This window comes from Dactylosporangium sp. CA-152071, assembly GCF_050936335.1.
GTDB classification, from domain to species: domain Bacteria; phylum Actinomycetota; class Actinomycetes; order Mycobacteriales; family Micromonosporaceae; genus Dactylosporangium; species Dactylosporangium maewongense.
This window is the reverse complement of sequence record NZ_JBNJMZ010000002.1, coordinates 560,235-616,057: the sequence shown is the minus strand read 5'-3', so window position 1 is coordinate 616,057 and position 55,823 is coordinate 560,235. Positions and strand designations below refer to the sequence as shown.

Annotated in this window: 54 protein-coding genes (2 of these 54 cut by a window edge); 36 read left to right on the top strand and 18 right to left on the bottom strand. The window is 72.7% G+C overall.

Going from position 1 to position 55,823, the window contains the following annotated elements; genetic code table 11:
• Positions 1-700: the 3' portion of an acyl-ACP desaturase gene (locus ACQEVZ_RS42985; protein WP_433378596.1), read on the top strand. 245 nt of this gene lie to the left of the window's left edge; 700 of the gene's 945 nt are visible here — the last part of the coding sequence; its start codon lies beyond the left edge, outside the window; its stop codon occupies positions 698-700.
• Between the two features lie 132 nt (positions 701-832).
• A complete protein-coding gene (locus tag ACQEVZ_RS42980; RefSeq protein WP_344505033.1) occupies positions 833-1,198 on the top strand; it encodes a histone-like nucleoid-structuring protein Lsr2 in 366 nt (121 codons plus the stop codon).
• A gap of 62 nt (positions 1,199-1,260) precedes the next feature.
• Here ACQEVZ_RS42980 and ACQEVZ_RS42975 read toward each other — a convergent pair whose 3' ends face one another.
• The 3 genes from ACQEVZ_RS42975 to ACQEVZ_RS42965 form a co-directional block, all read right to left on the bottom strand.
• On the bottom strand, positions 1,261-3,507 hold the full coding sequence (locus tag ACQEVZ_RS42975) for a fibronectin type III domain-containing protein (RefSeq protein WP_433378592.1): 2,247 nt from the start codon (positions 3,505-3,507) through the stop codon (positions 1,261-1,263).
• Between the two features lie 151 nt (positions 3,508-3,658).
• On the bottom strand, positions 3,659-3,961 hold the full coding sequence (locus ACQEVZ_RS42970; RefSeq protein WP_433378589.1) for a hypothetical protein: 303 nt from the start codon (positions 3,959-3,961) through the stop codon (positions 3,659-3,661).
• Between the two features lie 7 nt (positions 3,962-3,968).
• Positions 3,969-4,559 (bottom strand): helix-turn-helix domain-containing protein, encoded by a 591-nt coding sequence (locus ACQEVZ_RS42965; RefSeq protein ID WP_433378586.1) that lies wholly within the window; start codon positions 4,557-4,559, stop codon positions 3,969-3,971.
• A gap of 66 nt (positions 4,560-4,625) precedes the next feature.
• Between ACQEVZ_RS42965 and ACQEVZ_RS42960 the strand changes: the two genes are divergently transcribed.
• Positions 4,626-5,231 (top strand): class I SAM-dependent methyltransferase, encoded by a 606-nt coding sequence (locus ACQEVZ_RS42960; RefSeq protein ID WP_433378582.1) that lies wholly within the window; start codon positions 4,626-4,628, stop codon positions 5,229-5,231.
• Positions 5,232-5,272: 41 nt separating this feature from the next.
• On the opposite strand, the gene ACQEVZ_RS42955 is transcribed toward ACQEVZ_RS42960, so the two are convergent.
• The gene (locus ACQEVZ_RS42955) at positions 5,273-5,854 is read right to left on the bottom strand and encodes a DUF1349 domain-containing protein (protein ID WP_433378579.1); all 582 of its coding nucleotides are present in this window, start codon (positions 5,852-5,854) and stop codon (positions 5,273-5,275) included.
• 110 nt (positions 5,855-5,964) lie between these two features.
• Between ACQEVZ_RS42955 and ACQEVZ_RS42950 the strand changes: the two genes are divergently transcribed.
• Entirely contained in the window at positions 5,965-6,657 is a 693-nt protein-coding gene (locus ACQEVZ_RS42950) for a type 1 glutamine amidotransferase domain-containing protein (RefSeq protein ID WP_344505016.1), read from the top strand.
• A gap of 34 nt (positions 6,658-6,691) precedes the next feature.
• On the opposite strand, the gene ACQEVZ_RS42945 is transcribed toward ACQEVZ_RS42950, so the two are convergent.
• From ACQEVZ_RS42945 to ACQEVZ_RS42915, 7 genes are all read right to left on the bottom strand, one after another.
• The gene (locus ACQEVZ_RS42945) at positions 6,692-7,930 is read right to left on the bottom strand and encodes an MFS transporter (protein WP_433378576.1); all 1,239 of its coding nucleotides are present in this window, start codon (positions 7,928-7,930) and stop codon (positions 6,692-6,694) included.
• The gene (locus ACQEVZ_RS42940; RefSeq protein ID WP_433378573.1) at positions 7,930-9,168 is read right to left on the bottom strand and encodes a type III PLP-dependent enzyme; all 1,239 of its coding nucleotides are present in this window, start codon (positions 9,166-9,168) and stop codon (positions 7,930-7,932) included. The genes ACQEVZ_RS42945 and ACQEVZ_RS42940 overlap by 1 nt, the downstream gene beginning before the upstream one ends.
• 176 nt (positions 9,169-9,344) lie before the next feature.
• Positions 9,345-12,158 carry a putative bifunctional diguanylate cyclase/phosphodiesterase gene (locus tag ACQEVZ_RS42935; protein ID WP_433378570.1) on the bottom strand — a complete coding sequence of 938 codons (2,814 nt, stop codon included), beginning with the start codon at positions 12,156-12,158 and terminating at the stop codon, positions 9,345-9,347.
• Positions 12,159-12,274: 116 nt separating this feature from the next.
• Complete coding sequence (locus ACQEVZ_RS42930) at positions 12,275-13,681, bottom strand: ROK family protein (RefSeq protein ID WP_433378567.1); 1,407 nt, start codon at positions 13,679-13,681, stop codon at positions 12,275-12,277.
• 100 nt (positions 13,682-13,781) lie between these two features.
• Positions 13,782-15,041, bottom strand: a complete 1,260-nt coding sequence (locus tag ACQEVZ_RS42925) for a sugar ABC transporter permease (protein ID WP_433378564.1) — start codon at positions 15,039-15,041, stop codon at positions 13,782-13,784.
• Positions 15,038-15,811, bottom strand: coding sequence for an ATP-binding cassette domain-containing protein (locus ACQEVZ_RS42920; RefSeq protein ID WP_344505009.1), 774 nt, complete (start codon positions 15,809-15,811; stop codon positions 15,038-15,040). The genes ACQEVZ_RS42925 and ACQEVZ_RS42920 overlap by 4 nt, the downstream gene beginning before the upstream one ends.
• A 99-nt stretch (positions 15,812-15,910) precedes the next feature.
• Positions 15,911-17,008, bottom strand: coding sequence for a sugar ABC transporter substrate-binding protein (locus tag ACQEVZ_RS42915; protein ID WP_433378560.1), 1,098 nt, complete (start codon positions 17,006-17,008; stop codon positions 15,911-15,913).
• A gap of 303 nt (positions 17,009-17,311) precedes the next feature.
• Here ACQEVZ_RS42915 and ACQEVZ_RS42910 point away from each other — a divergent pair, with 303 nt between their 5' ends.
• Positions 17,312-18,280, top strand: a complete 969-nt coding sequence (locus ACQEVZ_RS42910) for a hypothetical protein (protein ID WP_433378557.1) — start codon at positions 17,312-17,314, stop codon at positions 18,278-18,280.
• Between the two features lie 5 nt (positions 18,281-18,285).
• Here the strand turns inward: ACQEVZ_RS42910 and ACQEVZ_RS42905 are convergent, their stop codons facing one another.
• The gene (locus tag ACQEVZ_RS42905) at positions 18,286-19,158 is read right to left on the bottom strand and encodes a L,D-transpeptidase family protein (protein ID WP_433378554.1); all 873 of its coding nucleotides are present in this window, start codon (positions 19,156-19,158) and stop codon (positions 18,286-18,288) included.
• 19 nt (positions 19,159-19,177) lie between these two features.
• On the opposite strand from ACQEVZ_RS42905, the gene ACQEVZ_RS42900 reads away from it, so the two are divergent.
• The 12 genes from ACQEVZ_RS42900 (at position 19,178) to ACQEVZ_RS42845 (ending at position 28,893) form a co-directional block, all read left to right on the top strand.
• Entirely contained in the window at positions 19,178-19,948 is a 771-nt protein-coding gene (locus tag ACQEVZ_RS42900; protein ID WP_433378552.1) for a M15 family metallopeptidase, read from the top strand.
• Positions 19,949-20,039: 91 nt separating this feature from the next.
• Entirely contained in the window at positions 20,040-21,557 is a 1,518-nt protein-coding gene (locus ACQEVZ_RS42895) for a PQQ-binding-like beta-propeller repeat protein (RefSeq protein WP_344505004.1), read from the top strand.
• 14 nt (positions 21,558-21,571) lie between these two features.
• Positions 21,572-21,886, top strand: coding sequence for a hypothetical protein (locus ACQEVZ_RS42890; RefSeq protein ID WP_433378548.1), 315 nt, complete (start codon positions 21,572-21,574; stop codon positions 21,884-21,886).
• Positions 21,883-22,227, top strand: coding sequence for a hypothetical protein (locus tag ACQEVZ_RS42885; protein ID WP_433378545.1), 345 nt, complete (start codon positions 21,883-21,885; stop codon positions 22,225-22,227). Before ACQEVZ_RS42890 ends, ACQEVZ_RS42885 begins: the two co-directional genes overlap by 4 nt.
• Before the next feature lie 159 nt (positions 22,228-22,386).
• A complete protein-coding gene (locus ACQEVZ_RS42880; protein WP_344505000.1) occupies positions 22,387-23,025 on the top strand; it encodes a TetR/AcrR family transcriptional regulator in 639 nt (212 codons plus the stop codon).
• Between the two features lie 74 nt (positions 23,026-23,099).
• A complete protein-coding gene (locus tag ACQEVZ_RS42875; protein ID WP_433378542.1) occupies positions 23,100-24,077 on the top strand; it encodes a hypothetical protein in 978 nt (325 codons plus the stop codon).
• On the top strand, positions 24,074-24,826 hold the full coding sequence (locus tag ACQEVZ_RS42870) for a nitroreductase family protein (protein ID WP_433378539.1): 753 nt from the start codon (positions 24,074-24,076) through the stop codon (positions 24,824-24,826). The genes ACQEVZ_RS42875 and ACQEVZ_RS42870 overlap by 4 nt, the downstream gene beginning before the upstream one ends.
• The gene (locus ACQEVZ_RS42865) at positions 24,823-25,530 is read left to right on the top strand and encodes a nitroreductase family protein (protein WP_433378536.1); all 708 of its coding nucleotides are present in this window, start codon (positions 24,823-24,825) and stop codon (positions 25,528-25,530) included. The genes ACQEVZ_RS42870 and ACQEVZ_RS42865 overlap by 4 nt, the downstream gene beginning before the upstream one ends.
• Positions 25,527-26,489 carry a zinc-binding dehydrogenase gene (locus ACQEVZ_RS42860; protein WP_433378533.1) on the top strand — a complete coding sequence of 321 codons (963 nt, stop codon included), beginning with the start codon at positions 25,527-25,529 and terminating at the stop codon, positions 26,487-26,489. The genes ACQEVZ_RS42865 and ACQEVZ_RS42860 overlap by 4 nt, the downstream gene beginning before the upstream one ends.
• 20 nt (positions 26,490-26,509) lie before the next feature.
• The gene (locus ACQEVZ_RS42855; protein ID WP_433378530.1) at positions 26,510-27,223 is read left to right on the top strand and encodes an enoyl-CoA hydratase/isomerase family protein; all 714 of its coding nucleotides are present in this window, start codon (positions 26,510-26,512) and stop codon (positions 27,221-27,223) included.
• A gap of 2 nt (positions 27,224-27,225) precedes the next feature.
• Positions 27,226-27,711, top strand: a complete 486-nt coding sequence (locus ACQEVZ_RS42850; RefSeq protein ID WP_433378527.1) for a MaoC family dehydratase — start codon at positions 27,226-27,228, stop codon at positions 27,709-27,711.
• 150 nt (positions 27,712-27,861) lie between these two features.
• Entirely contained in the window at positions 27,862-28,893 is a 1,032-nt protein-coding gene (locus tag ACQEVZ_RS42845; RefSeq protein ID WP_433378524.1) for an extracellular catalytic domain type 2 short-chain-length polyhydroxyalkanoate depolymerase, read from the top strand.
• Positions 28,894-28,979: 86 nt separating this feature from the next.
• Here the strand turns inward: ACQEVZ_RS42845 and ACQEVZ_RS42840 are convergent, their stop codons facing one another.
• The 4 genes from ACQEVZ_RS42840 to ACQEVZ_RS42825 all read right to left on the bottom strand — a co-directional run bounded on the left by ACQEVZ_RS42840 (position 28,980) and on the right by ACQEVZ_RS42825 (position 31,374).
• Complete coding sequence (locus ACQEVZ_RS42840; RefSeq protein WP_354890768.1) at positions 28,980-29,189, bottom strand: DUF6289 family protein; 210 nt, start codon at positions 29,187-29,189, stop codon at positions 28,980-28,982.
• A gap of 135 nt (positions 29,190-29,324) precedes the next feature.
• Positions 29,325-29,837, bottom strand: a complete 513-nt coding sequence (locus tag ACQEVZ_RS42835) for a flavin reductase family protein (protein ID WP_344504988.1) — start codon at positions 29,835-29,837, stop codon at positions 29,325-29,327.
• Positions 29,834-30,655 (bottom strand): VOC family protein, encoded by an 822-nt coding sequence (locus tag ACQEVZ_RS42830; protein ID WP_433378519.1) that lies wholly within the window; start codon positions 30,653-30,655, stop codon positions 29,834-29,836. Before ACQEVZ_RS42830 ends, ACQEVZ_RS42835 begins: the two co-directional genes overlap by 4 nt.
• The gene (locus tag ACQEVZ_RS42825; protein WP_433378516.1) at positions 30,652-31,374 is read right to left on the bottom strand and encodes an enoyl-CoA hydratase/isomerase family protein; all 723 of its coding nucleotides are present in this window, start codon (positions 31,372-31,374) and stop codon (positions 30,652-30,654) included. The genes ACQEVZ_RS42830 and ACQEVZ_RS42825 overlap by 4 nt, the downstream gene beginning before the upstream one ends.
• Positions 31,375-31,572: 198 nt before the next feature.
• On the opposite strand from ACQEVZ_RS42825, the gene ACQEVZ_RS42820 reads away from it, so the two are divergent.
• From ACQEVZ_RS42820 to ACQEVZ_RS42765, 12 genes are all read left to right on the top strand, one after another.
• The gene (locus ACQEVZ_RS42820) at positions 31,573-33,093 is read left to right on the top strand and encodes an ABC transporter substrate-binding protein (RefSeq protein WP_344504984.1); all 1,521 of its coding nucleotides are present in this window, start codon (positions 31,573-31,575) and stop codon (positions 33,091-33,093) included.
• Between the two features lie 2 nt (positions 33,094-33,095).
• Positions 33,096-33,965, top strand: coding sequence for an ABC transporter ATP-binding protein (locus tag ACQEVZ_RS42815; protein WP_344504983.1), 870 nt, complete (start codon positions 33,096-33,098; stop codon positions 33,963-33,965).
• Positions 33,947-34,999: an ABC transporter permease gene (locus ACQEVZ_RS42810; RefSeq protein WP_354890764.1), complete on the top strand. Its 1,053-nt coding sequence runs from the start codon at positions 33,947-33,949 to the stop codon at positions 34,997-34,999. The genes ACQEVZ_RS42815 and ACQEVZ_RS42810 overlap by 19 nt, the downstream gene beginning before the upstream one ends.
• A 93-nt stretch (positions 35,000-35,092) precedes the next feature.
• Entirely contained in the window at positions 35,093-35,968 is an 876-nt protein-coding gene (locus ACQEVZ_RS42805; RefSeq protein WP_344504981.1) for an ABC transporter permease, read from the top strand.
• The gene (locus ACQEVZ_RS42800; RefSeq protein ID WP_433378509.1) at positions 35,965-36,756 is read left to right on the top strand and encodes an ABC transporter ATP-binding protein; all 792 of its coding nucleotides are present in this window, start codon (positions 35,965-35,967) and stop codon (positions 36,754-36,756) included. Before ACQEVZ_RS42805 ends, ACQEVZ_RS42800 begins: the two co-directional genes overlap by 4 nt.
• Positions 36,757-36,788: 32 nt before the next feature.
• Positions 36,789-38,270, top strand: a complete 1,482-nt coding sequence (locus tag ACQEVZ_RS42795; RefSeq protein ID WP_433378506.1) for a zinc ribbon domain-containing protein — start codon at positions 36,789-36,791, stop codon at positions 38,268-38,270.
• A complete protein-coding gene (locus tag ACQEVZ_RS42790; RefSeq protein WP_354890761.1) occupies positions 38,270-39,454 on the top strand; it encodes an acetyl-CoA acetyltransferase in 1,185 nt (394 codons plus the stop codon). The genes ACQEVZ_RS42795 and ACQEVZ_RS42790 overlap by 1 nt, the downstream gene beginning before the upstream one ends.
• Complete coding sequence (locus tag ACQEVZ_RS42785) at positions 39,451-40,353, top strand: SDR family NAD(P)-dependent oxidoreductase (protein ID WP_433378498.1); 903 nt, start codon at positions 39,451-39,453, stop codon at positions 40,351-40,353. The genes ACQEVZ_RS42790 and ACQEVZ_RS42785 overlap by 4 nt, the downstream gene beginning before the upstream one ends.
• A 7-nt stretch (positions 40,354-40,360) precedes the next feature.
• Positions 40,361-40,855, top strand: coding sequence for a VOC family protein (locus ACQEVZ_RS42780; RefSeq protein WP_344504976.1), 495 nt, complete (start codon positions 40,361-40,363; stop codon positions 40,853-40,855).
• Entirely contained in the window at positions 40,855-42,366 is a 1,512-nt protein-coding gene (locus tag ACQEVZ_RS42775; RefSeq protein ID WP_433378494.1) for a class I adenylate-forming enzyme family protein, read from the top strand. Before ACQEVZ_RS42780 ends, ACQEVZ_RS42775 begins: the two co-directional genes overlap by 1 nt.
• 168 nt (positions 42,367-42,534) lie before the next feature.
• Positions 42,535-44,079: a class I adenylate-forming enzyme family protein gene (locus tag ACQEVZ_RS42770; RefSeq protein ID WP_433378491.1), complete on the top strand. Its 1,545-nt coding sequence runs from the start codon at positions 42,535-42,537 to the stop codon at positions 44,077-44,079.
• Between the two features lie 402 nt (positions 44,080-44,481).
• The gene (locus ACQEVZ_RS42765) at positions 44,482-47,133 is read left to right on the top strand and encodes a discoidin domain-containing protein (protein WP_433378488.1); all 2,652 of its coding nucleotides are present in this window, start codon (positions 44,482-44,484) and stop codon (positions 47,131-47,133) included.
• A gap of 304 nt (positions 47,134-47,437) precedes the next feature.
• On the opposite strand, the gene ACQEVZ_RS42760 is transcribed toward ACQEVZ_RS42765, so the two are convergent.
• Positions 47,438-48,775 carry a tetratricopeptide repeat protein gene (locus tag ACQEVZ_RS42760; protein ID WP_433378485.1) on the bottom strand — a complete coding sequence of 446 codons (1,338 nt, stop codon included), beginning with the start codon at positions 48,773-48,775 and terminating at the stop codon, positions 47,438-47,440.
• A 216-nt stretch (positions 48,776-48,991) separates the two neighbouring features.
• Here ACQEVZ_RS42760 and ACQEVZ_RS42755 point away from each other — a divergent pair, with 216 nt between their 5' ends.
• From ACQEVZ_RS42755 to ACQEVZ_RS42730, 6 genes are all read left to right on the top strand, one after another.
• Complete coding sequence (locus ACQEVZ_RS42755; RefSeq protein ID WP_433378482.1) at positions 48,992-50,194, top strand: FAD-dependent monooxygenase; 1,203 nt, start codon at positions 48,992-48,994, stop codon at positions 50,192-50,194.
• 117 nt (positions 50,195-50,311) lie between these two features.
• Positions 50,312-52,966 carry a hypothetical protein gene (locus tag ACQEVZ_RS42750; protein ID WP_433378479.1) on the top strand — a complete coding sequence of 885 codons (2,655 nt, stop codon included), beginning with the start codon at positions 50,312-50,314 and terminating at the stop codon, positions 52,964-52,966.
• A complete protein-coding gene (locus tag ACQEVZ_RS42745) occupies positions 52,953-53,636 on the top strand; it encodes an ABC transporter ATP-binding protein (RefSeq protein ID WP_433378476.1) in 684 nt (227 codons plus the stop codon). Before ACQEVZ_RS42750 ends, ACQEVZ_RS42745 begins: the two co-directional genes overlap by 14 nt.
• 11 nt (positions 53,637-53,647) lie before the next feature.
• Entirely contained in the window at positions 53,648-54,295 is a 648-nt protein-coding gene (locus tag ACQEVZ_RS42740; protein ID WP_433378473.1) for an ABC transporter ATP-binding protein, read from the top strand.
• 77 nt (positions 54,296-54,372) lie between these two features.
• Entirely contained in the window at positions 54,373-54,603 is a 231-nt protein-coding gene (locus ACQEVZ_RS42735) for a hypothetical protein (protein WP_433378470.1), read from the top strand.
• Positions 54,525-54,731, top strand: coding sequence for a putative Ig domain-containing protein (locus ACQEVZ_RS42730; protein ID WP_433386058.1), 207 nt, complete (start codon positions 54,525-54,527; stop codon positions 54,729-54,731). The genes ACQEVZ_RS42735 and ACQEVZ_RS42730 overlap by 79 nt, the downstream gene beginning before the upstream one ends.
• A 40-nt stretch (positions 54,732-54,771) precedes the next feature.
• On the opposite strand, the gene ACQEVZ_RS42725 is transcribed toward ACQEVZ_RS42730, so the two are convergent.
• Positions 54,772-55,743, bottom strand: a complete 972-nt coding sequence (locus ACQEVZ_RS42725; RefSeq protein ID WP_433378467.1) for an MBL fold metallo-hydrolase — start codon at positions 55,741-55,743, stop codon at positions 54,772-54,774.
• Between the two features lie 67 nt (positions 55,744-55,810).
• Here ACQEVZ_RS42725 and ACQEVZ_RS42720 point away from each other — a divergent pair, with 67 nt between their 5' ends.
• Positions 55,811-55,823: the 5' portion of an AMP-binding protein gene (locus ACQEVZ_RS42720; protein ID WP_433378464.1), read on the top strand. It continues 1,520 nt past the right edge of the window; 13 of the gene's 1,533 nt are visible here — the first part of the coding sequence; it begins with the start codon at positions 55,811-55,813; its stop codon lies off the right edge, out of view.

Sequence of the window (55,823 nt, the reverse complement as noted above, 5' to 3'; positions counted from 1 at the left end):
CAGCTACCACCACGAGATCGCCCTGGTCTTCGGCCGTGACGGCGCGTGGGGCACGTGGGTGCACCGGTGGACGGCGGAGGAGGGCCGGCACGGGATCGCGATCCGCGACTACCTGCTGGCGACGCGCGCCGTCGACCCGGTCGCCCTGGAGCGGGCCCGGATGACGCACATGGCGGGTGGGTTCAGCAACGCGTACGAGGGGCTCATCGAGTCGGTGGCGTACGTGTCGTTCCAGGAACTGGCGACCCGCGTGTCGCACCGCAACACCGGCACCGCCAGCGGCGACCCGATCTGTGAGCAGCTTCTGGCGAAGGTCGCCAACGACGAGAACCTCCACATGATCTTCTACCGCAACCTGCTCAACGCCGCGTTCGACGTCGCGCCCAACGCGGCGATGCGGGCAGTGACGAAGGTCGCGAAGTCGTTCCAGATGCCGGGCCACACCATCGAGAACTTCGGCCGCAAGTCGGTCCAGATCGCCATGGCCGGCATCTACGACCTGCGCCTGCACCACGACGACGTCCTCGCCCCGGTGCTGCGGCAGGTCAAGGCGTTCGAGCGGACCGGGCTGACCGGCGACGGCGAGGCCGCGCGCGAGGAACTGTCGGCGTACCTGGCCGACCTCGACACGCAGGCGAGCCGCTTCGTGGAGCGGCGGGAGGCCACTCGGGCGCGGCAGACCGCCCGGGCCGCCGTCTGAACGCGGTTACTCTTCGGGTACGCTCCAGCGACCGTTCCGTGCCCGTCACTGCCCGTCTGACCGTTTTTTACGCGGAATTCGGGTTGTTGACGGGTGCGGAAGTAACTCCCCGTACCGGAAGGCAGCATCGTCATGGCCAGACGCGTGATCCATGAGCTGATCGACGACCTCGACGGCGAGCTCGCCGACGAGAGTGTCAGCTTCGGCCTCGACGGCGTGCAGTACACGATCGACCTTTCCGCGAAGCACGCCGCTGAGCTGCGCGAGGCCCTCGCGTCGTTCATCGGCGCCGCGACCAAGGTCGGCCGTCTCACCCCGGCTCCCACCGTCCCGGCTCGTCCGGGCGGCCGGGTCCGGCCGGTCCTGTCCGCCCGCGCCGAGCGGGAGCAGAACCGGGCCATCCGCGAATGGGCCCTGTCCAAGGGCATCGAGGTGTCCGACCGCGGCCGGATCCGTTCGGATCTCGTCGAGCGGTTCCACGCCGAGGCAGGACATTGAAGGTTCGTGTCACCACGCACTGAGGGCATCCGCGGCACCGCGGGTGCCCTCAGTGTTCGACTCTAGTGTTTGAACCTCCGTGACGCGCCCACCAGCAGCATGCCGGCGATGACGAGGGCCGCGCCCGCGCCGGCGGTCCGCCCGACCGGGTCGCCCGTGACGGCCAGGACGCTGCCGCCGGCGTCGCCGAACGCGGTCGCCTCGTACTCCACGGCGACGGTCACCGCCATCGTCAGGAACCGCGGCTCCCCGCCCGTGTCGACGCCGGCCGCCACGAGCGTGTGCGGCCCGCCCTTGACGGCCTCCGGCACCGACACCTCGGCGCTGAACGTCCCGGCGCCGTCGGTCATCGTCGTGGCGAGCACGATCGGCGTCGAGTAGACCGCCACCTTCACCGTCGAGTGCGGCGCGAAGCCCGACCCGGTCACCGTGAACAGCTCACCCGGCGCGACCTCGTCGCCGCTGGAGCCGCCGAAGTGCCCGATCCCGGCCGGCAGGTCCGCCGGCACCGTCACCTCGTGCGGCACCGCGACCTTCGCCGGCTCGCTCCACGCCGAGTTGCGTCCGTGCCGGCCGATCGCCATCACCGTCACCGAGTAGGTGTCGCCCCACTTGAGCCCGCTGATCGTGCACGAGTCGCCGGTCACGGTCTCGCACACGCCGTGGTCGCCGCCGGGCGCGGTCGCCAGGGCCTGGAACCGCGCCACCCCCGTCCCGGGCGCGCCGGCGATCCACGACACGGTGATCGCCTCGATCTTCGCCTCCGCGGTCACCGCCGTCGGCTCGCCGGGCGCGACGCTGGGCGTGCCGGTCGCGGTCACCCACCCCGACTCGCCCGAGACCGCGCCGTCGCTGCGGACGCTCACGGTGTACGAGGTGCCGTTCGCCAGCCCCTCGATGGTGCAGGTCGGGTGGGTGGTCACGCAGTCGCGGCCGGGCTCCTCCTCGACGTGCACGGTGTACCCGCCGACGGCGTGGTCCGGGTCCCACGGCGCCCGCCACTCGACGAGCAGCTTCTGGTCGCCGGGGGTGACGACGAGGTTGACCGGCTCGGGGATGTCCGTGGACTGCGCGGCCGGGCCGCCGGCGACGACCGGTGCCGACGCCGCGCTCGGTGCCGAGTCGCCGCCGGCGCCCTGCGCCACGACCCGGAACGTGTACGCGGTCCCCGGCTCCAGCCCGGTCACCGGGCACCAGGTGGTGGCGCCGTCCCCGGTCGCGCAGGTCTTCGACGCGTCCTGCACGGCGGTCACGACGTACCGGTCGACGCCCGCGGCCGGGGTCGCCGGCCTGGTCCACCCGACGCGCACCGACGTCGCCGACGTGACGGTGGCGTGCACGCCGGTCGGTGCCGTGGGCGGCCCGGCGACGACGACGCCCGACGTGGCGGGGGCGGAGGGATCGGACGCGCCGGCGCCGCCGTATGCGACGACCTTCACGGTGTACGACCCGCCGGCCGCGACCCCGACGCGGATCTCGCAGGTGCCGGTGCCGGCGGTGGCGCCGAGGCAGCTGCCGGCGACGGACCCCTGCTGGTCGTACGCGGTCGCGACGTAGTGGTCGACGCCGGTCCCGCCGTGGGTCCACGCCACCCTGAGCCCGCCCGGCACCGGCACCACGACGACGCCGGCGGGCGCCTGGATCGCGGCCATCACCCCGGCGGTGTTCACGTCCACGCCGGCGTCGCCGGCCGGCTCGGCGTCCGCCGGTTCCGTGCCGGTGGCGTCGCCGTCGGAGGGGCGGCCGCTCGCCGGGTTGGTCGCGGCGGGGCCGGTACCGGTGGGCTCATCGGCCGACGGGGCAGCGGAGCCTCCGGCGCTCGCGTCGCCTGCGGGGACACCGGGCGTGGGGCCGGGCTCGGCGGCCGGTCCGGCGGCGGTCGCGTCGTCGACGACGGCGTCGGCCGGGTTGCCGTCGGCGTCCAGCGGCACGTGCCCCGAAGTCGCTCCGCCCGCGGGACTCTTGCTGTTGCCCGGGCTCTTGCTACCGGCTGGGCTCTTGTTCCCCGCTGGGCTCTTGCTGCTGGCGGGGTCGGCGCCGCTCGGCGGCGCGGTCGACGGCCGGGTGCGTTGCTGCGCCGCCGGCGCCTTGCTGGAGGCGGCCGGCGCGGGCGCCGGCACGGTCACCGCCGCACCCGACGGCCCGGGGGAGGCGGTGCCGCCGCCCATCAGCCCGGCGAACGCGGGCCCTCCCGTGACCACCAGCCCGACGAGCCCGGCGGTCACCAGCGCGAGGCCGGTGCGCGCCCGGCGGCGGCCCGGTCCGCGGCGACCCGCGGCACTCGACGTCAACCCGGACTGCGCACGCATCCCCGTCCCCCGTCACGACGACCGTCACGCCCCTCAAGACGCGAACACGTTTCGCAATCTAACGACTACGCTTCGTGTACATCGTGAAAACCGGAGATCCGGGTCAGCTGACGGTGCAGGTGAGGCCGCACCGCGTCGCGATGCACCCCGACTACTTCACGCCTGCCCCCGCGGCACTGTCCGGCCCGGGTCCGGTCCTGCCCACCTGACCACCCGACACGGCCCGCGCCAGCCGCCCGCGCAGCCCGTCGCGCACCCCCGGCCAGTCATCGTCGACGATCGAGTACACGACCGTGTCCCGCCACGACCCGTCCGCCCGCCGCCGGTGCTTGCGCAGCACCCCTTCCCGCGCCGCCCGGAGGTACCCCTCCGCGTGCTCGACCCGCAACGGCTCGAGCCGCACCCGGCTCCCCACGAGCTCCGGCATCGCGTACCACAGACCCTGATCAATCACGCCCGCATCATGGCACCGGCCGGCGCGAGCGGGGAGTGAGGTGGGCGCGTTCACCGTGGGGGCCGAACATCGTGAGCAGCTCCGCGGGGTGGGGGCCGGCGCTGCCGATCCAGTGCGGGGTGCGGGTGTCGAACTCGGCGGCCTCGCCGGGGCCGAGCCGCAGGTCCTGCGTGCCGAGCACGAGCCGGACGTGGCCGTTGAGGACGTAGAACCACTCGTGCCCGTCGTGGGTCTGGAGCTTCACGGTGCGGGAGCGGCTCGCCGGTGGATAGATCACCTTGTACGTCTGGACGCCACCGGGACGGTTGGTCAGGGGGATCACCGTCATGCCCGAGCGGCGGACGGGGCGCAGGTGGATGCGGGGGTCACCGGTGGGCGGCGCGGCGACCAGGTCGTCGAGCGGGACACCGTGGGCGCGGGCGAGGGGCAGCAGTTGCTCGAGGGTGGGGCGGAGCTTGCCGGTCTCCAGCCGGGACAGGGTGCTCGCGGTCAGGCCGGTCTCGGCGGCCAGGCCGGCGAGGGTGGCGTTGCGGGAGCGGCGCAGCGCGCGCAGGCGCGGCCCGACCCCGGCGAGCACGTCGTCCTCGGCACCACCCATGCCACCAGCATGCGGATCCGCAACAAGACTTGCAACCAGGCAACGGGCGCCGCGACGCTGGACGGCATGAGCGAGGCCGAACACTTCTGGGACGAGCACTACCGCACGCACAGCGCGCCCGGGCAGCGGGCCAACCCGCTGCTCGTCGAGACCGCCGGGGAGCGCACCCCCGGCACCGCGCTGGACCTCGGCTGCGGGGCCGGCGGTGACACGTTCTGGCTCGCGCGGCACGGCTGGCGGGTCACCGCCGTCGACGTCTCCGGCACCGCCGTCGAGCGGATCCGGGCCCGCGCCGGCGACCTCGACGTGACCGCCGAGCGGCACGACCTGGCGACCAGCTTCCCGGGCGGGACGTTCGACCTGATCTCCGCGCAGTACCTGCAGACCCCGCTCCCGCTGGACCGCGCCCGGGTGCTGAGGACCGCGGCGGCGGCGCTGCGCCCCGGCGGGCTGCTGCTGGTCGTCGACCACGGGTCGATCGCGCCCTGGTCGTGGAACCAGGACCCGGCCACGCGGTTCCCCACACCGGACGAGGTCGCCGCCGACCTGGCGCTCGACCCGGCACGATGGGTCAAGCGCCGGGCCGACATGCCGCAGCGCGTGGCGACCGGCCCCGGCGGGCAGACCGCCACCATCACCGACAACGTCCTGCTGATCGAACGGACCGGGTAGCTACAAGACGCGCCGGTACATCGCGAAGTCGCCTTCGGGCGTCACTCGAGGTTGTCCCGCGACATCGGCGGGCCGATCCGCAGGTCGCGGAACGTCGCCTCGAGGCCGGCGCCCTCCGGCGAGCAGCACATGACGCCGACGTCCACCGTCTCGGGCAGGTCGAGGTGGCCGAGGCGCAGCAGCTGCCACGGCCCGTCGCCGGCGCGGCAGTGGACGGTCAGCGCGCTGCCGAAGCGGCTCACCCGCACGGCGGTCTCGGCGGCGGTCTCGGCGGCGGTGCCGGCGACCGGCGCCATCGACACGTCGGAGCACCCGCGGGTGAACACGGTGCCGACGTGCAGGGCGCCCGACGTGAGCTCCACGCCGGTCTTCAACCAGGTGCGCTCGTCGGCGCGGACCATCATGCCGGCCTGGTCGAAGCGGGTCGTGTGCCGCGCGGACACCCGCACCTCGGCGGTGAAGTCGCCGGACACCGGCCGGTGGAAGAAGTGCCCGTTGTCGGTGGTCCAGCCGTAGAACGTCTCCCGCCAGAAGTCGGTGCGCGGGCCGGTGACGGCGCGCAGGACACCGTCCTCGACCGACCAGCTCGGCGGCTCGTGCAGCCAGGTCATGGTGTCCAGCACAGTGACGATCTTAACCGTCCTCCTGCCGCGGGCGGGGCCCGTGAGCCGACGGCGAGGAGTCATCCCTTGAGGTGGTCGCCGGGGCGCCGGGAACGGGGACGATTCAGGGCATGGGGAAGATCCTGTTCGTGATGACCGGGGCGAGCTACTGGACGCTCAGGGACGGCACCAGGCACCCGACCGGCTACTGGGCCGAGGAGTTCACGGCGCCGTACGCCGCGCTCACCGGCGCCGGGCACGAGATCGTCGTGGCGACGCCCGGCGGGGTCGTGCCGCACGTGGACGTGATGAGCCTGCGGCCGGCGATGGCCGGCGGCGAGCAGGTCGCCCTGGAGCAGGAGGGCGTGATCCGCGGCGCAGGGGAGCTGCGGCGGCCGGTCGCGCTCGCCACCGCCCGCCTCGAGGACTACGACGCGGTGTACTACCCCGGCGGGCACGGGCCGATGGAGGACCTGTGGCAGGACGCCGACTCGGGACGGCTGCTGACCGCCGCCCTCGCCGCCGGCATGCCCCTCGCCGTGGTCTGCCACGCGCCGGTCGCCCTGCTCGCCACCCGGCGCGACGGGGTGTCGCCGTTCGCCGGGTACCGCGTCACGGCGTACACCAACGACGAGGAGGAAGCCGTCGGGCTGGCGAGCCGGGCGAGGTGGCTGGCCGAGGACGAGCTCGTCGCCATGGGCGTCGAGTTCAGCCGGGGCGAGGTCTGGAAGCCGTACACGGTCGTCGACCGCAACCTGTACACCGGCCAGAACCCCGCCTCGGCGGGGCCGCTCGCGCGACAGCTGCTCAGCGGCCTTTCCTGAGCGGGACGGACGCCGGCGGCGCCGTGGCGGTCGCTCAGCGGGCCGTCCTGAACCGGACGAACGCCGACAGCGCCGCCGCCGCGAGGGTCGCCGCCGCCACGCCGCTGGTGAGGCCGATCGCCGGGGCGGCGACCAGCGCCGGCAGCAGCCGCACCGCGACCGCCCCGCCGAGTGCCCGGGTCGAGGCGCTCCACGCGAGGACCGTCGTCACCGTGCCCGGGGCGGCGTCGCGGGCGATGCGGGCGTCCATGCCACCCTCGAACGCCGTCATCGACAGCCCCGACAGGAACTGCGCGAAGAACAGCCCGAGCAGGTGCGCCGGGGCGAGCAGCCAGCCGGCGAGCATGCCGACGCCCCACAGCGGCCAGGTGACCTGGATCGGCAGCCGGAGCCGGTCGACGAGCGAGACCGCCGACGACGACAGCAGGCAGCCGGCGCTGAACGCGATCGCCGCGCCCGCCACCGCCGTGTGACCGTGCAGCTCGCTGGCGAGGGCCACGGACAGCAGGGCGGGCCCGGCCGCGAGGAGCGTGACGAACCCGCCACCGGTGAGGACCGGCCACGGCAGCCGGGGGCGGCGCCGTCGGACCCGGGTCCTGGCCGGGCCAGGTCCGGCGTCGGTGCCGGCGTCGACGCCCGCCGAGTCGCGGACGCGCGCTCTGCGTGCGGTGAGGATCGTGGGGACGAGGCTCAGCCCGTACACGAGAAACACCGCCAGCTGGAAATGCCCCCGCAGCGGCAGCAGCGCCGCGACGCCGGCCCCCGCGGCCTCGACGGCGGCGATCGACAGCGCGTAGCGGGTCATCGCCTGCGGCCGGGCGTCGACGGCGGCGACCTCGGCCCGCATCGCGGCGAACCCGGCGTAGGCGGCGATGTGCATGACGACGATGCCCGCCGCGACGAGCTTGCCGTCCCAGCCGGCGAGCAGCGCGGCGAGCGTCGCCACCCGCAGCACGCCCTCGGTCCCGCCGGCGAGCAGCAGCAGCGTGCGCCCGTGCAGGTGCTGGGCGAGCCGGCCGGTGACGGGCGCGGACAGCACGACGCCGATGAGCATGGCGGCGTTGAACAGCCCGGCGAGGGCGAGCCCGCCGCGGTCCACGGCGACGAGGTTGAAGACGGTCCAGCCCAGCGACAGGCCGAACGAGTCGACGAGCCCGGACACCATCAGCTCGCGCAGCCGCCCGGCGCGCCGGCGCCCGCCGGGGGTCCCACTGCGATGGCGGGACGGGCGCGTGGGCCGGTGCGTCCGCGGGGGCGCAACGGCCGTGGCCATCAGCTGCCGCCCACCCGGGCACCGGGCAGGTGCACCGGCACCCGGGACGGGGCGACGCCGCCGACGAAGACGGGCTCCGGCGGCGGGAAGCCGTTGAAGTTGGAGGCGTAGCTCAGCGTGTACGCCCCGGCGGAGCCGATGTAGAGCTGGTCGCCGACGTCGATCGTGGACGGCAGGTTGACGCCGTAGAACATCGTGTCGGAGCTGTCGCAGGACGGGCCGGTGACGGTGAACGGCAGGTGCGGCACGAGCGCGTGGTCGGTGCGCGACGTCCACAGCGGGAACCGCCACTGCTGCACCGTCTGCTGCGTCTCCATCATGCCGTGGTAGGCGCCGATGTCGAGGTACAGCCAGTTCTCCCCGGCCCGGACCTCGCGGCCCAGCACCGAGGACACCATGACGGAGCTCTCCGCGACCAGGTGCCGGCCGGGCTCCGCGGCGAGGACCGGCGGCCGGTACGGCAGCAGCTCGTCGAGGGCCGGCACGATCGCGTCGGCGATCTGGGTCAGCGACGGCACCCGCTCGACGTAGCGGGCCGGGAAGCCGCCGCCGAGGTCGAGCATCTCCAGGTGGACGCCGTCGGTGGCGAGGGCCGCCATCAGCCGGCCGGCGGCCGCGATCGCCTGCCGCCACGCGCTGGTGGTCGCGCACTGCGAGCCGACGTGGAACGTGACGCCGTACGGCCGCAGGCCCAGCTCCCGCGCGAGCAGCAGGAGCGCCCGGGCCTCGTGCGCCTCCGCGCCGAACTTCCGCGACAGCGGGAAGCTGCTGGTGGAGTCGTCGACGCGCAGCCGGATGTAGACGGCGGCGCCGGGCGCGAGCTGGGCGAGCTTGTGCAGCTCACCCTCGGAGTCGAAGCTGAAGCGCCACAGGCCGGCCTTGCGGGCCTCGACGATCGCGGCGGGCGGCTTGATCGGGTTGCTGTACAGGACCTCGGCGGGGTCGACGCCGATCTCCTGCAGCATCCGCAGCTCACCGATGGAGGCGACCTCGAAGCCGGCGCCCAGCGCGGCGAGCGTGCCGAGGATGTCGGTGCTGGGGTTGCACTTCATCGCGTAGAACGTGGACACGCCCGGGATCGCGGCGGCGAACGCGGTGTACCGGTCCGCGACGGTGTCCAGGTCGACTGCCAGGAACGGCGTGGGCACGTCGAGACCCGCCAGGGCCCGCGGCCCGAGGGCGGCCGGCCAGTGGCCGGGCAGGTCCAGACGCGCCTGGTCGGTGATGGCAGCCGTCATCAATGAGCTCCTTCTCGTGATGCCTGGTGATGGCCCTGTGATCGCACGTCGGGGCGCGGCGGCTCGCGCCTCGCCCCACGGTGAGATCGGCACGCGCCGGCGGTTCCTGGACATGAGTGGCGTTGCTGGACGGGGGCGAACCCCCACGCGGCCGCACCGGTGCGGCAACCGGGACCTCAGGCGGCGAGAGCGGCCGGGTCGCGCAGCAGGGCGCCGGCCTCGTCCGCCGGGAGCGGGCGGGAGAAGTAGTAGCCCTGGGCGAGGTCGCAGCCCATCCGGCGCAGCGCGAGGAACTGCGCGTACTGCTCGATGCCCTCGGCGACCGTCGCCATCCCCAGGCTCTGCCCGAGCTGCACGATCGTGCGGGCGAGGGCCGCGTCGGGGGTGGCGCCGCCGATGCGCTCGACGAAGGAGCGGTCGATCTTCAGCGTGTCGACGGGGAAGCGGCGCAGGTATGCCAGGGACGAGTAGCCGGTGCCGAAGTCGTCGATGGCGAGCCTGACACCGATCGCCTTGAGGCTGAGCAGGACCGCGAGGTTCTCCTCGGTGTCGGTCATCAGGACGCTCTCGGTCATCTCCAGGCACAGCCGCTCCGGCGGCAGCCCCGTGTCGGCGAGGACGCCGGCGACGATCGCGGGCAGGTCGGTCTGGTCGAACTGGCGGCCGGAGACGTTGACGGCCATCGTCAGCACCCGGTCCGGGTCGCCGGCGCCCCACTCGACGCCCTGGCGGCACGCCTCGGCCAGGACCCACTGGCCGAGGGGGCGGATGAGGCCGGTCGACTCGGCGAGCGGGATGAAGTCGGCGGGGGAGATCATGCCCCGGACGGGGTGGTTCCAGCGCACGAGCGCCTCGAAGCCGGTGACGGTGCCGGAGCGCAGCTCGATCGTCGGCTGGTAGTACAGGACGAGCTCGCCGGTGCCTTCAGTACCTCCAGTGCCTCCAGTGCCTCCAGTGCCTCCAGTGCCTCCAGTGCCTCCCGTGCCTCCCGTGCCTCCCGTGCCCTCCAAGGCGCGGCGCAGGTCGGCGGCGAGCTGCAGCCGGTCGACGAGCCCGGAGTGCATCGCCGGGTCGTAGCGCGCGAAGGTGCCCTCGCCGGCGGCCTTCGCGCGGTACATGGCGAGGTCGGCGTTGCGCATGAGCTGGTCGGCGTCGGCGGCGTCGGGGCCGGTGAGGGCGATGCCGATCGAGCCCCGCACGTGGATTTCCGTATTGTCGATATCGAATTGCAGGTCGAGGGCGTCGATGATGCGGGTGGCCAGGTCGTCGGCGTCATCCGCGTTGTCCACCACGTCGATGAGGACCGCGAACTCGTCGCCGCCGAAGCGGGCGACGGTGTCGCCGGGCCGGACCGCGGCGGCGAGCCGGTCGGCGACCTGCACGAGCAGCTGGTCGCCGGCGGCGTGGCCGAGGCTGTCGTTGACCTCCTTGAACCCGTCGAGGTCCAGGAACAGCACGGCGATGTCGGCGTCGCCGCGGCGGCGCAGCGCGAGCTCGACCCGGTCCTTGAACAGGGCCCGGTTCGCGAGTTTGGTGAGGCCGTCGTGGAACGCCTCGTGGACGAGCTGGTCCTCGAGCTCCTTGCGTTCGGAGATGTCCCGGGAGTTGAGCACGAGACCCTGCACGTTGGCGTCGGCGAGCAGGTTGGTGACGGTGACCTCGGCGAGGCGGAGGTGCCCGTCGGCGTGCCGCATCGGGATCTCCACGACCCGGCTGGCGTAGGGGGTGTCGGCGACCGCGCCGAACGCCTCCTCGAGGCGGGCACGGGCCTCGTCGGGCAGGAAGCCGGTGAGCCGCTGCCCGGCGACGTGCTCGCGGTCGTAGCCGAAGACGCGGGTGATCGACTCGGACTGGTAGGTGACGGTGCCGTCGACGGCGACGACGGTGACGACGTCGGAGCTGTGCTGCACGAGCGCCTGGAAGCGCTGCTCGCTGGCGCGCAGCTCGGCGGTGCGGGCCTCGACCCGGTCCTCCAGGTCGCGGGTCAGGTTGCGGTTCTCCAGCAGGGTGAGCAGCTGGCGGCCGACGATGAGCAGGATGATCGCGGACCGTGACCAGGACACGACCGGGTCGTGCGCGCCGTGCCTGAGCACCTCGAACGCGCTGGTGCACAGGGCGCCGAGGACCGCGATGTAGGGCAGCATGACGCCGAGCGGGCGGGTCAGCGCGTCGGAGTCACCGGCCGCGTGCTCGAGGTCCGGTTTGCGGGACGCGACGAGGATCAGCACGAACCCGACGAACCAGCCGAGGTCGAGCACGGCGCCGGAGCCGTAGTTGTCGATGAGCGTCAGGTACGCGTAGCCGCTGTCGGACACCGTGAACGCGGCCAGCCCGGTCCCGACCAGCGGCAGCGACATGGGCCGGTGCCCGCCGGCACGCAGCCGGGCGAGCATGAACAGCACCACGGTGAGCACGACGACGTCGCCGCCCGGGTACCAGAGGGTGACCAGCAGCGCGAGGAAGCTGTCGGCGCCCTGCCGGGCGAGCGGGCCCAGGATCAGGATCCAGGTGATGAGCAGCAGCGACGCGGCGATCATGAGCCCGTCGAGGATGCTGCGGGCCTGCTGGGCGACGCTCTGCCGGCTCATCGGCAGCACGAGCAGCCCGGCCGCGGTGAACGGCATCATCCAGAAGTAGCCGGCGTCCGCGAGGGACGGGAACGGCACCTCGGTGCCCTGGATCGTCTCGTACCAGATGCAGAACATCTGCCCGACGCCCCAGGAGAACGCGCCGAGCCCGGTCAGCGCCCACGACCAGCGCACCCGGCGCGCGACTGGGCGCTGGGCCTTGCCCAGCGCCTTCGTCAGGCACCCCCACGCGGCGGCGAGCGCGGCGGCGAAGAGCGCGACGTTGGACGTGTTCTGGGCGACGATGGGCCCGCCGGCGCCGGTGACGAGCGCGACGAACAGCAGGGCGGTGACGGCGGCGGCGGTCCCGCACAGGATCGCGTACCCACGCGTCGGGACGACGTGCCGCAGCCTGCCCAGCAATGTCGCCTCCCGTCGCGGTTCCCGTCCAGCGCCGGAAAGATCGGGTGACGGGCAGGAGAGCTGAGGCGTCGCGGAGCCCGGCAACCGCACCGCACCCGGAATTACGGAATTGCTGGTTACGCGAAATCCAGGGGGTCGGCGAAGAGCGGCTCGAACGCGAGCTCGGCGGCGCCGAGCAGCGCGGCGTCCTCGCCGAGCACCGGGGTCCGCAGCCGGACGTGCTCGCGGCAGGCGGGCAGCGCGTTGCGGTTGAGGCGGCTGCGCACCTGTGCGGCGGATGCGAGGTACACCTCCCGCAGCGTGCCTCCGAAGATCACCATCTCCGGGTTGAAGATGTTGACGAGGTTCGCCACGCCGAAGCCGAGCCAGTCGCCGACCTGCCGGACCGCCGCCTGCGCCGAGGCGTCGCCCCGCCCGGCCGCGTCGACGACGGCGAGGATGCCGTCGCGCCCGGACGACGGGTTGCGGCCTGCGGCGGCGAGCAGCGCGTGCTCGCCGATCTCGGTCTCCCAGCAGCCGTGGGAGCCGCAGCTGCACGGCTTGCCGGCGGGGTTGACGACCATGTGCCCGACCTCGCCGCCGTAGCCGCCGTGGCCGGTGACGGGGCGCCCGGCGGCGATGATGCCGCCGCCGACGCCGGCGTCGCCGTAGAGGTAGACGACGTTGTCGCAGCCGACGGCGGCGCCGCGGGCGTGTTCGGCGAGCGCGGCGAGGTCGGCGTTGTTGCGCACCTGCACCAGCGCCCGGGTCGGCGCCGGCTCGGGACCGTCCGGCTCGCCGAGGTCCTCGTCGGTGTCGTCGGCGGCGTCGGTCCCGCCGGGTCGCGCGGGCCGCGCGGATTGCGCGGACCGGGTCAGCGCGCCGGACGGGTCGACCAGGTCGTGGGCCTGCGGCGTGCGCTGCGCGGGCACGATGCCCGCCGGGGCGGTGCGCACGCCGGTGGCGGGGAACAGGTCGACGCCGGTGCTGATGATGACGTCGGCGAGGGCCTCGCCGAGCGGCTGGTCGACCCAGCCGAGCTCGGGGCCGAGCCGGACGAACCCGTCCTCGCGGCGCACCATGGCGGAGACCGCCGCGGCGCTGCCGACGAGCCTCGCCCCCGGCGGGGCGGCCTTCTGCATCTGCCGGACGAAGTCGGCGATCGGCGCGACGACCTGGGCGGCGCTGCGGTCGCCGCGTTGCCGGACGGCGGCGTGCCGGTCGAGCACGACGCCGCCGAGCCCGACGCGGGCGGCGACGATCCGGTCGACCTCGACGGCGAACGCGAACACGTACACGTGCTCGGACTCGGGCCGCACGACCAGGGAGGGCCGGCCGGCGCGGCCGCGCTGCTCGCGGGGGACGCCCTCGCTGACGAGCCCGGCCGCCGCGAGGTCGGCGGTGAGCGCGCCGATCGTGCTGCGGTTGAGTCCCAGGCTCGTGGTCAGGTCGGCGCGGGACATGGCGCCGTGGAGGTGCACGGAGCGCAGGAGAGCACCGAGGTTGCTCCTGCGGATCTCCTCCTGGCTGGGGCCGACGCGCATGCTCGACTTTCTCGTTGATGGCTGCCGCTAACCGTACGGCCGTCCCGCTGGCCGGACCAGAGCCGTTCTGGCAGCTGTTCCGACCGGCGGGACGGCGCGGCTATCTCAGCCCGGCTGATGCGGCCCGGCGGCGGGACAGGGCGTCGATGCCGGCGGCGGCGAGCAGCACGACACCGGTGACGATGAACTTCTGCCCGGCGCTGTACTGCATGAGGCCCATGCCGTTCTCGATGACGGCGACGACCGCGCCGCCGAGGACGGCGTCCAGGACCCGGCCCTTGCCGCCGAAGAGGCTGGTGCCGCCGATGACGGCGGCGCCGACGGCGTAGAGCAGCACGTTGCTGCCGCCGGTGTTGGGGTCGACGGACGCCTGCCGGGACGCGGCGATGATGCCGCCGACGGCGGCCATGCCGGAGCAGATGACGAAGACGGAGATGCGGATCGCGTCGACGTTGATGCCGGCCCGGCGGGCCGCCTCCTTGTTGCCGCCGACCGCGTACAGGTGCCGGCCGTAGGCGGTGCGGCTGAGCACGAACGTCCAGATCACCAGCAGGATGCCGATGAGCAGGACGACCATCGGCACGCCCTTCTGCGAGAACAGGATGTTGCGGCCGCGTTCGAGGTTGAGCACGTAGACGCCGACGCCCATGAGCGCGGCGATCGAGCCGACGCGCAGCGCGATCACCGACATCGGCTCGACGGCGAGCCCGCGGCGGGCGCGGCTGGTGCGCTTCCACAGCTGCAGCGCGGTCAGGGCGACGATCGTCACGCCGTACAGGATCCAGCCCTGCAACGGGGTGAACCGGCCGTCAAAGTTGATCATCTTGATGGTCGGGTCGTCGACCGAGATGATCGTGCCGCCCTTGATGAGCAGCAGCACCGCGCCCTGGAAGGCGAGGAACGCGGCCAGGGTCACCACGAACGACGGGATGCCGATCTTCGACACCAGCAGGCCGATGACGAGGCCGATGGCTACCCCGGTCACGACGGCGCCGAGGATCGCCACGTACCAGGGGAACCCGTGCGTGGTGAGCAGGGTCGCCAGGACCGCGGCGCAGACGCCGCTGGCGTAGCCCGCGGACAGGTCGATCTCGCCGAGCAGCAGCACGAACACCAGGCCCATGGCGATGACCGTGACGGCGGCACCCTGGGAGAGCAGGTTGGCGAAGTTCGCGGCGCTGAAGAACACCGGCCGGGCGACCGAGAAGATGATCGTGAGCGCGATCAGGCCGAGGATGGCCGGCAGCGCGCCCATGTCGCCGCCGCGGACCTTCGCCAGGTACGTGCGCACGTAGAGGCCGAGGGTCGCCGGCTGGCCGGCGGTCGACTTCTCCTCCGGCGGCACGGTGGACACGGTCATGCCGTCGCTCCGTTCTTGCGCAGGCCGAGGTCGCCGCTGCGACCGGCGGTGATGAGCTCCACGACCTGGGAGTGGGTCACGTCGGTCGCGCTCACCTGGGCACACATCTGGCCGAGGTACAGGGCGGCGATGCGGTCGGCGACCGCGAACACGTCGTTCATGTTGTGCGAGATGAGCACGACGGCCAGGCCGTTGTCGGCGAGGCGCCGCACCAGCTCCAGGACCTGGGCGGTCTGCGCGACGCCGAGCGCGGCGGTCGGCTCGTCGAGCACGACGAGGCGGTTGTTCCACAGCACGGCCTTGGCGATCGCGACCGTCTGCCGCTGTCCGCCGGACAGGCTCGACACGTGCTGGCGGACCGACTTGACGGTGCGCACCGACAGCCCCGCGAGGGTCTCCGCGGCGCGCTGCTCCATCGTGATGTCGTCCAGGACGATGCCGCTCTTGATCTCGCGGCCGAGGAACATGTTCTGGACGATGTCGAGGTTGTCGCAGAGCGCGAGGTCCTGGTAGACGATCTCGACCCCGAGCGCGGCGGCGTCGCGCGGCCCGTGGACGCTGACCGGCTTGCCGTCGAACAGGTACTCGCCCGAGTCGATCGAGTAGATCCCGCCGAGGCACTTGACCAGGGTGGACTTTCCGGCGCCGTTGTCGCCGACGAGGGCGGTGACCTGGCCCGCGTACGCGGAGAAGTCCACGTCACGCAGGACCTGGACCGGTCCGAAGCTCTTGTTGAGCCCACGGACCTCCAGCAGAGGTGTGTCGGTCACGATGCTCCTTCTTGCATGTCCGACGACGGGTGGTGACGGCAGCGCGCAGGCCCGGTGTCCGCGCGGGGGGAACGCGGACACCGGGCCGGTCGGCTGGTGTTACTTGATGCCCGCCGTGGCGCACTTGGCGGCGAAGTCGCCGGTGCACAGCTCGGCGACCGTGACATAGCCGTCGTCGACGACGTCCTTCACGTTGTCCTTCGTGATCGACTTCGGGGTCAGCAGGACGGCGTCGACCTCACGCTTGCCCTCGGGGTCGGTCACCTTCTGCGAGGTGGCGCCCTTCTCGCCCTTGGCCAGGCCGATGGCGAGCTTGGCGGCGGCGTCGGCCTCCTGCTTGACGGCCTTGTAGACGGTCATGCACTGGTCACCGTTGAGGATGTTCTGCAGGCCCTGGACGGTCGCGTCCTGGCCGGTCACCGGGACCTTGCCGTTGAGCTTCTGCTTCTTGAGGATGTTGATCGCGGCGTTGCCGAGGCCGTCGTTGGCGGCCAGGACGCCCGCGATGTTCGGCGTCGAGGTCAGCATCTGCTCGAAGACCGTGCCGGCGGTGGTGTTGTCCCACTCCGCGACCCACTGGTCCGGGCCCTTCACGTACTCGGCGCTGTCGTACTTGGCCTTGAGCACGCCGTCGTAGCCCTGCTTGAACAGGGTCGCGTTGTTGTCGGTCTGGGAGCCGTTGAGCTCGGCGATGACCGGCTTGGTGGCCTTCGCGTCGGTGAGGCACTTGACGAGGCCCTCACCCTGCAGTTTGCCGACCGCGACGTTGTCGAAGCTGACGTAGTACGCCGCCGAGCCGCCCAGCGTGAGCCGGTCGTAGTCGATGGTGGCGACGCCGGCGGCCTTGGCCTTGTCCAGCACGGCCTTGCCGGTGCCGGAGTCCAGGTTGACGATCATGAGGACGTTGACGCCGCCCGTGATCATCTGCTCGGCGATGGTCTGGAACGCGGCCTTGTCGTTCTGCGCGTTCTGGATGTCGTAGTCGACGCCGGCGGTCTTGAACGCCGCCTCGAGGTATTTGCGGTCCGCGGTCTCCCAGCGGGCCGAGGACTTGCTGTCAGGCAGGATCACGCCGATCTTCGGCTTCTTGGCGTTGCCGCCGCTGCCGGAATCGGCGGCCTTGTCGTCGCCGCAGGCGGTGAGACCGCCGGTGGCGAGGACGCCGACCGCCAACAGGGAGAGGATCCCTCTGCGCATTGCACGGGTCCTTTCGGATATGCGCCTCAGGGCGCTGGGGGGTTTCGGGGGCGGGGGGCACCGTCGGGGTGTCTTCGGGACGACGGTGATTGTTGTGCCCGGCAACGTATTCCTCCGCGACCGGTGGGCACAAGTCCACCGCGATTTCGAAAATGTTGTTGGCGGTAACAATTGCGCAACGCCGACGCAACCGCTCCCGCCGACATGATCATCGCCGGATTCGGTTGCCAGCTGGTTGCGTAGAACGTGAAACCTGAGCGTTGTTTCCGCTTCGCTCCATTCGTCGTGGCTATCCTCGAGATCATGATCACTCCGCCGTTCGCGCCGGAGATCCTTGCCGAGTTCCCGGAGCTGACCGCGCTCGGCCGGACCTCGACCCGCCTGCACCCGCGCCGTGCCACCTCCGGCGCGCCCGGTTCCGGTTCCGGTTCTGGTGCCGGTTCTGGTGCCGGTTTTTGGGGGCCGGGCGCCGCTTCCCGCGCGGCAGGTGCCCCCTCCGGCGTGGCCGACGTCGGCGCGCCGCACGCCGCCCGGGTGCCCGATGCCGCCGTCCACCCGCCCAGGGCGGGGGACAGCCACGTCGGCGGCCCCCTGGCGTGGCCGGCCGACGAGCCGTGGCCGCTGTGCACGCACGAGCTGCGCGACGGCCGCCCGCACGCCAGGGGGAACCCGCTGGTCCCGCTCGCCCAGTTGTGGGCGTCGGACGTCCCTGACCTGCCCCGCACCGACCCGCACGGCGACATCTTCGACGTCCTGCAGGTCCTGTGGTGCCCCGTCGAGCACCTGCGCGACACCGCCGGCCCCGCCGTGCAGATCCGCCGCCGGCGCGCCGCCGACCTGCCCACGGACCTGCTCACCGACCCGCCGCAGGGCGACGTCCAGCACGCCGGCTGGCTGCCGACGCCGTGCCTGCTGCACCCGGAGCAGGTCACCGACTACCCGTGCGCCGACGCGCTGCCGCCGGCCGTCCGCGACCGCATGCCGCCGGGTGTCGCGGCCGGGTTCGTCGCGCCCGGCTGGAAGGTCGGCGGCTACCCGCGCCGCCCCGGCGGGTTCCCGTGCCCGCACTGCGGCACGCCCAGCGACCTGCTCCTGGTCATCTCCGATCACGAGTACGACGACGAGTCGTTCCACTGGATCCCCATCGAGGAGCAGGACCTGGACTGGTCCGCCCCCGACGGCGACGCGCACCAGCGCCCGACGGGCCTGCGCCTCACCACCGACGTGCACCTGTTCACCTGCCCCGGCTGCGGCGCCACCCACGTGGGCTGACCGGTTCAGTACCGCGACAGCTGGCCGGTCGGCGACAGCACGATCCGCGGGTTCGCCGCCGGGTTCAGCCACCGCAGCAGCGCCACCAGGTCACCGGTGGGCAGCGCGACGCAGCCGAGCGTCGGGTTGCCGTTGGTGACGTGCAGGAAGATGCCGGACCCGCGGCCCGGCGTCGCCGGCATGTTGTAGCGGATCACCGCGAAGTGGTTGTACTGCGGGCTGATCTGCCACAGCGGCTCGCTCGGCCCGCCGGGGTTCGCCCCGTGGTGGAACGTGTTGTAGCCGGGGGAGTCGCTGTTCTCGTCCCACCAGTCGTCCTGCACCACCCGGTGGTAGGTGTACTTCACGCCGGGGTTGGCGGAGATGCCGTACATGGTCCCGTCGAAGCCGAACACGCCGGTCGGGGTCGTCTTGTCGCCCTCGTGCTTGGCGCCGCTGAACCCGTTGGCGCCGATCTTCGCGGTCATCGCCGGCAGCGCCGGCTGCCACGCCCCGCCGGTCTTCGCGTAGGCCTGCAGGCTCGCCGTGGTCGCGGACGCGCTCGCCGCCTGCACGATCACGACCTGTGTCGTGCCGGACGGCAGCGTCCTGAGCCGCGACGCGTCGTTCGCCGCGACCGCCGCCGCGGCGGTCTTCGACGGCGACGGCTTCTTCGACGCGGAGGCCGACGCGGACGGTGACGCCGGTACCGACGGTGACGTCGCCACCGGTGTCGTCTCGGCCTCCAGGGGCGGCGCCGCGGCCTCCGACGCGGACGGGCTCGACTCCGGCTGCGCGGATCGGGAGGGCTTCCCGCCGCACGCCGTGAGCACCAGCAGCAATGTGGCGAGCGTGAGCAGGGCCTGTGGGGCGCGTCGTCTGCGCTGGTCAACCGGCACGACACATAGTATCGGCCGCATGCACAACCGTTCCCGCACCCGCCCGGTCGCCGCCGTCGTGAAGTTGGCGCTGGCGTCGGCGCTGGTCCTGCCCGTGCTCGCGGGTTGCGGGGGCGACTCCGGGGGCACCGCCGCGAGCGGGTCGCCGCCGTCACGGGCCGTCGCGGCGAGCCCGTCGACCGCGTCGCCGAGCGCCGCGTCGCTGAGCGCCGCCGGTACACCCGCCTTCGTCGGCACGGTCGAGGTGCTGTCCGCCGAGGCGCGGCAGCGGATGACCGGCGTGTCGTGGCGGCCCGGCTGCCCCGTCGGCCTCGACGACCTGCGGCTGCTGCGGCTGTCCTACGTCGACTTCGACGGCACCGCCAGGGTCGGTGAGCTGGTCGTGCACCGCGCCATCGCCGACCCGGTCGTGCGGGTCTTCGGCCGGCTCTACGCGGCGCGGTTCCCGATCCGCAGCATGCAGACGATCGAGGCGTACGGCGGCAGCGACGACGCGTCCATGGCCGCGGACAACACGTCGGCGTTCAACTGCCGCAACGTCCCGAACACCACGCACTGGTCCAACCACGCGTACGGCCGCGCGATCGACGTCAACACCGTGGAGAACCCGTACCTGCCGGGAAAGCAGATCATGCCGTCCGCCGGCAAGGAATACCTGGACCGGCGTAATGTCAGACCCGGCATGATCGTGGCCGGTGACGTGGTCGTGACCGCGTTCAAGGCGGAGGGGTTCGCCTGGGGAGGCGCCTGGAAAACCGGCGTGGACTACCAGCATTTCGAAAAACCGTGATGGGGTGCCGCGCGGGGTGAGGCCGGTGGCACGGATCCCATAGCGCCGTTCGGGGGAGCCGCGGGTGGCGGTCGATCGACATACTGGCGCAATGTCACGTACGGCGGCCTTCCGCCTCTCCATCGCTGCTGCCCTGGCCCTGGTCGTCGGTGGGGTCGCCACCGCCGCGTACGCGCTGCGCGACACCGCCTCCGAGACCCCGGACGTGACCGCGACCGGGGCGCCCGCCGAGCCGGCGTCCCCGTCACCGGCGAAACCGGCGTTCACCGGCTGGTCGGACCCCGCGATGGTCGGCAAGCCGTACGGGACGAAGGTGCAGGGGCTGCTGACGTTCCGCGGCAACCCGACCCGCACCTACTACGGGCAGGGCCCGGTGCCGCGGGAGATGCCGGTGCGCAAGTGGCAGTTCCCGAAGACCGGCGGGCTGTGCCGCATGTCGGAGGACAAGGGCAAGACGACGCAGTGGTGCGGCAACGGCTGGACCGGCCAGCCCGCCGTGTTCGAGAAGGACGGCCGGACGTGGGTGGTGTTCGGCGCGTACGACGGCGCCATCCACTTCCTGGACGCCGCCACCGGCGAGCGGATCATCCCGGACTTCCAGACCGGCGACATCATCAAGGGCACCGTCACCATGGACCCAGACGGCTTCCCGCTGCTGTACTCCGGCTCCCGCGACAACTACTACCGGGTCATCGCCCTGGACCGGGGCAAGCCGACCGAGCTGTGGAAGCTGTCGGCGAACGCGGTGAAGCCGACGATGTGGAACGACGACTGGGACGGCTCCGGCCTGATCATCGACGACTACCTGTTCGAGGGCGGCGAGAACAGCCAGTTCCACATCGTGAAGCTCAACCGCGGCTACGACGCCAACGGCAAGGTGACCGTCGACCCGAAGCTGGTGTTCAACACCCCCGGCTGGGACCAGCAGCTGCTCAAGGACTTCGGCGACACCAACGTCTCCATCGAGAACTCCGTCGCGATCTACAAGGACGTCGTGTATTTCGCGAACTCGGGCGGGCTCGTGCAGGGCTGGGACATCAGCGGCCTGAAGGCCGGCAAGACCCCGACCCGCGTGTTCCGGTTCTGGACCGGTGACGACACCGACGCCTCGATCGTCATCGACGAGGACGGTTTCCTGTACGTCGGCTCGGAGTACGAGAAGGGCAACGCCCGCTCCAAGCAGGTCGGGCAGATGCTGAAGCTCGACCCGTCGAAGCCCGACAATCCCGTCGTCTGGTCGGTCAAGGACCAGGGCAGCAAGCCCGCCGGCATCTGGGGCACGCCGGCGCTGTTCAAGGACATCGCCATCTTCGACACGACCGGCGGCGACGTCATGGGCCTGGACCGCGCCACCGGCGCCGTGCGGTGGAAGTTCCACGTCCCCGGCAACGAGACCTGGCAGTCCCCGGTCGTCGTCGACGACACCCTGTTCATCGGCGACTGCTCCGGCGTCATGCACGCCTACGACGTCAAGGACACCAACGCCCAGCCGACGCTGCTGTGGGAGCTGAAGATCGGCGGCTGCATCGAGTCGACCCCCGCCGTCTGGAAGGGCGCCATGTACTTCGGCACCCGGGCCGGCGCCATCCACTCCTTGTCGGTCTCCTGACCCAGTATCCTAGGATGCCTTACGCGACGTGCGCGCCGGCACAAGCTGAGGATCCTGACCGCCGCGCCGGGATGCAGGCCGACTGCATCCCGGCGGAGCTGGTCGCCCGCCTGGTGGGGCTCGGTCACGCCGGAGAGGTGGAGCTGCAGGCAGGTCGCGGGGAATGGTTCTGCGCGCTGGAGCTGGCCCGCAGGCGGCCGGAGCGGTCGGCGGCGCTGCTCGCGCCGTTCGTGGCGACGGGCTGGTGGACGGCGGCGAGGGCCATGGCGGAGCTGCTGGAGGGGCAGGGCCGGGTCGCCGTGCTGCGCGACTGGGGGCGACCTCGGTGAACGGCCGTGACGCGCTCGCCGAGCTGCTGGCCAGGCACGACCGGGTCGAGGAGCTGCGGGCGTACGCGGCGGCCGAGTATCACGGGGACGCCGCGCGACGTCTCGCGGAGCTGCTGGAGGAGCGCGGTGACGTGGAAGGCGCGATCGCCGTCTACCGCGACCCCGGCGACTCGGGGTCCCGCCGGGTCTTCGGCCCCTGTCCCGGCCGGGGGAGTCGGGCGCTTGCGGGCTACCTGCTCGACCTCGGCCGGGTGAAGGACGCCGTGGCGGTGCTGCAACGGCCCATGCCCAGGCCGGCCGGGCTGACTTCGGTGGGACCGGTCGATGGGCCGCCGTTCTGAGCGTCGCGTTTTAGGCTGTATGAGGGTGACAGCACGAGGCGGTGCGCAAGCTGGCACTTCGCGCCGTACCCTGTGCGCACGAAAGTTTGAGGGGTCCAGCAGCAAACCTTCCGACCGGACGGTAGGCTCTGGGCTCCGCAGCGATACAGGAGGCCGTAAATGGCTCGTGCGACGTCCGCCCGGCCGGAGTCGACCCGCCGCCGGCAGCGGTGGCCGGACGGGTACGACCCGGAGAACACCCGCAAGTCGCTGATCACGAGCGCGCTGGACCTGTTCGAGAAGCGCGGCTTCGACCGCACGTCGGTGCAGGAGATCGCGGACCAGGCGCAGCTGACGAAGGGTGCGTTCTACCACCACTTCGAGAGCAAGGACGACCTGCTGCGGCACATCCAGGAGGAGTACCTGGAGGCCCAGCTCACCGCGATCCAGCAGATCGAGGCCGGCAGCGACGACCCGGCGGTGCGGGTGCGCGAGCTGATCCGGTTCAGCCTGACCAGCGTCGCCGAGTACCGGGCGCACGTGACGATCTTCTACCAGGAGCGGCGGTACCTGACCGGGGAGCTGTTCGCGGAGGTGACCCGCAAGCGGGACCTGGTCGAGGCGGCCTTCGCCGGGATGGTGCAGGACGGCGTCACACGGGGTGTGTTCCGCGCGGACGTCGACGCCCGGATCGCCACGTTCGGTCTGGTCGGCATGTGCGCGTGGGCGTACCAGTGGCTCAACCTGAGCGGCCCGCTGAGCGTGGACGAGGTGGCGCGCCAGTTCAGCGCCATGGTCCTGGAGGGCCTGTACGCCTGATGGGCAGGGCGAACCCTTGAGTGGGCCGCTCCCGGTGTGATAGATACCTTCCAGTCGGAATGATTGGAGGGTCCATGACGCGGGCGGTTCGGGCAGGCATGGACTTCGTCACCGCGCTGGACCGGGGCAGCCTCGGCGGCCTCGCCCGGCTGTGCGCGCCCGGCGCGACCTGGTGGGTCGACACCGGACCGGACCGCCGCGGCGGCGACCCGGCGGTGTCGCCCGGCGGCAGCGGCCGGTTCCCGTTGCACGGGCTGATGCGCATGGACGACAAGCTCGCGCTGATGCGGTCGCTCGGCCCGAAGGCGTTCCCGACCGGCTGCCGGCAGATCCCGCGCCGGGTGATCGCCGGGACCGACGTGTGCGTCATCGAGGTCGAAGGCCACGGTCTGCACGCCTCCGGCCTCGAATACGCCAACCGGTACGCGTTCGTGTTCGACGTCGACGCCGCCGGGGCGATCGTGTCGGTGCGCGAATACCTCGACACCATCCACGCCCAGCACGTCGTCGGCGCCGGCGCCCCGGTGCCCCGCACCACCCTGGACCACGTGCCCGGGCCCGGCGGGCAGCGGCCGGGGAGCCGGGCGGAGGAGCTGGCGCTCGCGCTGTGGCCGGCCCTCGCCCGAGGCGACGTCGATGCCTTCGCGGCGCTGTTCGGCGCCGGCGCCACCTGGTGGACCGACTCCGGCCGGGACCGTGGGCGCGGGCGGCTGCACCGTACCGGCGACATCACCGCGAACGGCCCCTTCCACGGCACCGTCGCCATCGCCGACAAGCTCACCGCGATGCGGGCCAGGATCGCCTCCGGTGCCTACGCCTCCGCGGCCGTCACCGTCACCCCGCACCGGTGGGTCGCCGACGACACCCTCGTGGCGATCGAGGCGAGCGGCGACGCGACCCTGGGCGGCGGGCCCCAGCAAGAGAACCGGTACCAGAACCGCTACCTGTGGGTCGTGGACACCGCCCCGGACGGGATCGCGCAGGTTCGGGAGTACTGCGACACCCTGCACATCGCCGACCTGATGGGCTACGACGCGGAGGTCGGAGCATGACCGGGCTTCCCTTCACCGACCTCAACCACGTCCTCACCACCACCCGGTCGGTGCGGCTGCGGCTGGACTACGACCGGCCGGTGCCCCTCGACGTGATCGGCGAGTGCCTCCAGCTGGCGGTGCAGGCCCCGACCGGCGGCGCCGCCGAGGACTGGCGCTGGGTCGTCGTCGGCGACCCGGACCGCAAGGCCGAACTGGCCCGCCTGTACCTGGACGCCTACCTGGAATACGTGCACAAGCCGCTGCACAGCGCCGAGGGCGCCGAGAGCCGGATCGTGCGGGGCCGTCTCGGCGGGGTCGACGAGCACGGCGCGGTCAGCGCCCGGACCGCGCGGATCCTCGGCGGCGCCGAGCACCTCGCGCACCACATCGGCCGGGCGCCGTTCCTGGTCATCCCGTGCGCGACCCGGCCCAACCCGGCCAAGGGCGGCCCCGGCACGCACTCGGCCGTGTACGGGTCGCTGTATCCGGCGATCTGGCAGTTCAACCTCGCGCTGCGGGCCCGCGGGCTCGGCACCGTCATCACCACCCTGCACCTGCACCACGCCGCCGCCGCGGCCACGCTGCTCGGCATCCCCGACGACGCCCTGCAGATCACCATGCTCCCGATCGCGTACACCCAGGGCACCGACTTCAAGGTCGCCGCCCGCAAGCCCGTCAGCGACGTCGCCTTCCTCGACCGGTGGGGCGACCCGCTGCCCTACGAGGACAAGCCCGTCGACCGCCTGACGGGAGAGGACACCGCATGACCGTCCCCGCCGTGATCACCGACATCGACGAGGTCCTGACCACCACCCGCGCGGTGCGGCACCGCATGGACTTCACCCGGCCCGTCGACCGTGCCGTCGTCGAGCACTGCCTGCGGCTGGCCCAGCAGGCGCCGATGGGCTCCAACCTCGAGGACTGGCGGATCGTCGCCGTCGACGACCCGGCGCTGAAACGCCGCATCGGCGCGCTGTACACCGAGGTGTGGCACCAGACCGTCGAGGGGCCCCTCGCGGGCGGTGAGGCGGCGACGACCACCCGGCTGTCGCCGTCGGTGCGGCCCGACCCGGTGTCGCAGGCCCGGCAGGCGCGGATCCTGACCGCGGTCAAGTACCTGGTCGACCACCTCGAGGAGGTGCCGGTCCTGGTCGTGCTGTGCAGCACCAAACCGGTCCCGCAGCGCCCGCTCGGCGGCACCGCGTCCGGCTACTACGGCTCGATCTTCCCGTTCGCCTGGTCGTTCCAGCTGGCGCTGCGCTCCCGCGGCCTGGGGTCGGTGATGGCGACCGCGCTGGCGCACAAGGCGACGCAGGTGCGGGAGGTGCTCGGCCTGCCCGACGACTGGCGGCCGATCACGCTGCTGCCGGTCGCCTACACCAAGGGCCTCGACTTCCGGCCCGCAGCCCGCGCCGACCTCGGCGACGTGACGTTCTGGAACGGTCCCACCGAGCGGGCCGGGTCCGCGTGAGGGCCGCCTACGTCATCGAGCCGTCCCCGGCCGACCCGGTCGCCGCGATCCGGGTCGGCGACCTCGACACCCCCGCGGTCCCCGACGGCTGGGTCCGCGTCGACGTGCGGGCCGGCGCGCTCAACATGCACGACCTGTGGACGCTGCGCGGCGCCACCCGGCACCCGGGCACCGGCCGGCACGTGCTCGGCAGCGACGCCGCCGGGGTGGCCGGCGGGCAGGACGTCGTGGTCTACCCGGCGCTGCCCGCGAACGGTGGGAACGGCGGGCGGGTCGTGGCGCACGCGACCCTGCTGCCCGACGCCGGTCACGGTGTGCTCGCCGAGCACATCGCCGTCCCCGCCGCACACGTCCTGCCGCGCCCGGCGCACCTGGACTGGGCGGAGGCGGCGAGCCTGCCGACGGCGTGGCTGACCGCGTACCGGATGCTGTTCACCAAGGCCGCCCTCGCCCCCGGGCAGGTGGTGCTGGTGCAGGGCGCCGGCGGCGGCGTGGCGACCGCCGCGGTCAGCCTGGCCGTCGCGGCCGGCGCCACCGTCGTCGTCACCTCCCGGTCCGAGCGGAAACGGGAGCGGGCCCTCGAGCTCGGCGCCGCCGCGGCGTTCGACACCGGCGCTCGGATCCCGGAGCCCGCCGACGTCGTCGTCGAGACCGTCGGCGCCGCGACGTTCGAGCACTCGACCCGCTCCACCCGCGTCGGCGGGACGATCGTCGTCTGCGGCGGCACCAGCGGCTTCACCGCGAGCCTCGACCTGACCCGGCTGTTCGCCCGGGAGATCACCGTCCACGGGTCGACGACGGGATCCCTGGCGGAGTTCCGGGCGCTGCTCGACTTCGTCGCCGAGCACCGGCTCCGTCCGGTCGTCGACAGCACCGTCGACCTCGCCGACATCGCCACCCAGGCCACGCGGATGCTGTCCGGCGCCGCCTTCGGCAAGCTCTGCGTGCGTGTCGCATGACCGCTCCAGACCGCGGGCCTGTGGTGGCTACCCGCCGAGGGGCGGCGCTGTGGGCGCGGATCGACCGGCCCGGCGCCGGCAACGCGTGCAGTTCCGCGGTCATGGCCGGCCTGGAGGAGTGGCTCGCCGCGGCCGACGAACCCGGCATCCGCGTCCTCGTGCTCACCGGCACCGGACGCAGCTTCTGCGCCGGCGCCGACCTCACCGAGGCCACGGCGCTGCTCGGTGACCTGACAGCGCTGCGGAAGTTCCTGGACCGGGGCCGGAGGCTGGTCCGTGCGGTCATGGCCGCCGGTGTACCGACGATCGCCGCCGTCAACGGTGCCGCGTTCGGCGGCGGCCTCGAACTGCTGCTCGCCTGCGACGTCGCCGTCGCCGCGGACACCGCCCGGATCGGTGACCGGCACATCGCCGTCGGCCAGGTCCCCGGCTGGGGGTCCAGCGTGCTGCTGCCGCTCGCCGTCGGGCCGGCGGCCGCCCGGCGGCTGCTCATCGCGGGCGAGACCTGGACCGGCGAGGACGCCGCGCGCCGCGGGCTCGTCAGCGAGACGGTCCCCGCCGCGGACCTCGACCGGCACGTCGAGGCCCTCGCCGAGCGGATCGCCGCCCTGGACGAGGCGGCGGTGCGGCGCATGCTGCGGGTCGCCCGGCCGGTCGTCGCCGCCGACGCGTGGGACCGCGAATGGACCACCCTCACCGAACACGTCACCGCCCTCGCCACCGAACCGGAGTGACCATGCGACCCGTCCGTCTCACCACCGTGCCCGCCCCCGACGACCTGCTCGGCCTGGTCGGCCACGAGCTCGGCGCCAGCGAGCCGCAGGTGCTCACCCAGGAGCAGGTGGACCAGTTCGCCGACGTCACCAGGGACCGCCAGTGGATCCACGTCGACGTCGAACGCGCCCGCTCCGGCCCGTTCGGCACGACGATCGTGCACGGGTTCTTCACCCTCGCCCTGGTGCCGCGCCTGCTCGCCGACATCCTGGAGGTGCAGGCCTACTCGATGGGCGTCAACTACGGCCTGGACCGGGTCCGCTTCGTCAAGCCGCTCCCGCCGGGCGTCCAGATCCAGGGCACCGCGACGCTGCTGTCCGCGAAGCCGATCGAGGCCGAGGCCGGCCGTCCCGCCGGCGTGCAGGCGAAGGCGTCGGTGGTCGTGGAGTTCGCCGAGACCGGCGAGACCTGCTGCGCCGCGGAGATCCTGTTCCGCTACTACAGCTGAACCACAGCGGACAGGTCAGGCGGCGCACGGCCAGAGCCGGACATGCCGGCCACACCCGCGGACATCGAACTATGTGCCTGGCGTCGATGGTTCGCCGGCGCCTGGTCCCCCTAGCCTCGGCGGACACACCCCGCCGCCACGGGAGGATCCATGAGATTCCTCGTCCGCTCCGTTACGGCCGCCGCCGTGACCGCCCTGCTCGTGCTGGCCGGCGCCATGCCGGCGTGGGCCGCGAACCCGCCCACCAAGCCGCCCGTCGCCGGATCGCTCGGCACCTACAACGTCTCGTCCGTGTACGTCGCCGGCGTCTCGTCCGGCGGCGCGATGGCCACGCAGCTGCACGTCGCGTACTCGTCACGGATCCAGGGGGCGGCGATCTTCGCGTCCGGGCCGTACTACTGCGCCCAGAACAACGCCGGCCAGGCGCTGTACGGCTGCATGGACAACGTGTGGCCGACGTACCTGACGAACCTGCAGACGTACACGCGCACCTGGGCGGCATACGGCTGGATCGACCCGGTCGGCAACCTCTCCGGCCGGCCCGTCTACGTGTTCCACGGCAACGGCGACACCACGGTCAAGAAGTCCGTCAACGACGACCTGGTCCGCTACTACCAGCATTTCGGCGCGAGCGTGCAGTACGACAGCGGCTCGTCCGCCGGGCACGCCTGGGTCGGTCCGTACGGGACGGTCAGCTGCTCGGCCACCGCGTCGCCGTTCCTCAACGACTGCGGCACCGACCCACAGAACGCGTTCCTGCGCAAGCTGTTCGGCTCGGTCAACGGGCCCAACACCGGCGCGCTCGGTGGCCGGCTGATCAGCTTCAGCCAGAACACCTTCGCCGTCAACGGCTACGCCAACGGGATCAGCATGGGCGCGACCGGTTTCGCGTACGTCCCGTCGGCGTGCACCGCAGGCCAGTCGTGCCGCCTGCTCGTCGCGCTGCACGGCTGCAAGCAGGCCTACACCGAGGTCGGCACGGCCTTCGTCGACCGGGCCAACCTCAATCAGTACGGCGACACGAACAGCATGATCGTGCTGTATCCCCAGGCGCTCGCCACTGCGGTCAACCCCAACGGCTGCTGGGACTGGTGGGGCTACCTGGGCGCGACCAACTACCCGATCAAGGGCGGGGCGCAGCTGGAGACCATCATGAACATGGTGCGCCGCCTGGACGGCTGAGCGGTGCTCTGCCGCGCCGGGCTCACGGCGCGTCCACGGTCGACTTCCTGGACGCGCCGTGAAGGGCGACCCGGCCGGGCCGGGCGTCACACCGGGCCGGGGCCGCCCCCGCAGCCCTGCACGATGTAGGTCGAGTAGCCGGCTTTGATGCCCCAGTCGAGGACGACGCCCTGACAGTTCGTGGTGTGCCCGCCCTGCTGGTGGGTGCGCGCGGCGTCGGAGTAGAAGAGCCAGCCGCACATCGTGTCGGCCGGACACGCGCTGTACGCGGCGGCCGGCGTGACCGGCGCCAGCACAAGCGAACCTACGACCACTGCGGATGCCAGCGCGAAGCGACGGAACAACGAAGTCATAAAGTGATGTTCGCCAATGTACTGTCGAAGCGCAAGAGCTCCAGGTGAACGCTCAAGCCGGCGGGCGGCTGCGCGGACCTACTCGGTGGGGCCGGTGGGGGCGACGAACCGGCCGCGGTAGAACGACAGGGCCGGAACCTTCGTCGGCTTCAGGTGCACGTGGTCGACGTCCACCAGCACGATGACGTGGTCGCCGCTGGTGATCACCTCGTCGCGGACCCCGGCCAGGATCGCCGGGGTGCCGGGCAGCAGCGGCACGCCATCCGGGCCGGGCGCCCAGGACACGCCGCTGAGCTTCTCCGCGCCGGACAGCCCCGAGGTCGCGAACCGCCGGGCGATGTCCTCCTGGTCCTGGCCGAGGATGTGGATCGCGATCCGGTCCGCCGCGACGAGCACCTTGAAGCTCGACGACGACGTCGCCACGCAGAACAGCACCTTCGCCGGGGACAGCGAGACCGACGTGAACGAGTTGACGGTCAGCGCCGCCACGGCACCGCCGGCCGCCGTCGCGGTCACGGCGGTCACCCCGGTGGGGAAGTGCCCGCAGACCTGGCGGAACTCGGCGGAGTCGAACAGGGGCTCGGTCGTCATCGGTCCACCGCCGGGGGAGAGGAGTTGGGAGCGTCGGGGCGCAGGCCACCTTCGAGCTGCACCAGGCACAGGGTGTGCCCACCGGGGTCCTTCACCAGGTGGAGCCGCCCGTGCGGGCTGTCGACGGGGCCGACGGTCGGCGTGCCGCCCAGGTCGGACACCCGCGCCAGCGCGTCGTCGAGGGAGCCGACGTTGAAGTACGTGATCCACTTCGACGGGATGATGTTCGGCCACTCGTTGTCCAGTTCCAGAACGCCGGCGACGGGCACGTCGCCGAGCATGAGGACCGTGTACGGGCGGGCGGTCGGCGAGTCGTCGCGCTGCTGGGTGGCGTAGCCGAACAGGTCCTGGTAGTAGGCGACCGAGCGTTGCGGCTCGCCGGTGTCCAGCTCGTTCCAGCACAGGGCGCCGACGGTGTTGAGCGTCTGCACCCCCGCCCGGGACTCACCCTGGTACAGGCCGAACGCCGCGCCGAACGGGTCGACGACCACGGCGCCGGTGCCGGCCGCCGGCAGGTAGCGCGGCGGGGTGACGAGCTCCCCGCCGAGCGTGACGGCCTGGTCCGCGGAGCGTGCGACGTCGTCGACGGCGAAGTAGGCGATCCAGCCGCGGGGCCGGCCGCCGTGCAGGCCCGTGGCGTCGGAGATGCCGGCGACGTCGTGCCCGTCGACGCTGCACATCCGGTACGTGGTGGCGCCGAGCTGCTCGTGCCGCACGGTCCAGCCGAGCAGCGCGCGGTAGAAGTCCTCGGCCTGCTGCGGGTCGGTGGTGCACAGCTCCACCCAGACGGCCTCACCGGGCTGGAACGGCGGGTTCACGCGGTCACGCTCGCGACGATCGTGCGGGCGGAGACCTCGTAGGCGTGCTCCGGGGAGCCGGTGGCGAGGCTCGACTCGACCACCTCGACGACCGCGCGCAGGGTGTGCGGCGGCACGGCGGCGAGCGCCTCGACGAGGGCGTCGACCTCGCTGTCGAGGTCGTCGTCGGCGACCACCCGGGCGACCAGGCCCCAGCCGAGCAACTGGTCGGCGGTCGCGGTGCTCGCGCCGGTCGCCAGCGCGTACGCGTGCGGGCGGGGGAGGGCCTGGGCGATGGTGTGGCCGACGCCGGCGGGGGCGAAGCCGAAGCGGGCCTCGGGCAGCGACAGCCGGGCGCCGGCGGCGGCGACCGGCAGGTGCACGGCGCTGAGCAGGCCGGCGCCGAAGCCGATGACGTGCCCGCGGACCGCGCTGACCACGGGCACCGGCAGCCGTCTGATGCGGTGCAGCGCGGCGTCGCTGTCGCGCAGCCCGGCGGCGACCGCCTCCTGGGTGGTGCCGGCGAGCGCGGCGAACGACGTGGTGTCCCAGCCGCCGCAGAAGTGCCGGCCCGCCATGTCCAGTCGGATCACGGCGCAGGTGCCGTCCGCGGCGGCGGTCTCCATCGTGGCGACGAGCCCGGCGAGGGCGCCGTCGTCGAAGCAGTTGCCGCGGGCCGCGTTGTCGTAGCGGACGCGGGCGACGCGACCGTCGTGTTCGCGGGTGAGGGTGATGGCCACCGCCGGATCATACATACCAGTCGGTATGAAGACAACGATGCTGGCAGACGGGGGTGTGTCACGCGGTCGTTACGGACCTGACACCAGTTGGACCTGTTGACTTGATACCGGCTGGTCGGTACTTTGTGGCCAGCGTCACGGCCGCGGCTCGCGGCGACATGACGGGTCAATCGTTGTGAAGGACGTCCATACATGCTCATGAGCTCCTTGCGATCCCGGCGGCCTCTGGCGCTGGTCGCCTCCCTTGCCCTCGCCGGCGCCGGCCTCGCCGCCTGTGGTGACTCGAAGCCCGGCACCGCCCAGTCGGCCGGCCCGTTCACCGTCCGGGCGCTGCTCGCGGCCCAGCCCGCGACCCTCGACCCGATCGTCGGTGCGCGGTCGGCCCAGATCGTCTGGGCCACCATGCTCGAACCGCTGATCAACACCGACGCCGGCCTCAAGGCCGTCGACACCGGCCTCATCACGAGCTGGACCCGCACCGACGCGACCACCTGGACGTTCAAGGTCCGGCCCGACATCAGCTTCAGCAACGGCGAGAAGGCCGACGCCGCAGCGGTCGCCAACACCCTCACGCTCACCCGTGACACCGCGGCGTCGCAGCTCAAGTCGTACTTCACCAACGTCGCCGACATCGCGGCGCCGGACGCCACCACGGTCGTGGTGAAGACCAAGACCTCCCAGTACAACCTCGCGGACCTGCTCACCACCGTCTACCTGGTGCCGCCGAAGTACTACCAGGAGAAGGGCTCGGCGGGCTTCGCCGCGGCCCCAATCGGCACCGGCCCCTACGTGTGGGCCGGCTCGAACGCGGGCCGCGACATGTCGGTCAAGAAGAACCCCGACTACTGGGGCCCGAAGAAGGCGATCAACGACGGCATCACCTTCACCTGGGCCAACGAGGCCGCGCAGCGGCTCGCGCTGATCCAGAGTAAGAGTGTGGACGTCTCGTTCGACCTCCCGCCGGCCCAGGCCACCACGGCCAAGAAGGCGGGCATCACGGTGACGAGCACCGAGACCGCGATCAAGATCATCGCGTTCCTCGACTCGACGAAGCCGCCGTTCGACGACCCGAAGCTGCGCGAGGCGGCCGCCCTGGCCATCGACCGGGACGCGATCGTCAAGGGCATCTTCGACGGCCAGGCCGTCGCCGACGCCGGCCTGCTCAACGTCAGCCCCGGCCAGAAGCCGGCGCAGAGCGTGACCGCCGACCCGGCCAAGGCCAAGGAGCTCGTCGGTGCCGCCGCCCCGGCGGTGCAGATCCACTACCCGGCGGCGCAGTACACCAACATCGAAGAGGTCTCCCAGGCCGTCGGCGGTGCCCTCGAGAAGGCCGGCTTCAAGGTCACGTACGTGCCGATCGACTACGGCACCCTCGTGAAGCGGGTCGTCGGCCGTCAGGTCCCCGGCATCTCGATCTTCGCCGGCGTGCCCAACGTCGCCGTCCCGGACTTCTTCGCCAGCGGCTTCATGAAGACCAAGTCGATCACCGGCAACTGCCCGGACCCGAAGATCGACGACCTGGCCCAGAAGGCCCTGGAGCAGACCGACGCCGCCGCGGCCGCCCCGATGTACGAGGAGCTCAACACGATCGGCGTGGTCGAGAAGCACTGCTACGTGCCGCTGTACCGGCAGGTGTTCAACTACGCCACCGCCGGCGGCGTCAAGGGTCTGGTGTTCGGTCCGCTGAACACCGTCGACTTCACCCAGACGACCCACTGACAATGTCCGACGTCGTGCAGAACGGGATGCCGGGCGGCGACGCCCGGCACCCCCACGCCCTGGAAAAGACCCCAGCCAGGACCCCGGATCGGGGTGCGCCGGTGCTGGAGGTCGACGACCTGGTCGTCGAGCACCGCAACCGGCGCACCGGTGAGGTGTTCCGGGCCGTCGACCACGTGTCGCTGCGCATCGGCGCAGGCGAGAGCGTCGCGGTCGTCGGCGAGTCCGGCTCGGGCAAGACCACCCTCGCGATGGCCGCGACCGGGCTCGGCACCCGCGGCGAGGGCGACATCCGGCTCCTCGGGCACTCGCTGTCCTCGGTCGGCCGCAAGCAGCTGCGCCGGCTGCGGCCCGAGGCGCAGGTGGTCTTCCAGGACCCGCACGGCTCGCTCGACCCCCGCCAGTCCGTGCGGTCCGGGCTGCGGGAGCTGCGCTCGCTGCAACCGGAGCGCACCTCCTGGATCGAGGACACCGCCCTGCTCGAACGGGTCCGGCTCGAGCCGTCGATCCTCGACCGCTACCCGCACCAGCTCTCCGGAGGGCAGGCGCAACGGGTCTGCATCGCCCGGGCACTGCTGATGCGGCCCCGGCTCATCGTCGCCGACGAGCCGACCTCCGGCCTCGACGTGTCCGTGCAGGCCGACGTGCTGGCCCTGCTCAAGGAGATCCGCGCGACGACCGGCGCGGCCCTGCTCATGATCAGCCACGACCTGGCCGTGGTCCGCTCGGTCTGCGACGTCGTGCACGTCATGTACCACGGCCGGGTCGTCGAGTCCGGGCCCTGCGAGACCGTCTTCGCCCGGCCCCAGAACGACTACACCCGCGAGCTGCTCGCCGCGATGCCAGGAGCGCGATGGAGGTCACGGCAATGAAGACCAGCCCGGTCCCGGCGGCGAACAACGTCGCACCCCCGCTGACCAAGGCCGGCATGCCGGCGGCGCCCGGTGGGGCGACCCCGGCGGCGGCGAAGAACGGCCGGTCCAGGCGGGCCGGTGCGCTGCGCCGCGCCGCCGCCCGGATCGCCGCCCTGCTGGCGTCGCTGCTGATCGCGCTGAGCATGGCGTTCATGCTCGGCCGGCTGTCCGGCGACCCGACCACGACCATCCTCGGCCCGATGGCGACACCCGAGCAGCGCGAGGCCCTGCGCCACGAGCTCGGCCTCGACCGGCCGCTGCTGGTCCAGTACCTCGACTACCTCAAGGGCGTCTTCACCGGCGACCTCGGCCAGTCGCTGCAGTTCTACCAGTCGAACACCTCGATGATCATGGACCGGTTGCCGTTCACGCTGCAGCTCGTCGCGGCCGGCATGGCCCTCGCCATCCTCATCGGCGTCCCCCTCGGCGTGCTCGCCGCCAGGCGCGAAGGCACCTGGTGGGACCGGGCCGCGTCGACCGTCGCCCTGCTCGGCCAGTCCGTGCCGGTCTTCTGGTTCGGGATGATGCTGGTGGTGCTGTTCGCCGTGAACCTCGGCTGGCTGCCGGCCGGGCAGTCCGGCACCCCCGCACATCTGGTGCTGCCGGCGCTGACGATGTCGGTGTACCCGATGGCGCAGATCGCCCGCCTCACCCGCGCCTCGATGAGCGAGGCCCTCGCGGAGCCGTACATCGACGCCGCCAAGGCCCGCGGCATCCTCGGCCGCCGGGTGGTGTGGCGGCACGCGTTCAAGAACGCCATGATGCCGATCCTCACCATCGTCGTGCTGCAGACCGGCATCCTGCTGTCCGGCGCGGTCGCCGTCGAGTACGTGTACTCCTGGCCCGGCCTCGGGCAGCTCGCCCTGCAGGCCATCCAGTTCCGCGACTTCCCGCTCGTCCAGGCGATCGTCGTGTTCGGCGCGCTGGTCTTCGTCCTGCTCAATCTGCTCGTCGACGTCATCCACTCGATCGTCGACCCGAGGGTGAGGTGACGGCGTGAGCGGGCCGGAGCGCAGCGGAGGAGCCGCGAACCATGAACGCAGGTACAGCTCAGGCCGGCGCCGGAGCGAAGCGGAGGTGACGGCGTGAGCCAGTTGGAGCTCGAACTCAAGCCGGCCGAGGCGCCCCGCCGGTCCAAGCGGACGTCGGCGTTCTGGCTGGCGGTGCCGATCGCCGTGGTCGCCGTCGCCGTGTTCGTCCTGCCGCTGACCGGCCTGCTCCCCGCCGCCGGCCAGGACCTGAACGCGACCCGGCAGCCACCCGGCTTCCTGAGCGGCGGCTCCTGGTCGCACCCGCTCGGCACCGACAAGCTCGGCCAGGACCTGCTCACCCAGTTCGTCGAGGCGGGCCGGCTGACTATCATGATCGGCCTGGTCGGCGCGGTCGTCGCGATCGGCCCCGGCACCCTGCTGGGCCTGCTCGCCGGGTACTTCCGCGGCTGGGTCGACCGGGTCATCTCCGTGCTCATCGACGCCCAGCTCGCGCTGCCGTTCATCCTCGTCGCCCTGGCGATCATCGCCAACCGGGGCAGCTCCCTGCCGGTGCTGTTCCTGGTCCTGGCGCTCACCGGCTGGGCCGTCTGCGCCCGGGTCACCCGGTCGGCGACCCTCGCGATCCGGGAACGCCAGTTCGTGCTCGGGCTGCGGGCCGCCGGCGCGTCGGAGCTGCGCATCGTGTTCCGGCACATCCTGCCCAACCTCGGCGGCACGATCGTCGCGCTCGGCACCCTCCAGGTCGGCACCGCGATCCTGATCGAGAGCGCGCTCAGCTTCCTCGGCCTGGGCGTGGTGCCCCCGATGAACAGCTGGGGCTCGCTGCTGGCGGCCGGCCAGGACGAGCTGAGCACAGCCTGGTGGATCGCGTTCTTCCCCGGCTTCGCGGTCACCGTCCTCGTGCTGCTGGTCAACCTGCTCGGCGACGCCCTGCTCACCCACTACGACCCCCGCAAGAGGCGCCGATGACCAGCCTGCTGCACGTGTCCGGCCTGTCCATCTCGGCCCGCCTCACCACCGGGCACCTCCGGCTGCTCGACGGCGTCGACCTCGACGTGGGCCGCGGCCAGATCGTCGGCGTCGTCGGCGAGTCCGGCAGCGGCAAGACCACCCTCGCCCGCTCCGTCGTCGGCCTGCTCGAACGCAACGTCACCGTCGAGGCCGGCACCGTCGAACTGGCCGGCGACGTGGTGGTCGCCCCCGGCGTCGACCGCACGGACCGGATCCGCGGCACCGCCGTCGGCATGGTCTTCCAGGACGCGTCCCGGTCGCTGAACCCGCTGATGAAGGTCCGCACCCACCTCGGCGAGGTGCTGCGCCGGCACGTCCGCGACATCGGCAAGGCCGACGTCGAGCGGCGCTCCGTCGAGGTCCTCGAACAGATGCGGATCAGCGACCCGGCCCGGGTCCTGGACAGCTACCCCCACCAGCTGTCCGGCGGGCTGCGCCAGCGGGTCGCGATCGGCCTCGCCGTCGTCACCCGCCCGGCGCTCGTCATCGCCGACGAGTGCACCACCGCGCTCGACGTCACCACCCAGACCAAGGTCGTCGCGCTGTTCCGGACCCTGGTCGACGAGCTCGGCATCGGCCTGCTGTTCGTCACCCACGACCTGATGCTCGCCAGCGACCTCTGCGACCGGATCGCGGTGATGAGCCGCGGCCAGGTGGTCGAGCAGGGCGGCGTCGAGGACGTGCTGGACCGGCCGCGGCAGGACTACACCCGCCGGCTGCTCGCCGCCATCCCCTCGTGGACCTGACCGCTGTGGACCCGACCTCTGTGGAGCGTTCCTTGACTGACCAGGGTATCGACGCGTACGCGGCCTACCTGCCCGCCTACGTGCTCACCGACAACCGCCTCGACCCGGCCGGCGGGCCCGCCCCGGCCAAGGGCCCGGCCCGCAGCGTCGCCGGCTACGACGAGGACGTGATCACGATGGCCGTCGAGGCGCTGCGGCACCTCGCGGCCGCCACCCCGGCCGGCCGGCACCTGCTGCTGGCCACCACCAGCGCACCCTACGAGGCGAAGACCTCCGCCGGGATCGTGCACGAGGCGCTCGGGCTCGACCCCGGCGTCAGCGCCGTCGACCTGCGCGGGCACCGCTCCGGCGCGGCCGCCCTCGACCTGGTGGTCCGGGCCGGTGCCGTCGTCGCCGCCGCCGACCTGCGCACCACCCGCCCCGGCGCCCCCGACGAGCTCGCCCAGGGCGACGCCGCGGCCGCGTTCGCCGGCGGCGCCGGGCACGCCGCGGTGCTGCTGGCCCGCGCCGGGCACACCACCGAGATCCTCGAACGGTGGCGGCTGCCCGGCGAACGCCACGACCGGGTCTGGGACGAGCGGTTCACCGCCGAGATCCTCGCAGCCGCCGGCCTCGACGCGGCCCGCCGCGCCCTCGCCGAGGCGGCCCTGGACGCCGTCGACCACGTCGTCGTCTCCTCCTCCAACCCGCGGGCGGCGGCCGCCCTGCGCCGGGCGCTGCGCGGCACGGTGCCCTCCCAGCAGGACGCCGCCCTGGAACGGGCCACAGGGTTCACCGGCGCCGCCCACCCGGGGCTGCTGCTCGCCGCCGCGCTCGACGACGCCGAGCCGGGACAGACGATCCTGCTGCTGTCCGCGACCGAGGGCGCCGACGCGTTCGTGTTCCGCGCCGGCGACGGGGTCCGCGACGCCCGCAGCGGCCCTTCGGTGCGCGACCAGCTCGCCGCCCGGCAGGTCCTCGGCTACGGCCGGTACCTGCGCTGGCGCGGGCTGCTGGACGTGCAGGGCCCGGCCCGCCCCGCGGCACCGGCCCCGGCGGCGCCGCCGATGCACCGCCGGGCCGGCTGGAAGTACCGCCTCGAGGGCAGCCAGTGCGGCGCCTGCGGCCGGGTCACCACCCCGCCGGGCCGGGTCTGCGCCGCCTGCGGCATCGCCGGGGCCGGCGAGGCGAAGGTGTCGCTGCGGGACCGGACCGCCCGGGTCGTCTCCGTGACCCGCGACCACCTGACCACGATGCCGGAGCCGGAGGTCGCCGTCGTCATCGCCGACGTCGACGGCGGCGGCCGGCTCAGCGCCTACGCCACCGACGTCCCGCCCGGCGACGTCACCGTCGGCATGGCGATGACACCGACGTTCCGCCGGCTGTGGACCACCGACGCGATCCACAACTACTTCTGGAAGCTCCGCCCGGCCCCGACCCCGGACCCGACCCCGGCCCCGACCCCGGCCCCGACCCCGGACCCGACCCCGGACCCGACTCAGGACCCGACTCAGGACACGGAAGGAACGCACTGATGGGCAGCAGGCGCACCACCCATGACGTCGCGATCGTCGCGATGGGCTGCACCCCGTTCCGCGACCACTGGCACTCCTCCGCCGACGACCTGCTCGTCGACGCCGTGCAGGAGTGCGTCGGGTCGCTGCCGTCGGTCACCCTCGACGACGTCGACGCGTTCTGGGTCGGCACCCAGGGCTCCGGCATGTCCGGGCAGACCCTGGCCCGGCCGCTGCGGCTGACCGGCAAACCCGTCACCCGGGTCGAGAACTACTGCGCCACCGGGTCGGAGGCGTTCCGCAACGCGGTGTTCGCGGTCGCGTCCGGCGCCTACGACATGGTCATGGCGACCGGCGTGGAGAAGCTCAAGGACTCCTCGTACTCCGGGCTGTCGGCGGTGTACCCGCCCGCGGACGGAACCGACGTCGACTGGACCGCACCCGCCGGGTTCTCCCTGCTGGCCCCGGCCTACCAGGAGGCGTACGGCGTCGACGCCCGCGACATGCGCAGCGCCCTGACGAAGGTCGCGATGAAGAACCACGCGAACGGCGCCCTCAACGAACGCGCCCAGTTCCGCAAGGCCGTCACCGCGGAGACCGTCGAGCGCTCCCCGCGCATCGCCGGGCCGCTCGGGGTCATGGACTGCTCCGGCGTGTCCGACGGTGCCGCCGCCGCCATCATCGTGCGGGCCGAGGACGCACACCGGTACACCAGCAAACCCATCTACCTCAAGGGGATGAGCTTCGTCGCCGGGTCCGGTGCGGGCCTGGCGTCGGACGGCTACGACTTCACCAGCTTCCCCGAGGTCGTCGCCGCCGCCCGCCAGGCCTACGAGCAGGCGGGCGTCACCGACCCGGCGGCGCAGATCTCCCTGGCGGAGGTGCACGACTGTTTCACCCCGACGGAGGTGGTGCTCATGGAGGACCTCGGGTTCTCCGAGCGTGGCAAGGCGTGGCGGGACCTGCTCGACGGCCGCTACGACCTCGGCGGCGCGCTGCCGGTCAACACCGACGGCGGCCTGAAGTCCTTCGGCCACCCGATCGGCGCGACCGGGCTGCGGATGATGTTCGAGTGCTTCACCCAGCTGCGGGGCGAGGCCGGGGCCCGGCAGGTCCCCGGCGCGAAGCTCGCCGTCGCCCAGAACCTCGGCGGCCAGCCCGGCTCCTGCGTCGCGTTCGTCGCCGTCCTGGGCAGTGAGCGATGAGCGCCGTGAAGCTGGACGGGCGGGTCGTGATCGTCACCGGCGCCGGCAACGGCATCGGCCGGGCGCACGCGCTGTCCCTCGCGGCGCACGGCGCGTCCGTCGTCGTCAACGACCTTGGCGGCGGCGTCGACGGTACGGGCACCGGCGGCGCGGCGGACAAGGTCGTCGAGGAGATCCGCGCGGCGGGCGGCACCGCGACCGCGTCCGCGGACTCCGTCGCGACACCGGCGGGCGGCGCGGCCCTGGTGCGGACCGCCGTCGACGCGTACGGCACGGTCGACGCCGTCATCCACAACGCCGGCATCCTGCGCGACCGGACCATGGCGAAGCTCACCGACGACGACGTGCAGGCCGTCCTCGACGTGCACCTCACCGGCGCGTTCAACGTGCTGCGCCCCGCCTGGCCGGTCATGGCGGCGCAAGGGTACGGCCGGGTCGTGCTCACCAGCTCGTCCTCCGGGCTGCTCGGCAACTTCGGCCAGTCCAACTACGGCGCCGCGAAGGCCGGGCTCGCCGGGCTGATGCAGGTGCTGTCCCTGGAAGGCGCCCGCCGGGGCATCCTGGTCAACACCATCGCCCCGACCGCCGCGACCCGGATGACCGACGGCCTGCTCGGCGAGCTCGCCGACCGGTTCGACCCGCGGCACGTCGCCGCCGTCGGCACGTTCCTCGCCTCGGAGCAGTGCACCCTGACCCGGCACATCCTCACCGTCGGCGGCGGCCGCGTCGGCCGGATCTTCCTGGGCGTCACCCCCGGCTGGTACGGCGGCGAAACCCCGGCGACCCCCGACGACATCCTCGGCGCCCTCGACGAGATCTGCTCCCTGGACGGCTTCATCGTCCCGGACAGCGGCGCCGACGAGGTCGAACTGATCCAGCAGGTACTTTCCGGAAAGTGAGCGATTGATGCCGGTCAGCGAAGTGCATCACGTGGCCATGACCGTGTCCGACGTGGACCGGGCCGCCGACTTCTACGAGAAGGCCCTCGGCTACCGCAGGACCCTGCGCAGCGACGTCGGCGGGCCGGGGATCGAGGTGTCCCTCGGCCTGCCGCCCGGCACCACCGGCAAGGTGCAGTACATGCAGGGCCCCAGCAAGATCGGGCAGCTCGAGCTCATCGAGTGGAACGGCACCAAGACCCGGACCGCGACCGGCGGGCACCTGGAGCTCGGCACGTTCCTGCTCAGCTTCGAGGTGCCCGTCGAGGAGATCGGCGACCTGCACCGGAAGATGACGGAGCTCGGCGCGGAATGCCTCGGCGAACCCAACCGGGTGCTGCTGGAGAACTACGGCTACATCACCGCGTTCGCGGCCCGCGACCTCGACGGCAACCTGCTGGAGTTCGTGTCGCTGCCCAGCCGGGAGGAGATCCTGGCGTACCGGAACGGCACCGCGAACTGATGGGCGCCGCGAACTTCGCCGAGACCCTACGGCTGCAGGCGCTGCGGCGCGCGGACCGGGAAGCCCTCGTCGACGGCGCCGACCGCTGGACCTACGCCCAGCTCGACGCCGACGTCGACCGGCACGCCGCGGCCCTGCTGTCCGCCGGCATCGGTGCTTCGGACCTGGTCGGGGTGCTCGGCCGCAACACCGCCACCTACGTCCTGGAGCTGCTCGCCCTCGCCCGGATCGGCGCGATCTCGGTGCCGCTGAACTGGCGGCTGCACGTCACCGAGCAGGCCTACGTCATCAACCAGGCCGGCATCACCTGCCTGCTCTACGACGACGACTTCGCCGAAACCGCCGCGGAGCTCTGCGCCAAGACCGGGATCGCGACCGCGGTCGCCAACGGCGCGCAGGTGGTCGGCGACGCGCAGCCGCTGTCCGCGCTCCTCGACCGGCAGCCGGCCGGGATCCGGGTCCCCGACGCGGAGAAGGCACCCGAGGACATCCACCGGCTGCTGTACACCTCCGGCACCACCGCACACCCGAAAGGCGTCATCCACACCTGCGGGAACCTCACCGCCAACCACCTCGCCCAGGTCCTCGAACTGGAGCTGACCCAGCACGACCGGATCCTGATCTCGGCGCCGCTCTTCCACGTCAGCGGGCTGGAAGCACCCGGGCTGGCGATCTTCACCGCCGGCGCGACGATGGTGCTCACGCCGACGTTCAAGGCCGCCGACATCGCCCGGATCGCGACCGGGGAACGCATCACCGGCATGGTCCTCGCCGCGCAGATCCTGTTCGGCCTGCTCGACCTGCCGGAGCCGCCGGACCTGTCGGCGCTGCGGTACCTGCTGTTCGCCGGGGTCGCGCCCACCGTGCGGCGCGACGTGAAGCGGCGCCTGCCGCACGTCCGGCTCATCGACACGTTCGGGATGACCGAACTGTGCAACGGCGTCTGCTACATGGACGCCGCGCACGAGGAGAGCAAGATGGGCGCGCTCGGCGCCCCGTTCCCCGGCGTGCACATCAGGATCGTCGACGAACAGTTCCGGCAGGTCCCGCCCGGCACCGAAGGGGAGATCATCATCCGTGGCGCGAAGATCTCACCCGGGTACTGGAACGACGAGGAGACCAACCGGCGCACCCGCCGCGACGGGTGGTTCCTGACCGGCGACGTCGGCCGGATCGACGAGGACGGCTACCTGTGGTTCGTCGACCGGCGCACCGACCTCATCAAGTCCGGCGGGGAGAACGTCGCCGGCGCCGAGATCGAGCGGGTCATCGCCCAGCACCCGGACGTCGCCGAGGTCGCCGTCATCGGCGTCCCCGACCCGCAGTGGGACGAGGTGCCGAAGGCGTTCGTCATCCTCCGCGACGGCGCCGCGGCCACCGGCGCCGACATCCGCGAGCACTGCCGCGCCAACCTCGCCAGGTTCAAGGTGCCCAAGTACGTCGACGTGGTGGAGTCGCTGCCGCGCAACGACTCCGGCAAGGTCCTCAAGCGCGAGCTGAGGTCGGCATGAGTGGCCAGCGGAGCGTCTCGGGCCGCTCATCATGTGACAGGTGTGGCTCAGGCCGGCGCCGGAGCGCAGCGGAGGTGATGGCATGAGTGGCCAGCGGAGCGTCTCGGGCCGCTCATCATGTGACAGGTGTGGCTCAGGCCGGCGCCGGAGCGCAGCGGAGGTGGCGGCGTGAGCACCGCGAACATCGCCGCGATGCTGGGCGGCAACGCGCTGCGGTTCGGCGACGCCGACGCGCTCGTCTTCGAGGGCCGGCGGTGGACCCACCGGCAGCTGAACGAGGACGTCAACGCCCTCGCCGCGGGCCTGACCGCCGAGGGCGTCGGGCACGGCAGCCGGGTCGCGATCGTGGCCAACAACGTGCCCGAGTTCCTCATCCTGTCCCTCGCCCTGTCGAAGCTCGGCGCCGTGTTCGTCCCGCTCAACTACCGGCTCACCGCGGGCGAGCTCGCCCAGCTGCTCGGCCACGCCCGGGTGCAGTCGGTCGCGACCGTGCCGGAGTTCGCCGAGCTGACCGCCGCCGCGATCACCGACCTGCCCGGCGTGCGGAAGCTCGCGCTGGAGCCGATCGACGGGTGGATCGACCTGCGGGCACTCGTCGAGGCGCACCGCGGCGCACGGGTCGCCGACGCCGAGCTGGCCGACGACGCCCTGCAGCGCATCATCTACACGTCCGGCACGACGAGCCTGCCCAAGGGTGTCATGCTCACCCACGGCAACGTGAACATGAACATGCACGCCCAGATCGTCGAGCTCGGCCTTCGCCCGACCGACCGGATCCTCAACTTCGCGCCGCTGTACCACGTCGGCGGCACCGACCTGCCCGGCTACGGCATCTGGCACGTCGGCGGCTGCATGGTGCTGCAACGCCGCTTCGACCCCGCCGCGGTGCGGCAGGCCATCGAGGCCGAGCGCATCACCGGCATGGTCATGGCCGCCACGATGCTCGACATGGTGCGCCGCTCGGACACGCCCGCGGACCTTTCGTCGGTGCGGTGGCTCATCTACTCGCAGGTGACGTCGGCGCTGTACGCGGTGGCGCGGGAACTGTTCCCCAACGCCCGGCTGATCGAGGGCTACGGCCTGACCGAGACGTGCAGCGGCCTCACCTACCTCGACCGCGCCCACATGGAGTCCAAGCAGGGCTCCGTCGGCATCCCGGTGCCGTGGGTCCAGGTCCGGGTCGTGGACGCCGACGACAACGACGTGCCGGTGGGGGAGAACGGCGAGGTCGTCGCCCGCGGCCCGAAGGTGAGCCCCGGCTACCTCGACGACCCGGAGGCCACCGCGCACGCGTTCCGCGGCGGCTGGTTCCACACCGGCGACGTCGGCTGCTTCGACGCCGACGGCTACCTGTACATCCGCGACCGCCTCAAGGACATGATCCGCAGCGGCGGCGAGAACATGGCAAGCGCCGAGATCGAGAACGTCCTCGCCGACCACCCGCTCGTCCTCGCCGTCTCGGTGATCGGCGCGCCGCACCCGAAGTGGCAGGAGGTCCCGGTCGCGTTCGTCATCGGCCGGCCCGGCCTGACCGCGGAGTCGCTCATCGAACACGCCCGGCAGCGCCTTGGCAAGTTCAAGGTCCCGAAGGAGCTTTACCTCGTCGACGAGTTCCCGACCAACCCGTCCGGCAAGGTACTGAAGCGAACCCTGCGCGACCAGCGCCCCACGCTGCGTCCCGACTGGACCTACGAGCCGCTGCCGCACGACTGACAGCCATCAGCTCCCGCGGCAACTCGCCGGCAGAAGGCGGAGATCCTGGGCCTGCCGGCGCTTCGGCCTGGGGGTGTGCGGCCCAGTTCGGCTCGCATTGAACCCGGACGCGTCCGGTCGTGGCTAAGCGCTTCAGAGAGCGCTCCCAGGTGCCGGGCGGGCGGCGGGTGTCGCTGGTCAGCGTTCCTTACGGCGCCCTGGCCTGCGCGTGGGGCAGCAGTGTTCAGGGGTCGTTCGTTCCTCGCGAGGCATTGACACCCATCCAGGGTTGGTTCAAAGTGACGTCTGCGAGAGCGCTCTCTCACACCCCTGACACACCGCCGACACCCGAGCGTCACGAAGGAGTCCCCTATGGAGTGGTCGGAACCCGCCCCCGGCCATCGACGCCCATCCCGATCACCGATGAGCCGGCGCACCCTGCGCATGGCCGCCATCGTGATCGCGGTGGCGGCCATGCTGGTCACCTACATCACCGTCGTCACGACCCGTAACGCCGACGCCGCCGAGACCCTGCTGTCGCAGGGCAAGCCGACGACCGCCTCGTCGACCGAGAACGCCGGCACCCCCGCCAGTGCCGCGACCGACGGCAACACCGGCACCCGCTGGTCCAGCGCCTTCAGCGTCCCGCAGTGGATCCAGGTCGACCTCGGCTCCTCCCAGTCGATCACCCGGGTCGCGCTGAACTGGGAGGGCGCGTACGCCACCGCGTACCAGATCCAGACCTCCGCCGACGGCAACACCTGGACGAACGTCTACACCACCACGACCAGCACCGGCGGCCAGCAGAGCCTGCCGGTCACCGGCACCGGCCGCTACGTGCGGGTCAACGCGACCGCGAAGGCCACCCAGTGGGGCGTGTCGCTGTGGGAGTTCCAGGTCTTCGGCGGCACCCCCGACACCCCTGGCGGCTGCGGCACCACCAACGCGGCGCAGGGCAAGCCGGCCACCGCGTCGTCGACGGAGAACGCCGGTACCCCGGCCTCGGCCGCGTTCGACGGCAACACCGGCACCCGCTGGTCCAGCGCGGCCGCTGACCCGCAGTGGCTCCAGGTCGACCTGGGCTCGGCCGTGTCCGTCTGTGGCGTCTCGCTGAACTGGGAGGCGGCGTACGCGACCGCCTACCAGATCCAGGTGTCCACCAACGGCACGAGCTGGACGAACATCTACAGCACGACCGCCGGCACCGGTGGCGTGCAGACCCCGGCCGTCACCACGACGACCGGTCGCTACGTGCGCGTGAACGGCACCGCCCGGGCCACGGTCTACGGCTACTCGCTGTGGGAGTTCCAGGTCTTCACCGGTTCCGGCCCGTCGAACCCGACGTCGCCCTCGCCCTCGACGTCGTCCAGCGGACCGACGCTGCCGACCTCCGACACGCCGGACTTCGGCCCGAACGTGCGGATCTTCGACCAGTCCACCCCGGCGGCGACGATCCAGTCCGCGGTCGACGCGGCGTTCAACGCGCAGCTGCGCAGCCCCACCGCGCAGTTCGGCACGCAGCGCCACGTGTTCCTGTTCAAGCCCGGCACGTACGGGCGGGTCTGGGCCAACGTCGGCTTCTACACCACGGTCGCCGGTCTCGGCATCAACCCCGACGACGTGACGATCAACGGCGCGGTCAACGTCGACTCCGGCTGGAACTACGGCGACGAGTCCAACGCGACGCAGAACTTCTGGCGCAGCATGGAGAACCTGTCGATCGTGCCGGAGGGCGGCATCAACCGGTGGGCCGTCTCCCAGGCCGCCCCGATGCGCCGCGTGCACATCAAGGGCAACCTGACCCTGGCCCCGTCCAACCAGGACAACGGGCAGGGCTACTCCAGCGGTGGCTACCTGGCCGACTCCGTCGTCGACGGCTACGTGACCTCCGGCTCGCAGCAGCAGTGGTACACCCGCGACAGCCGGATCCAGCGCTGGGACGGCGGCGTCTGGAACATGGTCTACTCCGGCGTGCAGGGCGCCCCGCCCAACGCGTTCCCGAACCCGCCGCACACCACCCTCGCCACCACCCCGGTCACCCGCGAGAAGCCGTACCTGTACGTCGACGGCGCCGGCCTGTACCGCGTCTTCGTGCCGAACATCCGGCGCAACTCCGCGGGCGCCACCTGGCCGAACACGCCCGGCACCTCGATCCCGATGCGGAACTTCTACGTCGCCAAGCCCGGTGACAGCGCCGCCCGGATCAACTCCGCCCTCGCCCAGGGCCTGAACCTGTTCTTCACCCCGGGCACCTACTCCCTCGACCAGACGATCCGGGTCACCCGGGCCGACACGGTGGTCACCGGCATCGGCTACCCGACCCTGATCCCGGTCAACGGCGTCGAGGCGCTGAACATCGCCGACGTCAACGGGGTCAAGGTCAGCGGCCTGACCTTCGACGCCGGCACGACCAACAGCCCCACGCTGATGACGGTCGGCACGGCCGGTGCGCACACCGACCACGCGGCGAACCCGATCAGCATCCAGGACGTGTTCTTCCGCATCGGCAGCAGCGTCCAGGGCAAGGCCACCACCACCCTCGCCGTGCACAGCGATGACACGATCATCGACCACATCTGGGCCTGGCGGGCCGACCACGGCGGCGCACCCACCGGCTGGACGGTGAACACCGGCGACACCGGCCTCCTCGTGAACGGTGACGACGTCCTCGCCACCGGCCTGTTCGTCGAGCACTACCAGAAGTACGAAGTGATCTGGAACGGCAACCGCGGCAAGACGATCTTCTTCCAGAACGAGAAGCCGTACGACGTGCCCAACCAGGCGGCCTGGATCGGCCCTCGCGGCAACGGTTACGCCGCCTACAAGGTCGCCGACACCGTCACCGACCACGAACTGTGGGGCGGCGGCGTGTACTGCTACTTCAACGTCAACCCCGCCGTCCGCGTGGACCGAGGCTTCGAGGTGCCCAACCGGACCGGCGTCCGCCTGCACAGCGTCATCACGGTCTCCCTCGGTGACGTCGGCACCATCGCCAACGTCGTCAACGACACCGGCGGCGCCGTCCCCAACCCGGCCGGCAACACCACCCCGCGCCAGGTCGTGAACTACCCCTAACCCTCCAACCCCAACGCAACACTGACGTGAACCAGGCGGCCACCGGTGCGACCCGCACCGGTGGCCGCTCGGCCGTGCCCCGGCGTTCGCGGCATCCGGCGACGCTCTGCGCATACCGTTCCCGCTCGGCCACGGTGTCGATGCTGAACCGGCTGCCGACATGGCAGATCTGAGCGCCCTTCCCGATCGGGGCTTCGTTCTGCTGATCAACCCCGTCTCGACGCTGTTCGTGCCCGACCTCACCCCGGTCTGGGCCGAGTGTCATCGCGGTCGCTCGCCGTAGGCCGCACGGACCCAGTCGCGCTCAGACCTGCTCTGTCGCCGGTCTGGCGCGGGTCGCCGCGATCGCCTCCTCGGCCCGGCCCGCGCGGATCAACGCCTTCGCCAACAGCATGCGGGACCATCCTTCGGTGGCCGGGCTGAGCATGGCGATGGCCTCGTCCGGTGGACCGTGGTCGGTCAGCAGGGCGGCCAGGCGTTCGCGGGCGTACCCGCTGCCCGCCTCGGGATCCGCTCGCAGCTCGGCGATCGCCTGCTCGTAGCGGCCGCATTCGACCAACGCCTCGATCCATTCCAGGCGCAGTCTGACCGGGTCCGGCCAGACCTCGGCGACGACCTCGGCCACAGCGGCCCGCGCCTCGTCCAGGCGGTCGTGCTCGATCAGCAGCACGCACAGCGGGCGCAGCACGGCCGGCTTCGCGACGGCCGCCGTCCGCAGCACGGTGACCGCCTCGTCGACCCGACCGTGCCGGGCCAGCAGGTCGGCGAGAAGGCACGGCTCGTCCTGGCGGACAACCCGCCCCAGTTCCGCCGCCGCGGCGTAGTGGGGCAGGCCGTGCTGCTCGTGAGTGCGGCGCACCCGTGCGGCGCGGGGCGCCAGCACCGCCACCGCGCTGTCGATGCGGCCCTGTTCCTCGTACCAGCGAGCGAGTCGATGCGCGCCGTACCTGCGTCCGCTGCGGTCGTCACCGGCGGCGAACCGCGCTAGCGCCGCGGGGTCGTGACGGGCGAGCAGATCGGCCAGGTGTTCGGCGTCCGCGATGTTGTACGGCCCTTCGCGGCGAAGGCCGTCGGACAGCGCGGCAATCGCCTCCTCCAGCCGGCCGCCGCGTTCCAGCACGGAGGCCAGCAGGCTCTCCAGGCCGAGCCGCCCGGCGTCGATCCGCGACCGCAGCAGCTCGATCACCTCGTCGTCGCGGCCCAGGCCGCGAGTCAGTTCGACCGGCACGTCGATCGGGTACATGTAGTCAACGAGGCCCTGCCGCAGCATAGCGAGCACGTCGTCGGCACGGCCCTGTTGGATCAGCAGCCTCCCGAGGCGTTCCACGGCCTCGGGATGGCCCTCGTCGGCGTACGGGCGCAGCATCACCATCGCCGCGTCGACGTCACCGGACTCCGCGAGGTACCCGGCGTAGTCGTCCACGACCCGCGCTGCCCAGTCCGTACCGACGAAGGGCCGCAGCAACGTCAGGGCTGCCGCCGGCGGCTCGCCGCGGGCCCGCAGCAGCCGTGCCAGCATTTCGGCGCATTCGTAGTCGCCGTCGTCAGCCTCGCGGCGCAGCAGGTCCAGATGTCCGTGCTCTGCGAGCAGCCGCACGACCGATTGCGGCAGCCCATCCCATGCGGACCTGGCAGCGTCCATGGGAGGCACCCTAACCTCGCGCCTTCCGTCCAGGATGCAGCGGTGCCGTGGCCGGGAACGGGGACCGTGCCGCGGCCGAGCGAAGCCGATCAGTCCGGCTGGCAGTCCCGGCGGAACGATCGAGTGGCTGGTCGACGATTCACGTCGACCGCGTGGCCACCCAGTCCTGTCAACCAAGGTTGACAGAGGCTCGTGTGTCAAGTTAGGTTGACAGACATGTCGATCCTGGCTGACGCATCGGTCCTTGACGTGGTCGTTGTCGGCGCCGGGCCGACGGGGCTGCTGCTCGCCGGCGACCTCGCCGGTGCAGGCGTCCGTGCGGTCGTTCTCGACCGCATCGCCGAGCCGGTCCGGATCCCGAAAGGGAACGGCGTTGTCGGTCGGGCCGCGCTGGAGTTGCGGCGGCGCAAGCTCCTGCGGGGCACCGGGCTGCGGGTCGTGCGGCCACCGCGGTTTCGCTTCGGCCCGCTCACCCTCGAGCTCGGCCTGCTGCGCGGTCCGCTGCACGTGCTCCCGGTGCCACAGCACCGGCTGGAGAGCCTGCTGGCGGAGCGTGCCGTGCGCCTCGGTGCCACAGTATTGCGTGGGCGCGAGGTCACCGGGTTCGAGCAGGACGGCGACGGGGTGACCGTCCACGTCACCGCCGAAGCCTCGTCCGTCGAGCTGCGCGCCCGGTACCTCGTAGGTTGCGACGGCGCACACAGCTTTGTGCGCAAGAGCCTCGGCATCGGCTTCCCCGGCAGCACGAGCACCAACATCTCCCGGCTGGCCCGGGTCACCATCCCGGCGGGAGCCGTGGCCCGGGTCGGCGATCGCATCGACCTGCGCGGCATCGGCCGGCTCGTGCCCTTCCAGCCCAACCGGACCGCACACGGGTCGATCACCATTGCCCCCGCCGATGTGCTCGACCGCGCTGCCCCGGATGACCTGTACATCGTCAGCACGCACGAACCGCGCGGTGACAGCGAGCCGACCAATGAGCTGAGCGACGACGAGCTGCGGGCGAGCCTTCGCCGCGTCCTGGGTGCCGATCTGCCGTACACGACGGCCTCTGCCGCGAGGAGCGTCGTCGCGAACAGCCGGCACGCGGAACGGTACCGCGACGGCAGGGTCTTCCTCGCCGGCGACGCCGCGCACATCTTCAGCGCCGGCGGCTCCGCCATCAACGCCGGCCTGCTCGACGCCGTCGCCCTCGGCAAGACCCTCGCCGCGGTGCTGCGCGGCGCAGCGCCGCAGACCCAGCTCGATGCCTACCAGTCGGAGCGGCACCCCGCCGCGCGACGCACCCTCGCGCTCACGCGCCTGCAGGTCGCGCTCGAAGCCGGCGACGAGACCGGCGAGGCACTGCGCGACGTGCTCGGCGGGCTGATGCAGGACCGCGCCACCGCGCGCCGGATCGCGACGCTCATCGAAGGCTGAGCGGCCGTCTCCGCGCGGCGCCGCACGGACGGTGGGGCGGGGCAACCGGGAGCGGGTGGTGCGGGTCTATCTCTCCGATGGTCATGTACGTTGCGGGCCGGAGGATGGATGCGCGGGATGGCTCGTGGCGGGTGGCTGTCGCTGGCGCCGTGGCGGCGGGCGCCGTTGTTGCTGCTGCGGCGGCCCAGTGTGGCCGTCGCGATCGCGGTCGCGACGGCGGTGGCGGTCCTGCCGGCGGCGGCCGGTCCGCTGTTCCTGTCGTCGGCCGGCAGCGCGACGCTGCGGGCGAGGACCGCCGCGGTGTGCCCGGCGGCCCTGGGATCGCAGGTGATCGCGCCGGAGCGGGCCGTCGACCCCGCCGTGCTGGCGGCGGCGGTGACGCAGGAGGCGCAGGCCGCGGCGGACGGGCTCGGCGACCCCGCCGTGACCCTGGTCAGCGCGCAGGTGGCGGTCGGCGACAACAGGGTCAACATCGCCGGGCGGAGCGGCTTCGAGGGGCACGTCCAGCGGATCGCCGGCGGTCCCGGCCACGGACTGTGGCTGCCTGACCGGTTCGCGGCCGAGCACGGGCTGCGGCCCGGGGACACCCTCACGATCTCCCCGAACGTCGAGGCGTGGACCGCCGACGGCCGGCGGCAGGTCTGGCAGCCGACGGCGGTGCCGGTCGTGGCGATCTACCGGGACCTGCGCGACCGGTCCGGCGACGACCCGTTCTGGTGCGGCATCTCGACGCTGTACCGCGGCGACCCGGCCCAGCAGGCGGGCGGCCTCGGCAGCGACGTGCCGGTGCTCGACCTGCTCCTCGCCGACCGGGCGACCATGCTGGCGGTCGCGAGCGGCGCGCACATCCAGACCGCCCAGCGCATCGAGCGGGCCCCGGCGACGATCGACCTGACCGCGCCCGAGGCGACCCGGCTCGCCGCCGGCATCACCGCCATGCACGACCGCCTGCGCACCACCGCGTACGACGGCCGGATCCTGTACCGCACCGCCCTGCCGCCGCTGGCGGGCCGGGCGGCGCTGGTCGAGCGGGAGCTGCGCGGGACGGTGCTGCCGATCAGCGCCGGCGGCCTGCTGGTCGGCCTGTCGGTCGTGATGGCGGCGGGCGCGTTCTGGGTCCGCCGCCGCGAGCGGGAGCTCGTCGTCCTCGCCACGTTCGGCGCGACCGCGCGCTGGCTGGGGGTCAAGGCCGCCCTGGAGGCGTTGCCCGCCCTCGCCGCCGGCGCCGCGGGCGGCTGGGCCCTGGCCCGGCTCCTGGTCACGCAGGTGGGGCCGAGCAGCGACGTGTCGGGCGCGGCGCTGGCGCAGTCGCTGACCGCCGCAGTGTCCGGGTTCCTCGTCGCGACGGCGGTGCTGGGAGTGACCGCGGGCGTCGCCTGCCGGCCCCTGACCGGCGTGCCCAGCCCCGAAGCACGTGCCCGGCGCCGGCTGGCCGCGGCGCCGTGGGAGCTGCTGCTGCTCGCCGCCGCGGCCGGGTACTGGTCGACCGGCGGCGACCGCTCCATGGTGCGGCTCGGCAGCCAGTACGGGACCATGGTGCAGATCCCGGCGAAGCTGCTCGTCGTGCCGATGCTGGCGATCCTGTGCCTCTGCGTGCTCGGCGCGCGCCTGGCGACGGCGGCCGTCAGGCGCCGGACCCGCACGACGACGGCGGCGCGGTCGGCGGTGCGGCTGCTGTACCGGCGGCGGCTGCGACACTCCGCCGCGGCGGCGGTGACCCTCGCCCTCATCACCGCGGTGCCCGTCGCGGTGGCCGTCTACGGCGCGACGGCGACCGGGACCGTCAGCGCCACGCTCGCCGCGCAGGCCAGGCTCGGCGCCGGCAGCGACGTGGTGATCACCCTCGCCGAGCCGGGAATGGTCCCCGCGGCCCTCGCCGGCCGGGCCACGCCGGTGCTGCGCCTGGACTACGTGCAGCTCGACGACCAGCAGGTGTCGCTGCTGGCGGTCGACCCGGCGACGTTCGCCCGCGACGCGTACTGGGACGACCGCCTCGACGACACCACCCTCGCCGAGGCGACCCGCGCCCTGCGCGCGCCACCCGGCGGCGGTCTCGCGGCGGTCGCGTCCGCGCCGGTGCCGGACGGCGCGGCCACGATGACGTTCGGCGGCGACGCGCCCGTCGAGCTGGACGTCACGTCCCTGGCGGCGCTGCCCGCCCCGCGCGGCGGGTATCCGGTCCTGCTCGTCGACCGGGCGGCGCTCGGCGAGGAGGCACTCGCCCGGGCCGTGCCGCAGCTGTGGGTGCGCGGCGACCCGGCCCCGATCCGCGCGGCCGTCGACGCGGCGGGCCTGCGGGTCGCGGTGTTCTCCGTCGCCGACGACCGCCACGCGAGCACGTTCTACCAGCCGGTGACGTACACGTTCGCCTACCTGTCCGCGCTGTCGCTGCTCACCGCGACGGTGGCGATGGTGGGGTTCCTGCTGTACCTGGAGTCGCGGCTGCGGGTGCTGCGGCGCGGCTACGTGATGCTCCGGCTGATGGGGCTGCGCTCCGCGGTGCAGGGGTGGCTGCTGCTGGCGGAGTTCGCGGGCTCCCTCGTCGCCGGGTGCGCGGCCGGGCTCGGCCTGGCGGTCACCGCCGCCGTGACGGTCCGCGACCAGCTCAACGTCGACCCGGCCGCGGCGCCGGGCACCGTGCTGTCCTTCCCCTGGTCGGTGATGGCCGGCCTGCTCACGGCGGTCAGCTGCTTCGCCGTCCTGGTGGCGGCGGTGACCCACTGGCGGCTCACCCGCAGCCGGACCTCGGAGGTGCTGCGTGACATCGACTGAACAGGGCGCCGGCTGCGTCGGGGTCTTCCGCTCGTACCGTGTCGACGGTCATCTGGTGCCCGCCCTGGTGGACGTGGACGTCAGCGCCCCCGCCGGCATGATCACCGCGGTGATCGGCCCGTCGGGCTCCGGCAAGTCGACCCTGCTGCGCCTGCTGACCGGCATGGACAGCCCCGACGAGGGCACGGTCACGATCGCCGGGCAGGACCTCGGCACCCTGCCGGCGGCCGGCCGCGCCCGGCTGCGCCGTGAGCGGCTGGGGCTGGTGCGCCAGGACCCCGGCGACAACCTCCTCGCCTATCTGACGGTCCGCCAGCATGTCCGGCTCGCCGCGCAGATCCGTGGCGTGCCGGAGGCGACCGGCGAGGCGCTGCTGGAGCCGCTCGGCATCGCCGGCAGGGCGGACCACCTGCCGCACCAGCTGTCCGGCGGCGAGCGGCAACGGGTCGCGATCGCGTTCGCCGCGGTCGGCCCGCCGTCGGTGCTGGTGGCGGACGAGCCGACCGGCCAGCTCGACCGCGGCAACGTCGACGCGGTCGTCACCGCCCTGCGGGTCATCGCCGACGCCGGCGTGGCGGTCATCGCGGCCACCCACGACCCCGCCGTCTGGCAGCGCGCCGACCGGGTGGTCCGGCTGCAGGCCGGCCGGGTCGTACGGGGGATGCTGTGACGACGCCGGTGGTGACGACCCATTCGGTCACGCGCCGCTACCCGGGCGCGGGAAGGGTCACCGCGCTCGACGGGGTCTCGGTGGAGATCCACGCCGGCGAGCTGACCGTCGTGGCGGGCCCGTCCGGCTCGGGCAAGACCACCCTCATCAGCGTCCTGGCCGGGCACGAGCGGCCGGACGCCGGCACGGTGCGGACGCGGCTCGGCAGCCGGTGGCACGAGACGAGCTTCGTGCCGCAGTCGCTCGCCCTCCTGCCGGAGCTGAGCATCCGGGAGAACGTCGAGCTGCCCGCGCTGCTGTCGGACCGCACCGGATCCGACACCGACGAGCTGCTGCGGATGCTGGACCTCGCCCACCTCGCGGACCGGCTGCCCGCGCAGGTGTCCGGCGGGGAGCAGCAGCGCGCGTCCCTGGCCCGGGCCCTGCGGCTGTCCCCGGCGCTCCTGCTGGCCGACGAGCCGACCGGACACCAGGATCCCGCCCGCGTCCAACTGCTCCTGGACGTGCTGCGGGCACACGCCCACGCGGGCAACGCCGTGGTCGTGGCCAGCCACGACGAGCAGGTGATCGCCGGCGCCGACCGGGTCCTGACCCTGCGCGACGGCCGGCTCGCCGCGGACACCCGCCCCGCCGCCGGGAGTCCTGCCCCGCGCGGCTGACGGTGGCTTCGCCAAGGGCGGTCCGGGGCAGAAGTCCCGGGCTGGACAGGCCCGCCGGGCGGCGCGACGATCGGGGGATGGTCGAGCCGGATGTCTCGCAGGCGCTGCGGACCGGGCCGTTCGCCGTGGCGTTGGACGTGGCGGTCGAGGCGAGCGGGCTGACCCTGGAGCGGCTCGCCGTGTTGCTGGGGGAGCGTGGTGTCGGGCTGTCCCGGGCCACGCTGTCGTACTGGCGGTCCGGCCGGTCGCGGCCCGAACGCGCCGGGTCGCTCGCCGCGTTGCCGGGCTGCCGACCGGCCTCACCCTGAACCCGTCCACCGGTGTCGTCAGCGGCACCCCGACGACGTTCCAGACCGCGAACGTCACCGTCACGGTGACCGACGCGGCCGGCCGCACCGCGCGGGCGACCTTCTTCTGGTTCGTCATGCCCTTCTGAACCACGCCGGCGCGCCCGGCCACCCCGGGCGCGCCGGCGGTCAGCGGGCGTTGCGGAGCAGGGCCAGGGTGTGCACGAGGGAGAAGCGGCGGGTGCCGCCGCCGAGCTCGTCCCACGGCTTCTTCCACGGCATGCGGCGGGCCACGTCCCAGGCGGTGTCGCCGGCGCCGGCGACGGTCCGGGCCTGGTCGACCTCGGCCTGGTGGAAGGCCTTGAGCTCCTCGGCGCGGCCGCCGACGTCACGGTACGGGAACTGGTGGGCCGGGCAGGCGATCGCGGCGCCGAGGTCCCGGATGCGGTCCAGGGAGCGGAACAGGTCCCCGGCGGGGTCGTCGCCGGGGCGGTTCACGATGGCGAGCTGGGTCGGGCCCTCGGCCATCATCGTGTCGCCGGTGAAGACCAGCCCGCGGGTGTCGAAGTACACGGTGTGCCCGTACGTGTGGCCGGGGGCGGGCAGGGCGCGGATCGTCACGTCGCCGAAGCGGAGCTCGGTGTCGCCGGTCAGCGCGGCGTCCAGGCGCAGCGACTCGTGGTGCTCGGCGACCTTCACCGCGTCGGCGTACATGCCGTCGACGACGTCGTGCGGCGCGCCGGTCAGGTCCAGGGCGGTGCGCAGCTGCTCGAGGAAGCCGCCGCGGACGCGGTGCATCGCGGCGAAGTCGTCGGCGGCGCCCATCATCACCCGGGCACCGGACACGGCGCGGACCTGGTCGGCGAACCCGACGTGGTCGGGGTGGTTGTGGGTGATGAGGACGGTGCAGATCGCCTCGACGGAGTGCCCGATCGCGGTCAGGGACCGCCGGAACGACGCCCAGCAGGACGGGTGGTCGTAGCCGGCGTCGATGAGGACCAGCCCCGCCCGGGTCTCGATGAGGAACACGGTGACGGCCCGCAGCGCGCTGCCGTGCAGGGGCACCGGGACGGCCCACACACCGTCGATGACCTGGGCGGGAGCGGGGACCTCACGGGCGCGGTAGCTGGCGGCGTGCGCCTCGCTCACGGGTATGGACATCGCGGGGGCCCTCCCTTACTGTTGGCAAGAACATACCGGATGGTCGGAATTTAGTTCAAGGAGTCCGATGACCGAGGACC

What these genes read in the sequence shown, in the direction of transcription:
- ACQEVZ_RS42980 (WP_344505033.1), top strand. Translation starts at nt 833, where the DNA reads ATGGCCAGACGCGTGATCCATGAGCTGATCGACGACCTCGACGGCGAG.
- ACQEVZ_RS42975 (WP_433378592.1), bottom strand. Translation starts at nt 3,507, where the DNA reads ATGCGTGCGCAGTCCGGGTTGACGTCGAGTGCCGCGGGTCGCCGCGGA.
- ACQEVZ_RS42965 (WP_433378586.1), bottom strand. Translation starts at nt 4,559, where the DNA reads ATGGGTGGTGCCGAGGACGACGTGCTCGCCGGGGTCGGGCCGCGCCTG.
- ACQEVZ_RS42960 (WP_433378582.1), top strand. Translation starts at nt 4,626, where the DNA reads ATGAGCGAGGCCGAACACTTCTGGGACGAGCACTACCGCACGCACAGC.
- ACQEVZ_RS42950 (WP_344505016.1), top strand. Translation starts at nt 5,965, where the DNA reads ATGGGGAAGATCCTGTTCGTGATGACCGGGGCGAGCTACTGGACGCTC.
- ACQEVZ_RS42945 (WP_433378576.1), bottom strand. Translation starts at nt 7,930, where the DNA reads ATGGCCACGGCCGTTGCGCCCCCGCGGACGCACCGGCCCACGCGCCCG.
- ACQEVZ_RS42940 (WP_433378573.1), bottom strand. Translation starts at nt 9,168, where the DNA reads ATGACGGCTGCCATCACCGACCAGGCGCGTCTGGACCTGCCCGGCCAC.
- ACQEVZ_RS42930 (WP_433378567.1), bottom strand. Translation starts at nt 13,681, where the DNA reads ATGCGCGTCGGCCCCAGCCAGGAGGAGATCCGCAGGAGCAACCTCGGT.
- ACQEVZ_RS42925 (WP_433378564.1), bottom strand. Translation starts at nt 15,041, where the DNA reads ATGACCGTGTCCACCGTGCCGCCGGAGGAGAAGTCGACCGCCGGCCAG.
- ACQEVZ_RS42915 (WP_433378560.1), bottom strand. Translation starts at nt 17,008, where the DNA reads ATGCGCAGAGGGATCCTCTCCCTGTTGGCGGTCGGCGTCCTCGCCACC.
- ACQEVZ_RS42910 (WP_433378557.1), top strand. Translation starts at nt 17,312, where the DNA reads ATGATCACTCCGCCGTTCGCGCCGGAGATCCTTGCCGAGTTCCCGGAG.
- ACQEVZ_RS42900 (WP_433378552.1), top strand. Translation starts at nt 19,178, where the DNA reads ATGCACAACCGTTCCCGCACCCGCCCGGTCGCCGCCGTCGTGAAGTTG.
- ACQEVZ_RS42895 (WP_344505004.1), top strand. Translation starts at nt 20,040, where the DNA reads ATGTCACGTACGGCGGCCTTCCGCCTCTCCATCGCTGCTGCCCTGGCC.
- ACQEVZ_RS42890 (WP_433378548.1), top strand. Translation starts at nt 21,572, where the DNA reads ATGCCTTACGCGACGTGCGCGCCGGCACAAGCTGAGGATCCTGACCGC.
- ACQEVZ_RS42880 (WP_344505000.1), top strand. Translation starts at nt 22,387, where the DNA reads ATGGCTCGTGCGACGTCCGCCCGGCCGGAGTCGACCCGCCGCCGGCAG.
- ACQEVZ_RS42875 (WP_433378542.1), top strand. Translation starts at nt 23,100, where the DNA reads ATGACGCGGGCGGTTCGGGCAGGCATGGACTTCGTCACCGCGCTGGAC.
- ACQEVZ_RS42870 (WP_433378539.1), top strand. Translation starts at nt 24,074, where the DNA reads ATGACCGGGCTTCCCTTCACCGACCTCAACCACGTCCTCACCACCACC.
- ACQEVZ_RS42865 (WP_433378536.1), top strand. Translation starts at nt 24,823, where the DNA reads ATGACCGTCCCCGCCGTGATCACCGACATCGACGAGGTCCTGACCACC.
- ACQEVZ_RS42850 (WP_433378527.1), top strand. Translation starts at nt 27,226, where the DNA reads ATGCGACCCGTCCGTCTCACCACCGTGCCCGCCCCCGACGACCTGCTC.
- ACQEVZ_RS42845 (WP_433378524.1), top strand. Translation starts at nt 27,862, where the DNA reads ATGAGATTCCTCGTCCGCTCCGTTACGGCCGCCGCCGTGACCGCCCTG.
- ACQEVZ_RS42835 (WP_344504988.1), bottom strand. Translation starts at nt 29,837, where the DNA reads ATGACGACCGAGCCCCTGTTCGACTCCGCCGAGTTCCGCCAGGTCTGC.
- ACQEVZ_RS42820 (WP_344504984.1), top strand. Translation starts at nt 31,573, where the DNA reads ATGAGCTCCTTGCGATCCCGGCGGCCTCTGGCGCTGGTCGCCTCCCTT.
- ACQEVZ_RS42815 (WP_344504983.1), top strand. Translation starts at nt 33,096, where the DNA reads ATGTCCGACGTCGTGCAGAACGGGATGCCGGGCGGCGACGCCCGGCAC.
- ACQEVZ_RS42810 (WP_354890764.1), top strand. Translation starts at nt 33,947, where the DNA reads ATGGAGGTCACGGCAATGAAGACCAGCCCGGTCCCGGCGGCGAACAAC.
- ACQEVZ_RS42800 (WP_433378509.1), top strand. Translation starts at nt 35,965, where the DNA reads ATGACCAGCCTGCTGCACGTGTCCGGCCTGTCCATCTCGGCCCGCCTC.
- ACQEVZ_RS42790 (WP_354890761.1), top strand. Translation starts at nt 38,270, where the DNA reads ATGGGCAGCAGGCGCACCACCCATGACGTCGCGATCGTCGCGATGGGC.
- ACQEVZ_RS42785 (WP_433378498.1), top strand. Translation starts at nt 39,451, where the DNA reads ATGAGCGCCGTGAAGCTGGACGGGCGGGTCGTGATCGTCACCGGCGCC.
- ACQEVZ_RS42780 (WP_344504976.1), top strand. Translation starts at nt 40,361, where the DNA reads ATGCCGGTCAGCGAAGTGCATCACGTGGCCATGACCGTGTCCGACGTG.
- ACQEVZ_RS42775 (WP_433378494.1), top strand. Translation starts at nt 40,855, where the DNA reads ATGGGCGCCGCGAACTTCGCCGAGACCCTACGGCTGCAGGCGCTGCGG.
- ACQEVZ_RS42765 (WP_433378488.1), top strand. Translation starts at nt 44,482, where the DNA reads ATGAGCCGGCGCACCCTGCGCATGGCCGCCATCGTGATCGCGGTGGCG.
- ACQEVZ_RS42760 (WP_433378485.1), bottom strand. Translation starts at nt 48,775, where the DNA reads ATGGACGCTGCCAGGTCCGCATGGGATGGGCTGCCGCAATCGGTCGTG.
- ACQEVZ_RS42755 (WP_433378482.1), top strand. Translation starts at nt 48,992, where the DNA reads ATGTCGATCCTGGCTGACGCATCGGTCCTTGACGTGGTCGTTGTCGGC.
- ACQEVZ_RS42750 (WP_433378479.1), top strand. Translation starts at nt 50,312, where the DNA reads ATGGCTCGTGGCGGGTGGCTGTCGCTGGCGCCGTGGCGGCGGGCGCCG.
- ACQEVZ_RS42735 (WP_433378470.1), top strand. Translation starts at nt 54,373, where the DNA reads ATGGTCGAGCCGGATGTCTCGCAGGCGCTGCGGACCGGGCCGTTCGCC.
- ACQEVZ_RS42725 (WP_433378467.1), bottom strand. Translation starts at nt 55,743, where the DNA reads ATGTCCATACCCGTGAGCGAGGCGCACGCCGCCAGCTACCGCGCCCGT.